The sequence below is a fragment of the Methylobacterium sp. B4 genome, from assembly GCF_003201865.1.
Classification (GTDB): Bacteria; Pseudomonadota; Alphaproteobacteria; order Rhizobiales; family Beijerinckiaceae; genus Methylobacterium.
The window spans coordinates 1-55,369 of sequence record NZ_QJJJ01000008.1 but is presented as its reverse complement, the minus strand read 5'-3'; the positions used below and the strand labels follow the sequence as shown (position 1 = coordinate 55,369).

Genomic DNA, 55,369 nt, shown 5'->3' with positions numbered 1-55,369 from the left:
GCGATCCTTTCTCGAAGGCGTCGATGCTGGGCAGCAGCGACCCGTCCTCCCAGAAGATGCTCGGGCTGGCGGCGATCCAGTGCGAGAACGCCTCCGGCGCGCGGGCGAGCGCGTAGAGGACGAACAGGCCGCCGAAGGAATGCCCGAACAGGGCCTGCCGCGAGCGGTCGAGCGGGCAGCGCCGCGCGACCTCATTGCGCAGGTCGCCCGTCACGAAGTCGAGGAAGGCCGCCGCCCCGCCGGTCCGCAATTCCGGGCCGCCCGGCTTGGTGGCCGGGTAGGTCCGGCCCGGCGGCGGGGTGTAGTCCCAGGAGCGGGCCACGCCGTCATAGGCCTCCGGCGACGGGGAACCGACCGCGACGATGACGAAGCGTGAGCCGACGCCGCTGCCGGCCGGATAGGAGGCCTGCACCCGCTCGATGTCGATGGCCGTCCCGGCCAGGGCGTTGCCGTCGAGCAGCGTGAGGCAGGGCCACCCGGCCGCGGGCGCCTCGCCGGGCGGGACGTAGAGCGTGATGCGCCGGGGTGCGCGGCCCTCGCCGGCGCCGAGGTCGAACCGGACCGCCCCGGGGAGCGCGGCGGGCCCGTCCGCCTCCGCCGCCGCCCGGGCCGAGGCACGAAGCGGGAGCCCGATCCCGGCCGACAACCCCAGGGAGAACCCCATCGAGAGCCGGAGCATCGCGCGGCGCGAGGGACGCGTCATCGGTCGGCGTTCCTTGCGGCCGGCGGCCGGTTGCGGCGGTGGCGCATGGGGCGGCGTTCTCCTGGCGATCCGGCAGGCCGCCGGCGTGCGATCGACGGTTGCATGAAATTTTGAAGTATAGTCATCATCTCAGGCGCGGCGAAGTTCTTGTGGCAAGAAATATGCAGAAAATATCTATGCACATCGATTTATAGTAATTCAAAACTGGGAGGCTTTTCGAGCAGATTGGCTTGTCTTTTACGTCAATAGCCTTCAAAGCCGTTCAAGGCCAAGCTTGAAACCCCCGTCCGCACCATGCTCCTGCCCCGCCGCCGTCTCGCCGGCCTTCTCGCCTCCACGGCGCTGTCGTCGGCCCTGCCCCTCGCCTCCCCTGCCCTGGCGCAGCAGGCCAGCGTCGCGCTGAGCGAGCTGTCGGTCGAGGGCAGCCGGAGCGGGACCGGCCTCGGCGGGGCGGGCGGCAACGTCGCGGTCTCCCAGGACAGCGCGGCCACGAGCGGCGGGGGCGGCGGACCGAGCGGGGTGACGGGCTACACCGCCCGCGTCAGCCCGACCGCGACCAAGACCAACACGCCGCTGCTCGAGACGCCGCAATCGGTCACGGTGCTCACCCGCGAGGCGCTCAACGACCGCAACGTCCAGACCCTCAACGAGGCCATCGGCTACGTGGCCGGCGTCTCCTCGAACGTCTTCGGCTTTGATCCGCGCTTCGATTCCTTCTACGTGCGCGGCTTCAGCCTGACCTATGACGGCATCTTCCGCGACGGCCTGCGCCAGATCGCGTCGGGCCTGACCGTGCCGCGCATCGAGCCCTACGGCATCGAGTCGGCCACGATCCTGCGCGGTCCGGCCTCCGGGCTCTACGGCCTCGGCTCGCCCGGCGGCATCCTCGACGTCACCACCAAGCGGCCGGTCTTCACGCGCTTCGGCGAGGTGCAGCTGCAGGTCGGCAACTTCGACCGCTACCAGGGCAATTTCGACATCGGTGGCCCGGTCGAGGGCACGGATGGGACGCTCGCCTACCGCATCACCGGCATCAAGCGGCAATCCGACACCTTCCTGCCGGGCGGCGCCGACGATCGCAGCTACATCGCGCCGGCCTTCACCTGGAAGCCGTCCGCCGACACGACCTTCACGTTCCTGAGCGAGTACCAGGAGAACAAGCTTCCGGGCAGCACGACGTTCTTCAACCAGAACTTCCGGCCGACCCGGCTCTATGCGAGCGATCCCGCCTTCAACGACTTCAAGCAGCAGCAGGGCCGCGTCGGCTACGCCTTCGAGCACCGCTTCGACGGGGATCTGTTCTTCCGCCAGAACTTCCGCTTCTACGATGTCTCGACCGACTACCGCTACACCTCGATCACCGGCCTCAACCCCGACGGCGTGACCGCGAGCCGCTCGACCGGCTTCTCCCGCCAGCACCTGACTCAGTTCACCCTCGACAACCAGATCGAGGCGCATTTCGCGACGGGGCCGGTCCAGCACACGGTGCTGGCCGGGCTCGACTACGCGCATTACGACTTCAACTACCGCTTCGGCTTCGGCACGGCGCCCGATCTCAACCTCGTCACCCGCAATTACGGCCTTCAGCCGATCTTCGCCGCGCCGCTCGGGCCGCGCACCGCGCAGAGCCAGGATCAGGTCGGGCTCTACCTGCAGGAGCAGGCCAAGTTCGACCGCTTCGTGCTGACCTTGAGCGGCCGCACCGACTGGGTGTTCCAGAACACGGTCGACACGACGGGCGCCGCGACGCAGCAGAACGACCAGGCCTTCACCGGCCGCGTCGGCCTCAACTACCTGCTGGCGCCGGGTCTCGTCCCCTATGCCAGCTACGCCACCACCTTCGCGCCGCAGCCGGGCACCGACGCCTCGGGCCGTGCCTTCCGGCCGGCAACGGGCGATCAGATCGAGGCGGGCGTCAAGGTCCTGATCCCGGGCACCAACATCCAGGCGGGATTTGCCGGCTTCGACATCGTGCAGAGCAGCGTTCTGCGCACGGACCCGAACAACATCGCCTTCCAGATCGCGACCGGCTCCGTCCAATCGCGCGGCTTCGAGATGGAGGCGATCGCCAACCTCGCCCCCGGCACCAACCTGACGCTGGCCTATACGCATCTCGACCTGCGCTACCTCAGCCAGACCTCGTTCGCGGGGCAGGTGCTGGACGGCAACTCTCTCTCCGGCATCCCGGGGGACACCTTCACCGGCTTCCTGACCTACCTGTTCCCGCCGAGTTCGGCCTTGAGCGGCCTGACGCTCGGCGGCGGCCTCCGCTTCAGCGCCAACAGCTACGCCAACGACGAGAACACGGTCCGCAACCCGACCGTGACCCTGTTCGATGCGCTGGTGGCCTACGATTTCGCGGCGATCGATCCGAAGTACAAAGGCTTTCGCGCCCAGGTGAACGCCAACAACATCTTCGACCGCGACTACTTCACCTGTCAGGCGGGCTTCTGCTACCGCGGCGCCCCCGCGACGGTGATCGGCAGCCTGATCTACCGCTGGTGACGGGGACGGGCGGCGCGCCTTCGGCGTGAGCGGACGGCACCGCGCGCCCGAACCGTGGGGACGGTGCGCGGTTACCCCGTGAGCCGGCGCCCTGTTTTTCCTAGGGACGGTGGCTCGTCCCGGGGATCGCGCGATCCTCTCCCTCTCTCCTCTCGCCCGGAGAAAGCCACCCGATGGCGCGTCGTCCCTGGACCGTCGCCGACATCCCCTCGCAGGCAAACCGCCGCGCCCTCGTCACGGGGGCGAGCGCCGGGCTCGGGCTGGAGACGGCCCGGGCGCTCGCCGGGGCCGGCGCGGCGGTGGTGCTGGCGGTGCGCAATGCCGAGAAGGGCGCGCGCGCGGTCGAGGCCATCCGGCGCGCGCATCCCGGCGCCGACCTCTCGGTGCGCCTGATCGACACCGCCTCGCTCGCCTCCGTGCGCGCCTTCGCCGAGGGCTGGGACGCGGGGGCGCCGATCGACCGGCTGGTCCTCAACGCCGGCATCGCCGCGGTGCCGGGCCGCGAGGAGAGCGTGGACGGCTTCGAGCGCCAACTCGCCACGAACTATCTCGGCCATTTCGCCCTCACCGGGCTGCTGCTGCCGGTCCTGAGCCCCTCGGCGCGGGTCGTCGCGGTGGCGAGCCTCGCCCATCGCAGCGGCGCGATCCGCTTCGACGACCCGCATTGGCGCGACGGCTACGCGGCGCAGCCCGCCTACCGGCAGAGCAAGCTCGCGCTCTTGATGTTCGCCCTCGAACTCGACCGGCGCCTGAAGGCGGCGGGATCGGGCATCGCCGCGCTGGCCGCCCATCCGGGGCTCGCCATCACCGAGGTGTTTCGCCGGGGCGACCGGGCCGGGGCGTTCCAGCAGGGCGCGGGCCGGGTCATCTTTTCGCTCATCGGCCAGTCCGCGGCGCAAGGCGCCCTGCCGATCCTCTATGCCGCCACCGCCCCGGACGCCTCGGGCGGCGGCTATTACGGGCCCGACGGCTTCCGGGAAGTCCGCGGATATCCCAAGCCCGCCGCGATCGCCGCCCACGCTCTCGACCGGGCGGCGACCGGGCGCCTCTGGACGCTCTCGGAAACGCTCACGGGCGTGCGCATCCCGTTGTGAGAGGGCCGGGCCCGCCGGGTGGCCCGCGTCTGGAGCGATGCTGGCCCGTCTGGTCGAAACGCCATCGGTTCGGCCGCGCCGGGGGCGGCTACCGGTTCGATCCGGACCTTCGGCGAGGGCCGCTCGAATGAATGCTTGGGGTGGGAAGCGAACGCCTTTCGGTGCAGGTTCATCCAATGAAGGGCCGCACACTCGTTCTCGCGCTCGGCGCAGGTATCCTGCTCTTGTTGGCCACGCTGATCGGCGGGCCGCTCCTGGCAATCTACCTGTCGACGCGTCCCCTCGTTCCTGGGACGCCGCCCCTCTTGCAGGACGTTCGGGCCGGGGGCGGATGGGCCAGCATGGGTTGCCCGCGGGCGACTTCGCCTTCCTTCGCCTCCATGAGCGAGGCTCTGTCACCAGACCTCACGCCGCGCCTTGCTGCCCTGTTCCCCCCAGGGAGCGACGCAGACGCACTTCGAACGGCGTTGGTCGCTCAGGGCTTCGGAGTCATCGCACCGTGTGAAGGCGATCCTTCGGTCCACCGCGCCGCCTTCCACCAGTCGGGCGGCGGCTTTACCGGACCATACCCGATCTCCGCCGTTGTTGCCTGGAGACGAACCGAGGATGGACGGGTCGTGTGGACGAAGGGTTTCGTTTCGTACCTCGCCCCTTGAATAGCATTTAATGTCTGCAAAGGGCAGAAGACGGACAATCGATTAAATCGGTAAATGTTAGGTGCAAAAGGATCTATATCGGCGTCATTTATTAGGTCAAAATACCTTTCGACCCACTCAGCCACACCTGTTCGGGGGACAAGATGAGTGATGTAACTACTGATACTGTGCATAGACAAGTGCAAGCTAATATGTTGGTTAAACGCACAGACAATTTCGGCACGGCTGGCAAGATAATCCTGACCGGACCGTTTTTTGGTCACGCTGTTTTCATCGTATGGATGATCGTGGTGAGCTTTCAAACGCTCAGGATCGAAGGATTGTTGAATGCCTTCTTCTGTAAACAAATATTTATTGCAAACACTATTTTCATAGTGACTTACTACATCGTTTCACTTTATACTGCCTACTTATTTGGATTCATACCTGCTATAATTGGGGTTTTACTTTATATGCATTACACGGTGGTTGCGCATCCGAGCTTTTATTGTCCGAGTAGTGCTCGCTATGATCATTGGACTTGCTTCTACCACTGCACTTGCGACGTTCTACCTCGTGTATGTGATGGACACAGCAATATGGGACTTTCCCGCGCTAGGCGTTATGAGTTGCGGGGTGTTTGCTGCTTCCGCGACTGTGCTGTTGTTCGATCGTCACTACGCCGGCTGAACTGTGGAGAAGTATGCTGTCTTAGACCGCTGGGTCCTTCTGCGGATGTCCGCAAAGGGTCGGGAGCGGCGGTTCAGCGCCTCTTGGCTCGAGGCCGGCTCTTGTCGCGATGGGGAGCGACGATCCAGCCTGAATCGATGTCCTCTTCGGCGATCCGGCAAACGGCGCCTCACGGCCGAGATGGGCGCACGGCGCAAGGTCGGCTTCTCGGCCCACGCCCACGTTCCGCGTCGGACGAGCGTTGCAGGAAGGGGTCGGCCGCTTCGTTACCGTCGCAGCCCCTTGCCATCCGTTGAGCTCGCGCGCTGGGCGGCCTATGCACTGATCCCATGGAACTCCGAGCTTCCGCCGAACGCCCCCTGGCTCCCTTGATCAGCGCACCTCTGGCCTGCAAGCCGCCTCCCGGAACGGCAGCGCCGTTCCTGCCGATGAGCCGCGCCGAGATGAATGCCCTCGGCTGGGACGCCTGCGACATCGTGCTGGTGACGGGCGACGCCTACGTGGATCATCCGAGCTTCGGCATGGCGATCATCGGCCGGCTGCTCGAAGCGCAGGGGTTCCGGGTCGGCATTATCGCGCAGCCCGATTGGCAGTCGGCGGAGCCGTTCAAGGTCCTGGGCAAGCCGACCCTGTTCTTCGGCGTGACCGGCGGCAACCTCGATTCGATGGTGAACCGCTACACGGCGGACCGTCGCTTACGCCACGACGACGCCTACACGGCCGGCGGAGAAGGCGGAAAGCGGCCTGACCGCTGCACCATCGTCTACACGCAGCGCTGCCGCGAAGCCTACAAGGACGTGCCGATCGTGCTCGGCGGCATCGAGGCGTCGCTGCGCCGCATCGCGCACTACGATTACTGGTCCGACAAGGTGCGCCGCTCGATCCTGGCGGACGCCAAGGCCGATCTGCTCCTCTACGGCAATGCCGAGCGCGCCGTGGTCGAGGTGGCCAACCGCCTTGCCGCCGGCGCCGCGCCGCACGATCTCGACGCGGTCCGGGGCGTCGCCCTGTTCCGCCGCGTGCCCGGCCACTACACCGAACTGCCCGCCGACGATCTCGACTCGACGGACGAGGCCGCCGCCCGCCGGCCCGGCGAGACCGTGATCCGGCTCCCCGCCTACGACGAGGTCAAGGACGACAAGGAGGCCTATGCCCGCGCCTCGCGGGTGCTGCACCGGGAGGCCAATCCCGGCAACGCGCGCCCGCTCGTCCAGCGCCACGGCGACCGCGACCTGTGGCTGAACCCGCCGCCGATCCCGCTGACCAGCGACGAGATGGATGCGGTCTACGACCTGCCCTACGCCCGCGCGCCGCATCCCTCCTACGGCGACGCGAAGATCCCCGCCTGGGACATGATCAAGTTCTCGGTGACGATCATGCGCGGCTGCTTCGGCGGCTGCACCTTCTGCTCGATCACCGAGCACGAGGGCCGCGTCATCCAGAACCGCTCGGAGGGCTCGATCCTGCGCGAGATCGAGCGGATCCGCGACAAGACGCCGGGCTTCACCGGCGTGATCTCGGATGTCGGCGGGCCGACCGCGAACATGTACCGGATGGCCTGCAAGGACCCGAAGATCGAGGCGGCGTGCCGGCTGCCGTCCTGCGTCTTCCCGGACATCTGCCCGAACCTGAACACCTCGCACGACGACCTGATCCGGCTCTACCGCAAGGTCCGCGAGGTGAAGGGCGTCAAGAAGGTGATGGTGGCGTCGGGCGTGCGCTACGACCTCGCGGTCCGAAGCCCCGAATACGTCGAGGAGCTCGTGACCCATCACGTCGGCGGCCGTCTCAAGATCGCACCCGAACACACCGAGCGCGGCCCTCTCGACCTGATGATGAAGCCGGGCATCGGCACCTACGACCGCTTCAAGGAGATGTTCGACGCCGCCGCCAAGAAGGCCGGCAAGAAATACTACCTGATCCCGTATTTCATCGCGGCGCATCCGGGCACGACCGACGAGGACATGCTGAACCTCGCCCTCTGGCTCAAGAAGAACGATTATCGCGCCGATCAGGTGCAGACCTTCCTGCCCTCGCCCATGGCGACCGCCACGGCGATGTATCATACCGAGGTCAATACGCTGAAAGGTGTGCGGCGCGGCGGCAGCGAGTCGGTCGAGGCGATCAAGGGGCTGCGCCAGCGCAGGCTGCACAAGGCGTTCTTGCGCTACCACGACCCCGAGAACTGGCCCCTGTTGCGCGAGGCGCTGCGGGAGATGGGCCGGGCCGATCTCATCGGCCCGAGGCCGGACCAGCTCGTGCCGTTCTCGCAGCCGCCGGGAACGGGCGCGGGCCAGGGGCGAGGCCAGCCGCGCTCCGTGCACCGCACGGTCGGCGGACCGCGTTTCACGACGAAGGGCGTGCCGCTGAAAAGGTGACGGTCTCACAAACCGACCGGCGCATGCTTCGAGAGCGGCTTCCGATCACCGTGCCTCGTCAAATGCCGGTCGGCGATGTCGGCTCCGGAGCAGGTGGTCGAGGGCGCGGTGCAACGTCGCCAGCGCCGACCCGAACAGCGCCGCGTCCTCAGGGTCTTTGGTGATCGGCCGGCGCTCGAGGGCCTCGAACAGGCCGGCCGTGCGACCCACACCGCCGAACGGCACCTGCAGGCGATCCGCCCCGTCGACGGTGCGGATCGGTCGCGCCGCGTCGATGCCTGGAATTGGCCGGGCCTCGCGCAGCAGGCGCAACACGAACGCCATCTCGGCGGGGGATCGACCGACGGGCCGATAGAGACGCAAGTCGTAGACCTCGCCGCCTGCAGCCAGACGGTCGGTCCGGTTGACGCCGGGGACGACCAACTCGCAGCCGGCGAACGCGCGCCCGGAGCACCGGGAGAGATCGTGCCGGTCGATGTCGCTCGCCCGCGCGGCTCATCGCGCTCGGCTCGGTTCGAGCAGCATCGCCTGCTTCCGCCATGGGTCGTGTCCCGGGTCGGAATGGCGATCTGAGAGGTCGAGGCTTCGGCCATCTGCTCGACGGCGACCGGGCTGGATCGCGTGAAGTCCGGCGCAAGCCCAGCACCGCGCCGCGGACTTCGCAGGGGCCGCCCCGCGCATCGTCGGGGGCCAAGCCTGCTCCTGCGGCGCGGTGCGCCGGCCGCGCCTGCCCTCGTGGCGCAAATTCCTCAAATCTCCGCACGAATTTTAATCCCGGATGCGGGGTGCGTCTCGGCACGGCGCTCCGGAAAGACAGGGACTATATTGAAATCACCGAAGACAAACCGGCTCCGCCGAGCCCCATAGAGAGACTTATGGAGATGACCCGCATGACGAAGACCCGTATCGCCGCCGCCCTCGCCGCCCTGATGATGGGTGTGGCTGCGCCCGCCACGTCGGCTCTGGCTTTCCCCTACGATGGACCCCGCGGCCACTACACCGGCTTTGCTCCCTACGAAGTCGAGTCCACCGGTTCGATCGGCTTCTACGGCAGCCGTAACCCGGGCTCCTGCCCGATGAGCTCGGCCGCCGAGGGCAATGCCAACCAGCAGAACTTCCCGGTCAAGCAGTACGGCCAGACCGCTGGCGGCAACCGCTGCTGAGCCGGAGCGGAGCAGAGACCATGGTGTTGAAACTCTTCTCCTACGGCATGATCGGCGTGTTCGCGGCGGGCCTCGGCCTGACCGCCTGGAGTTCGGCGGGCCTGCTGATGGGCCTCTGATCCGGCCCGGAGCGCGAGACGGGGACGATGCGGGACCGCCTTCGGGCGGTCCTTTTTCGTAAGGCCCGTGCAGTGCGCAAACCCGTCGCGCAAAAGGTAGCTCCTGAGCCTGACCACCATGGAGCGAGCAATGCGCTCGGGGCCAGGTTCTTCACGCCAGCGCCCGGCCGGGGGCTCGGGCTCGTCGCGCGATCAGTCCCCCTCAGCCCCGCCCCAGCTTCCGTTCCAGGAAGTCGCGCAACAGCCGGGCGATCGCGGTCGCGTGCGTCTCCAGCGCGAAATGCCCGGTATCGAGGAAGTGGATTTCAGCCTCGGGCAGATCGCGCCGGTAGGCCTCGGCGCCGGGCGGAATGAAGAAGGGATCGTTCCGCCCCCAGACCGCGAGAAGCGGCGGCTGGTGCTTGCGGAAATAGGCCTGGAATTCCGGATAGAGCGCGACGTTCGTGCGGTAGCTCAGGATCAGGTCGAGCTGGATCTCCTCGGCCTCGGGCCGGCGCATGAAGTGCATGTCCAGCGTCAGACCGTCGGGCGACACGCGGCCCGCCGGTGCGCCGTGCTCGTACTGGACATGGATGGCGGCATCGGTCAGCGCGGCGCGGCAAGCCTCACGGTTGGCCGGACTCGGATCCCGCCAATAGGCCTGCCACGGCTCCCATTCCTTGCTGAAGCCCTCGACGTAGGCGTTGCCGTTCTGCGAGATGATGGCGCTGACCCGCTCGGGATGGCGCATCGCGAGCCGAAGGCCGGTCGGCGCCCCGTAATCGAAGATGTAGAGGGCGTAGCGCGCCAGCCCCATCGCATCGACGAAGCCCTCGATCACCTCCGCGAGACGGTCGAAGCTGTACGCGAACGTGCCCCGCCCGGGTGCCACGGTGTTGCCGAAGCCCGGAAGGTCGGGAGCGATCACGCGGTAGCGGTCCGCCAGGAGCGGGATCAGATCGCGGAACATGTGCGATGAGGTCGGGAAGCCGTGCAGAAGGAGCAGCACCGGCGCATCGGGCGAACCCGCCTCCCGGTAGAACACACCGACGTCGCCGACCTGCTTGGTGCCGTAACGGACGGTCATGGAACCGTTTTCCTGCGAGGGATGAGGGTGCGGAGCGCGTTCAGGCGAGGCGGCCTGCACGGGCCATGGCGTGAGCGGCATCGCGGCCGTTCCCAGTCCGAGCGCTGCGAGGAGAGTTCGTCGCGTCGCGTCGTGCCGGGTTGCCGTCATGGTCACGCTCCTGCGCTTTGTGGCCGAGGCCGAAGCTAGCGCCTTGCGCGTTCCGCAATAAGATCGAATAGCCGCAAGCTGAAATTTCAGGATCCGAAACGATGGATCGGCTCGATGCCATGGCTGTGTTCGTGGCCGTCGTTGAGACAGGCTCGCTCGCCGCAGCCGGGCGCAAGCTCGGCCACTCACCGGCCACGGTCACCCGAGCGGTGGCGATGCTGGAGGAGCGCTTGGGCGAACGTCTGCTGCATCGCTCGACCCGTGCCTTGCGGCTGACGGAGCGTGGCGAGCATCAGGTGTCCGTCTACCGCAGCGTTCTGGCCGAACTCGCCGAGGCGGAGGGAGGCGATGCGGCCGACGCCCGGATCACGGGCCGGATCACCCTGACCGCGCCGGAGCTGTTCGGTCGAGCCATCCTGATGCCGGTCGTCGAGACGTTCCTCGATGAGCACCCCGGCGTCAGCGTGCGCGTGCTCCTGCTGAACCGTGTGGTGAGCCTCGTCGAGGAGGGCGTGGACGTCGCGGTGCGGCTCGCGCCGCTGCCCGCATCGGGTCTGATCGCCGCCAAGCTCGGAGAGATGCGCCGGCTGCTCTGCGCCGCACCGAGCTATCTCGCGCGTTCGAACATGCCGAGCACGCCCGACGCCCTTCACCACCATTGCTGCATCGGCACCGAAGAGGGCACCGAGCGCGAGCTGTGGCATTTCATCGACCGTGCGGCGGGTCGCGACCGGCCGCTCTCGACGGGCATACGGCCTCGAATCGCCCTCAACAGTGCGGGCGCGGCGATCGACGCGGCGCTGCGCGGCAACGGTATCTGCCGCGTCATGGCCTATCAGGTCATCGCGCACATGAAGGCCGGTCGCCTCGTGCCGCTCCTTCGCGACTTCGAACCGGCGCCGGTTCCGATTCACCTGATTTTCCATTCGATCCCGCGGCGGAACGCGGCCCTGCGCGCGTTCGTGGATCACGCGACGCCAAAGCTGAGAGCGGCCGTCGCGCAGGTCTCCGCGAGCGCTGCACGCTCTGTCGGTGCCTGATTCAACCGCCGCTTCGGACCAGCATGTCAGTGCCCGGTTGCCACACGCTGCGGGCTCCTCAGGTTTCCGGGTTTTTGCAGCCGGATGGGGATCAGTAGGCTCCCTCATCGGGAATGTTCAGCAGGTTGCCGCAGGCCTTGCAGTGCACCGCATCCGGCTCGTGCCGCTGCAATCCGCAGGCATCGCAGGGAAAGCGGACCTTGTAGGGGCGGAACACCACCTGGGCGAGGCGGAAGAACAGCGTCACGCCGCAGATCATGACGAAGACCGAGATCAGTCGACCCATCGTCCCCGGCAGAGTGATGTCGCCGTAGCCGGTGGTCGTCAGTGAGGTGACGGTAAAGTAGAGCGCGTCGACCGGCGTCTGGATCGCCGGGTTGCTGCCGTGCTGGCTCGCGAAGACGATGCCGGTCATCGTGAACACGAACACGACGAGGTTGGTGGCGGCGAGGATCGCCTCCTCGTTGCGGCGAAACAGGGCGCTGTCAGCCCGCAGCCGCTCCAGCAGGTGGTAGGTGCGCAGGAGGCGCAGCGTCCGCAGGATGCGCAGGAAGCCGATGCCCTCGACGAGCACCGGGGCCAGGAAGGAGGCGATCGCTACCACGTCGGTCCACGTGCTCAGGCGCAGGAACTCGCGGCCGCGACTTCGACTGATGTGCAGGCGGGCGGCGAAGTCGGCGAGCACGCACAGGCCCAGCACCACGTCGCAGGCGATGATCCAGGACACGAGCGGCAGGAACGAGGTCACGATCACGAAGGCGATCGTGGCGATGTCGAACACCAGCAGCGCGTAGCGGAAGCGCCGCGCCCGGTCGGTGTCCCCCTCGTAGAGTTCGCGCAGGGTGGCGGTCAGGTCGCGCATCGGGCCGTGTGGTCAGGAATTGCGCATCGGCAAGGTCACCGCCGCGATACCATCGGCGTCGCCGGCGAGCCAGGACAGGACCGGCAGGGCGAGCGCGCCGAGGCGTATCCGCCTCGACACCCCGAGCAGCAGGTCGGACAGGCGGGCCTGAAGGGCGTGCGCTCGACGCGTCGGGACGGGACGGCGCATGGCGATCTCGACTGAGCTAGGGACAGGATCGGCGGGCCAGGTTCATGGTCCGCCCGCGCGGCGGCGATCGGCGGCGGATCAGGTCTGCGCGGCGGGGCGCGGGGTGAACCGCAGTACCAACGCCCCGGCGGCCATGCAGGCCAGCGAGCCGACCAGCACCCCGACCTTGGTCTCGGCCTCCAGCTCGGGACGCTGCGCGAAGGCCAGGAGCCCGATGAACAGGCTCATCGTGAAGCCGACGCCGCAGAGCAGGGCGATCCCATAAACCTGCATCCAGCCGGCACCCGCGGGACGCTGCGCCCAGCCGAGTCGCACCGCGGCGAGCACGAAGCCGAACACGCCGAGCTGCTTGCCGAGGAACAGGCCGAGCGCCACGCCCAGCGTCACCGGGTCGAGCAGCATGTGCGGGCTGAATCCCGCCAGAGAAACGCCCGCGTTGGCGAAGCCGAAGATCGGCAGGATGAGAAAGGCCGACCACGGGTGGAGGGCGTGTTCGAGGATGTGCAACGGCGAGGTGGGATCGTCCGGCTTGCCGACGCTCAGACGCAGTGGGATTGTCAGTGCCAGCAGGACACCTGCAATCGTCGCGTGGACGCCGGACAGGAGCACGAAGCCCCACAGCACCAGCCCGAGGGCAAGATAGGGCCACAGACGACTGACACCCGCCTTGTTCAGCGCGTACAGCACGGCCAGCGTCGTGGCCGCGCCGCCGAGCATCGGAAGCGAGAGGTCGGCCGTGTAGAACAGCGCGATGATGAGCACGGCCCCCAGATCGTCGATGATGGCCAGCGCGGTCAGGAACACTTTGAGCGAGACCGGCACGCGCGAGCCGAGCAGCGCCAGCACGCCGAGGGCGAAGGCGATGTCGGTCGCGGCCGGGATGGCCCAGCCGCGCAGTGTGTCCGGTGAATGCCAGTTGACGGCAGCATAGACCAGCGCCGGGGCGAGCATGCCGCCGAGCGCAGCAAAACCCGGCAGGATCCGGTCGGGCCAGGTGCGCAGCCTTCCGTCGAGCAACTCGCGTTTGATCTCCAGGCCGACGAGCAGGAAAAACACGGCCATCAGGCCGTCGTTGATCCAGTGCAGCACCGACAGCGGGCCGAGATAGGCCTTGAGCGCGCCGAAATAGGCGCTGGCCAACGGCGAATTGGCGACGATCATGGCCAGCGCGGCGCTGGCCATGAGCACGAGGCCGCCCCCGGCTGCACTCGTTAGCAGGGCGCGTAAGGATGACAGGGGACGACGAGCGGGTGCCACAGGCGCAGGTTCCCTGCTGCTGGCGGCCCGACCAGCGCAGAAACCTGCCGGTCCAATCATCGGACCGCGCACCCAGGCGGCGCTATCGCATCGATCGGTGTGCCCTGCAACCGGCGTCCGCGATTTTACGGCCGTCGTAATTCAGGTCCGCTTGCCCCCCATCCGGACCTCGCGAGCCTAGCGAAAGCGCCGGGTTCAGCCGGTTACGACGATCTCGCTCGTTGGCGGGGAACGCGCAAAGAAAAAGGGCCGCCCGCAGGCGACCCCTTCGTTGGTTTTCATGCCGTCGCTTACCAGCCGTAGCCGTAGCCGCCGTAGACAGGCGCATAGCCATAGGCGGGCGCGTAACCGTAACCGCCGTAGTAGCCCACCGGACGGCCGTAGCCGTACCCGCCGTAGCCGTAGGAGTTGGCTGCGATCGCACCCGCCGCGAGACCAGCGATGCCGAGACCGATCGCTGCGCCCGGGCCGATGCCCCGGCGGTAGCCATAGCCACGATATCCGTAGCCGCCGTAGCCGCGACGGAAGCCGACGCCGCGATACCCGCCGTAGCCGCCACGGTAACCGTAGCCGCCATGATAGCCGCCGTAGCCACCGCGCCATCCAGCCTCCGCCGGAGTCACGGAAGCAGCCATGGTGCCGAGGCCGAGCATCGTCGCGGCGGTGAGAACGAGATGACCCTTACGCATGAGGTTTCCTTCGCAAATGCGATACCTCCTCCCAACAAGAGGCGGACGCAGACAGTTCCGGCAACCGGCCCTCGCCCGGTTGTCGCACCGCGTCTCGACAGAGCCCCTGGAAGCCGTAGCCTTCGGGCCGGAGGGTGATCGGCGTCCCGCGCGACGACATGGATGTGCCGTGACGTTCCGAGTGAGACCCGTCGCGGGGCTGTTGTGCGGCCGGACCAGCTGGGAAGCGGAAATCCTGCGAGACGGATCGTGCCGACTGCCGAGGACGGCTTCGTGGGATCTGGAACACCCGCTTTCCACCCCATAACGCGGCGCTCGTGCGCGTTCCGACGAAGGGATGCCGGGTTCGTCGAGAGAAAGCGCGGCGCAGCTCCGGGGCCAAGGTTCACCCGTCCCGTGCCGCCCGCCGTCGCGAAGCGCGGGAGGCGCTACAGCCACTTCTTCCAGCGGAAGAACACGTAGGGCAGCACCGCGGCCACCACCATCATGCAGACCGCGACCGGGTAGCCGAAATGCCAGTCGAGTTCGGGCATGACCTTGAAGTTCATGCCGTAGATCGAGGCGATCAGGGTCGGCGGCATGAACACCACCGCCATGACCGAGAACAGCTTGATGATGTTGTTCTGCTCCAGGTTCACCAGCCCGAGGGTGGCGTCGAGCAGGAACTGGATCTTGGCCGAGATGAAGGTCGCGTGCTCTTCGAGCGATTGCAGGTCGCGCAAGGTCGAGCGCACGTCCTCGCGCAGCTCGCGGGGCGCCTTGGCCGTGCGGTAGGTGGCCGAGAGCGAGAGCAGGATGCGCTCCATCGAGACGAGGCTCTCGCGCTGCTTCGAGATCAGGTCGCCGTGCCGCCCCAGCGCCCGCAGCGTGTCCTGCAGGGCGGTGTTGCGGGCCGAGGGATCGCCCCGGTCCTCGAAGATCTTTCGCGAGAGGCGGTCGATGCGCTCGCCCTGCAGCTGGAGCACGTCGGCGGCGCGGTCGATCACCGCCTCGATCAGCCCGGCCAGGATCGACTCGCCCGAGACCGAGCGCGAGGGGCCGTTGCCCGTCGCGCGGCCGGCGCGCTGGGTGTACATCCGGAAGGCCTGCGGCTCCTCGTAGCGCACGGTGATGAGCCGGTTGTCGCGCAGGATGAAGGTGATGCCGGCCAGCCCCGGCTCCTCCGAATCGCTGACGCGGGAGAGCACGCGGCCCGTCATGTAGCGGGCGCCGGCCTCGACGTAGAGGAGTTCGGAGGGCTCGATGTCCTTCATCTCCTCCCGGGTCGGCACGGTGATGCCGAGGAAGGATTCGACCTTCACCTCCTCCTCCCGGGTCGGGCGCACGAGGTCGAGCCAGACCGTGTCCTCGGAGATCGGGTCCTGGAGTTCGAGGTAGCGGCGCTCCAGCACCGTCTGCGTGCTGCCGTCGACGGGCTTGTGGGTGAAGATCACGGGGGTCCTGCCGGGCGAGGTCTCTAGTCCAGCGCCCCGGGCGGGGCGACGCTTGTCTCCGGCACGAAGAAGTCCGGCGCAAGCGGGATCCCCGCTGTGACGCGGTATTTTGAAAAGTCCGTGACGCCCTCCCCCGCCAGGAAGGTGTCGTCGATCAGGAAGCGCCCGGAGAAGCTCGTGGCGTCCTTCAGGAACACGGCGTGCGCCGCGTCCGCCATGATCTCGGGCGTGCGGCTCGCCTGCATCAGCGCCTCGCCGCCGAGCAGGTTCTTCACGGCGGCCGTGGCGATGGTGGTGCGCGGCCACAGCGCGTTGACGGCGATGCCCCGGCCCCGCAGCTCGCCCGCCAGCCCCAGCACGCAGAGCGACATGCCGAACTTGGCCATCGTGTAGGCCAGATGCGGCGAGAACCAGCGCTCCGCCATGTCGAGGGGCGGCGAGAGCATCAGGATGTGGGGGTTCTTGGCGCGCTCCAGATGCGGGATCGCGTGCTTGCTCACCATGTAGGTGCCGCGCGCGTTGATGCCGTGCATCAGGTCGAAGCGCTTCATCTCGGTCTGGGGCGTGTTCGTCAGCGAGATCGCGCTGGCGTTGTTCACGACGATGTCGATCCCGCCGAATTGTTTTGCCGTCCGGTCGAGCGCGTCCTTCACCGCCTCCTCGTCGCGCACGTCCATCACGAGCGGCAGCGCCCGGCCGCCCGCCCGCTCGATCGCCTCGGCCGCGGTGAAAATCGTGCCCTCCAGCTTGGGGTGGGGCGTCTCGGTCTTGGCGGCGATGGCGACGTTGGCGCCGTCGCGGGCCGCGCGCAGGCCGATGGCGAGCCCGATGCCCCGCGAGGCGCCGGTGATGAACAGGGTCTTTCCGGCCAGGCTCATGTGTCGTGCTCTCCGATCCGGAAGCGCTCCGGCTGGCGTCCGTCGATGTCGGTGAAGCCGTAGGCCCGCGCGAGGTCCCCGACATGGACCGTCCGCCCCGCCCGGTCCAGCACGGCGGCGTCGGCGGCGAGCGCGGCCAGCGCCCGGCCGGCATAGAGTGGGCTCTCGGTGGCGAGGCTTTCCTGGCCGAGATCGCGCACCCGCTCGGTGGCGACGAAGCCCGGCGAGAGCGCCAGCGCGCAGACGCCGTGGGGGGCCAGTTCCGCCGCGCAGGCGAAGGCGAGCCGGTTGGTCGCCGCCTTGGCGAGGTCGTAGTAGAAATCCCCCAGGAACTCCTCGGTGCCGAAGGAAGCGAAGGCGATCAGCCCGCCCTTGGCCGCCACCATGGCCGGGGCCACGGCCCGGGCCAGCAGCAGGGCCGGATAGGGCCCCGTCCCGAGGAACTGCGAGAACGGCTCGGCCGAGCGGCGCCAGAACGGCGTGCCCCAGGCCGCCCCGTCGGGGTAGCGCTCGCCGTCATAGCCCTCGTTGCCGCCCCAGACGCTCGACACCGCGACATCGATCCGCCCGAAGCGGCGAAGCGCCCAGTGCACGAGTTCGTCCACCGCGCGCTCGCTGGTGTGGTCGCACAGGTAGTGGTGCCCCTCCCCGCCTGCCGCGTCGACTTCCCGCGCGGTGTCCTCCACCGTCTCGGGTCGGGTCTCCGTGCGCCGGCCGGTCTCCGAGGAGCGCGCGGTCACGATCACCGTGGCGCCGGCTTCCCCTAAGCCCCGGGCAAGCCCCCGCCCGACCCCGCGCGAGGCCCCGGCCACGAGGCAGATTTTTCCACGCAACGTGGGCGCCACGGGCGCTCAGGCCTTGCCGGCTAGGAAGCGGGCGAGCCGCGCTTGCGTCTCCGGATCGCGCAGGCCCGCCTCGAAGGCGGCCGCCTCCGCCTCGATCGCCGCCTCGACCTCCCGGGCATCGCCGCGGATCAGGGCGCGACTCGCGGCCAGCGCCCGGCGCGGCAGGGCGGCGAGGCGGGCGGCCTGTGCCAGCGCGTGCGCCTCGATCTCCTCCGACGGGACCAGCGCGTTGGCGAGCCCCATCGCCACGGCCGCCGCGCCGTCGAAGCCGTCGGCGAGCAGCAGCAGCGCCGAGGCGCGGGCGAGCCCGACCCGGCGCGGCAGCAGGAGGCTGGCGCCCGCCTCCGGCACCAGCCCGAGTTCCACGAACGGCATGCGGAAGCGCGCCTGCGGCCCGGCATAGACGAGGTCGCAATGCAGCGTCAGCGTCGTGCCGATGCCGATGGCGAGCCCGTCCACCGCCGCGACCATCGGCGTGGCGGTGCGGGCGAGGTGCCGGATGAAGTGCAGGGCCGGCATGTCCGAGAACGCCATTCCCGGCGCCTGCGCGGCCCGGTGGAAATCGGCGAGGTCGTTGCCGGCGGTGAAGGCGCCGGGGAGCCCGGCGAACACCACCGCGCCGACCGCCTCCGACGCGTCCGCCTCTTCGAGGCCCCGGCGGGTGGCGTCGTACATGGCGCCGGTCAGCGCGTTCTTCTTCTCCGGCCGGTTCCAGCGGATCAGCCGGACGCCGCCGGGCCGATCCTCGATGATGATGGCTTCGCTCATCCGCTCCCGCCCGGCCCCACGCCCTCAAAAAATCCCCCAAAAACCTTCGGCCGACGGCGACGCTTTGTCGAGGGCCCCCCGCCCCGCTCACGGGCGCGTGAGAGCGCCTCCGCCGGGGGACGTCACCGCCCCCCGCGCGGCGCGGCGCAGGCCATCCGGGGCGCCGCCCGCTCCGAAAAAGGGCGCGTCCCGGATCGCGTCGCTCCGGCGCGAGAGGGGCGGCATTCGGCCCGTCCGACCACGATCGACCGGACGCGGGACTTCGGGCGCCGCGATTGTCGCAGCTGCGAAACTTGGCGGCGGGCCGGCGGGCTGTCCCGGCTATGTGGACCCTCTACGCCCTGACGATCCTCGCCGGTCTCGCCAACGCGATCCAGCCGGGACAGAACGCGACCCTGTCGAAGTCGCTCGGCCTGCCCGTCACGGCGGCTCTGCTGACGCTGCTCGTCAGCACCGCCGCCCTGCTCGCGGGCGGGCTCGCGCTGGGAAAGCTCGAAATCCCCTCGGGACAGCAGCTCGGGCAGGTGCCCTGGTGGGCCTGGCTCGGCGGCTTCTTGAGTGTTCTGCTGATCCTGGCCCAACTCTACGCCTCCCCCGCCATCGGCGCGGCGACCTTTTTGGGGATCATCGTCACCGTCGGCGTGCTCGCCTCGCTCGTGCTCGACCATTTCGGCTGGATCGGGTTTCAGGTACACCCGGCCAGTGTGTGGCGCGTGGCCGGGGCGGTGTTGATGGTGATTGGCGTAGGGTTGGTGGCTATTTTTTGAGATAGCTGAATAAAACAGACTTATGAGAATGGTAAGTCTTGCTCCCTTCGGCCATAAGGCGATTAAATACATTTAAGGGTAATATGGGTACTTGCTAGATATATTCATTGATTTTCAAAAAGAGACATAACAGCCTGTTCGCCAAGATCAGAAACTTCTGCTTTCTTGAAAGTCAATCCTTTAATTGATCCTATATCATTGACAGTCCGTGTTATGTGGTGATTTGTGTTGACGCCACGCCATTCTTTGGCACTACCAGGGCCGCCTCCATGATATGCAGTGCGGTAGATAATCTCATCTCCATTGGAAAATGAACGGCCTGCAAAATTGGAATCTTGAGTAAGAATTTTACAAACAGCTTTCATGATAGAAGCGTGAGTCCCTTGGTCAGCGCACCGCTGCACAATCCAAGCATCTGGAGTCGAGTATCTATAGTGCGGAATTGGGATGCCACCCCCTCCCTTAAAGTTCATTCTCGCGCAGTCTGCAGCATAATCGCCAAATGTCAGATAATCCGCGGTGGTCGGGTCGAAATGTACGGCCATCTTCCAGGCTATCCACTCGTTTCGAGGAATAGTTGCGCGGCTACCGGGAGTCGCAGGATTCTTTTCGGGAAAGCTTGTTCCCTGAAAAATGATCTGGCGCCAATTTGCTGCGCTCTGTAGGCCATCAAGCACGCCTGAAATAATCGGAGCAACGATTTTTGGATCTGAAAACTCTGCGTCGTGAAAGTCTGCAATTGCGATGCATTCCTGCGGCTGGATCTGCAGTTTATCAATAAATTTAAGACTAACATTTATTTTATCATTGTCAGCGAGGTCCGAAGATGAAAAAACCACGCCAAATTTGATCGGATAATTTGTGTCTATTGATGCGCGATAAGCGACAATGTCATCTTCAGACAAATTGGCGGCTTGTACGAGCGGAATAGGTCTCACGTTCGCAGTGCGAGCGCTATCAAACATTTTTGGGAGCCATAGACCTAAGCGGCTCCGCCCGAACTCGCTTAAAATATGAGTAGTTTCTAGGAGGAGAGGGCGAAAGAGCCATGCGGAAGACAATGCTTTATTGACATTGGGAATTTTTTGCCCGTCGAAAAGCTGAAGGGGCATCTCATTCTTGCGATCGGCGGAAGATGGTATAATCAATCGAGGTATTATGCTGTCAGCAATATCCTCAGCAAGGTCTCTCAATCCTAATAGTTCACCTGCCTTCATCCGAAGAGCCGGTGAGTACAGAAAAGATCCAGTCAATTCGTTCATATTACCTCCGAACTATCGTCTAGAAGCAGCTTTCGCACCGTGCCTCTGCCGATCTTGTTGGAAAAAATGCTGTAGTCTTCTCGCTCCATTCGAATCCGGCCAAAGATTATGGCTGGATTTATTCTCAGTTGAGTCGCTAATTTTTCAACTGGCTCCGCATTTTTGGCTATGCGCGCCGGCGTCCGCGACCATATCTCATCTGGTATGAGCAGATTTCCCGCAAATTGATTAGCCTCATTTTCGAATTCATCCACCTCTTGCGATTCAAAATTGTCGAAAAATCCTGAGGACAGGCCCGTTCGGTAGTGAAGGATGACATGCCCAACTTCATGCAGAAGGGTGAACCAGAAATTATCGATTGAGTCCCGCAGGAGGGTCAGCCCGATAACCGGTGTGCTATCGACTAGGAACGCGGCCCCATCGACATTCATGCCTGGGATTTGTGGTTCTGCAATGAGCACAATGCCATTGTCGTGTAATAGCTGGCGTGCACGTAGTGGTCCATCAGCAAGTACACTTAGTCGTACCAGCTCCATAAGCCAAGAGACGTTTAATGGATAATATCGAGGCTTAGAACTTGCTATGAGCGCTTCTGCGCGACGTGTTACCTGCGCTTTCCAAGAAAGCAGCGACCAATCTTGAGAACAATCGCCAACGTTAAGACCGGTGCGGAGCAGAGAAGGTGTGCCATATCGGTTTACGTGGTCGCCAACGTATCGAACTAAGGTCGATATCGCATTTTCGTCGGATGTGTCGCTGATATCGATCCAAGCATGCCTTCTGGCGTGCCGAACGACTTTGCTTAAATCACTGCGGTTAATATCGTAAGCAGGGTGCCAAACTGCATCGGCGGCAGCGGAATCATTCACCTGCCAGTGAACGCCGAGCGTTCGAGCAACTTTTTGATAGTTGAAGAGGCTTATCGAACGGTATCGCTCAGATTCCCATCTTTGGATTGCCTGTTCTCGAAGACCGAGTTTACGAGCTAGTTCTTTCTGGGATAAGCCTTTGATTATCCTTGCAGCAATCAGGTATGTGCCGAGATCATTTCCTGCCTGCTTTCTAAGTAAAGTAAAGTCTCCAGTGCGCGCCTGAATATACGATTTTAGACTCAGCTGGAGTTCGCTGAGTTCTGTCGTAAGTGAACGGCGTACACCTTGGAGGACGCCCTGTGGAAGCCCTTCCATGAGTGATTTAAAAATCTGCTCTGATGTCAGAGCGCGCTCAAGCTCGGCGATTGCATCTTCCGCATCGCGTGCTTGCCGGTCAGTTGAGATAAACGCACCACGAACCATTCAGCCAAGATGCCACAACAAATATGATGTGTCCACTCATCCCTATTCCCATTCCTTCGCGCTCAGCATCTCCACCCTCCTGGAATAAGAAAAAAATCCTTGACAACTTTTGCATGTATATTTACAACGATGCCACTCACCTCCCGGACCAACCGGGGGAGCGTCCCCGGTGACCGGCCGGGGAGGCTCGTTGGGAGGTGGGGCGATCCCGCGTCGGTGGCCCGGTCGCCATCGCCTCGGGCGCTGCGCGCGACACAACGCCGTCTCGGGATGGGGCCGTAGGCCGTCTCGGTTCGGCGCCCAGGACCAACCGGAGCCGGGCTCACTACGAGGTCCGGTGCGGACAAGTCCGCTCATGTTCGCCTGCCGCGGCGCCCTCTCCCTCGCGGGAGGCGGTGCCGGGGGTCCCACAGGCCCGCATGTCCGGGGTCGATGCCGGCGAGAAGAACCGTGACGCCAAAACGGATGGCGGGCGCCCCCTGACAAGGAGGCCCGCCCTCCGCGGGACGCCGGGAGACCGGCAAAAGTTTGAAAAAATATTCCGGAGGTCTCGCGGCGTCCCGCGTCCCCCCTCTCGGTTTCGTCTTGGTTCGCGTACCCCGCCGGCCGATCGGCCCGCCAGCCTCCGGGCGCCCTCGTGCGCTGCGGGGGCGAACCCGCGTGGGCGGCGGTTCGAACGGCCGGGGCGCCGCGCGGCGGCGCGGGAGTCCGGGCCTCGGCCTCATCCCGCGGGGCCGGCGCGAAGGGGGCCGCGAAGGGGCTTTGGACGGGGCTTGGGACGGCGCGCGATCCCGGGCGCCGCCTTCGCGGCGCCTCGGGATGCGGATCGTGCCGGGGCGGACGGGCTCTTACGCCACGCCGGTGCGCAGCAGGTCGTGGTAGTGCACGAGGCCGACGGGGCGGCCGGCCTCCACCACCACCAGGGCGGTGATCTTCATCGCCTCCTGGATCTGCAGCGCCTTGGCGAGCAGGGTCTCGGGGGTGATCGTGCGGGGGTTGCGGGTCATCACCGCCTCGACCGGCAGGCCCTCCAGGCCGGCCCGCGAGAACACGGCCCGGCGCACGTCGCCGTCGGTGAGGATGCCGGTGAGCACGCCCTGCCCATCGACCACGAGGACGGAGCCGAACCCCTTGGCGTCGATCTCGGCCACCGCCGCCCGCATCGGCGTGCCGAGCGCCACCACGGGCAGGCGCTCGCCCCCGTGCATGACCTCGCGCACCTGCCGCAGGGAGGCGCCGAGCCGGCCGCCGGGATGGAAGACGGAGAAGTCGCGGGCGGAAAACCCGCGGGCTTCGAGCAACGCGACGGCGAGCGCGTCGCCGAGCGCCAGCTGCATCGCCGTCGAGGTGGTGGGGGCGAGCCCGTTCGGGCAGGCCTCCTTGGCCTTCGGCAGGGCGAGGCAGGTATCGGCCTCGCGGCCGAGCGTCGAGACGGGGTTGGAGGTGATCGCCACGAGGCCGACCCGGTAGCGGCGGGTGTAGCCGATGATGTCGGCCAGTTCCGTGGTCTCGCCCGACCACGACAGCGCCACCACCACGTCGTCGGCCTGGATCATGCCGAGATCGCCGTGGCTCGCCTCGGCCGGGTGGACGTAGAGGGCCGGGGTGCCGGTGGAGGCCATCGTCGCCGCGATCTTGCGTGCGACGTGGCCGGACTTGCCCATGCCGGTGCAGATCACCCGGCCGCGCGCCGCGCCGATCCGCGCCACGGCCTCGGCGAACGGCGTGCCGAGCCCGTTGCCGATCGCCGCCATCAGGCAGGCCAGCCCCTCGCGCTCGGTCTCGATGGTGCGCAGCGCCGAGGCGACGGCCGCCGCCGCCCCGTCGAAGGGCGCCGCCTGCGCCGTCTCGTCCCGCGGCTCGATCCGCTGTGCGGTCCGTTGTGCTTGGCCCATGAAGCGCGTTCCCGCGTCCCGTCTCGTCGAGGTCGGCCGCTTCTTCGCCTCCGAATGTGGTCGCAAGGCGGCTTTTCGGGATGGGACAGGCGCCGGGCCGGCCCCCGCAACCGGGCGTTAACCACGTCTCCTGTAGCCCTGTTAACCATGCCGGCGCCCTCGAACACGGGAGCCGCCCCGCTCCGGGGCCGCCGGCCGGATCGAGGAACACGCTGCCGGTGTCACGCGAGCGGCCCATGGGAGACAGGCGCAGGGGGCGCCGCGGCGCGGGCACGCTGCTGCTCGCCTCCGCGCTGCTGGCAGGACCCGCCCTCGCCCAGGAGCCCCCGGCCGCGGACAGCCCTCCCCCGGCCGAGGCCGAGCCGGCGCCGGCGGGCGCCGCGCGCAACCGCCCGCGCTCGACTTTCGACACCACGCCGGGCCTGCGCGGCAGCGCCGCCGGCTTCGGCAGCAGCGGCAGCACCGCCCCGCCCGCCGCGCTGCCGACGAGCCAGCATCCGGCGCCCGCCTCCGACGGCGGCGGCGACGAGGTCTCGCGCCTGCCGCGCTTCCGCGCCGCCGCCGGCCTGCCGGGCACCTCCGCCCTCGGCACGCCGGCCCGGCCCTCGCTCCTGCGCCTGCGGGCCGCCCCGCCGCGCCGCCTCGGCTCGGCCACCCGGCGCATCACCCAGACGCGCACGCAGACCATCACCACGGATCTGCGCCTCACCCCCGTCATCCAGACGCCGGTCTCCGGCGTGCCGCTGCCGACGCCGATCCTCGGGCTCGGCCTGCCGAACGCCGCCGGGCTCCTGCTCGGCACGGCCCTGCGCCGGCCGATCCCCGCCGACACCGCCTACGCGCCGCTCGGCCTCCAGCTCGGCACCTTCACGGTGCTGCCCGCCTTCACGCAGAGCGTCGGCTACGACACCAACCCTGACCAGATCGGCGCCACCCGCCTGCGGCCCTCGCTGGCGCTCCGCAGCGAGGCGGAACTGGCCCTGCGCAGCGAGTGGTCGGCCAGCGAGTTCACCGCCGAGATGCGCGGCAGCTACCTCGATTATCCGCAGAACCCGGAGGCCAGCCGCCCGAGCGCGGTCGGCGTCTCGCGGCTGCGCATCGACGCCACCCGCGACACCCGCTTCGAGCTGGAGACCCGCTTCCTGCTCGACAGCCAGCGCCTCGGCAGCCCCGATCTCGGCGCGGCGGCGACGACCCGGCCGCTCTTCGCCTCCTACGGGGCGACCGCGGGCGTGCAGCAGAACTTCAACCGCGTGCAACTCTCCCTGCGCGGCTCGATCGACCGCTCGATCTTCGAGGATGCGCAACTCGGCAACGGCACCCTGATCCGCCAGAGCGACCGCAACGCCAACCAGTACGGCCTGCGCCTGCGGGCGGGCTACGAGATCTCGCCCGCGATCACGCCCTTCGTCGAGACCTTCCTCGACACCCGCATCTACGACACGCCCGTCGATCAGTTCGGCCTGCGCCGCGACTCCGACGGCATCGCCTTCAGCGCGGGCGCGACCGTGCAGCTCAACAGCGCGCTGACGGCCGAAATCTCGGCGGGCCTGCAGCACCGCTCCTACGTCGATCGCTCGCTGCAGGACATCAACGCCCCGGTGGTCAACGCGGCCCTGATCTGGTCGGTCTCGCCGCTCACCACGGTGCGCTTCAACCAGCAGACCGGCGTGATCGAGACGGCGGTGCCCGGCTCCAGCGGCGCCTTCACCGATGCCGCGACACTGGAGGTGCAGCACGACCTGTTGCGCAACCTCTCGATCACGGTGGGCGGCGCCTACCTGTCCAACACCTATGACGGCGTGCCGATCCGCGAGCGGGGCTACTCCGCCACCGCCCGGTTCGATTACCGCTTCAACCGCTGGCTCGCGCTGCGCGGCAGCTACATCTATTCCACCCTGACCAGCACCGTCGCGCTGTCGAGCTACGACGCGCACACGGTGCTGCTCGGGGTGCGGGTGAACCCCTGACGGCGCGTCAGCGGGCCAGGGAGAGCGGCGCGCCGGATTTCGAGAGCGCACCGTCGAGGCTGCCGCCGGCCTGGCGCAGGCGTGCGGCGACGGTGCCGCCCGGCTGGTAGAGGTAGACCTCCCCGTCTCGGAAATCCCACGCCGAGACCTTGGCGAGGTCCTTGTTGCCGCAGCCCGCGGCCGAGGCTTTGTAGAGGTCGAGCGAGGGCGCGCTCGACAGGGAGACCTTGCAGCTTCCCGCCGCATCGGTGGCGTTCCACGAGCCCACCACCGAGGAGCGGCCGGTCGCCACCACCGGCGGCGGGGCGGGCGGGGGCGGCGGCTCGACGATGGCCGGCGCGGCGGCGACGCTGGGCAGCGGCTCGGAGGGGGCTGCGGCCGCACCCGGCGGCGGGGCGAGCGGCTCGCTCGTCACCCTACCCGAGGGCAGCGCCGGGGTGGCGGGTTCGAGCGCCGCCTGGGGCCGCGGGCGCTCGCGGGGGCCCTCGAAGCGGTTCGAGGCGCAGGCGCCGACACTCGCGGCCAGGGCGAGACAGGCGGCTTTCGACAGGAACCCACGCGGCATCAACGAACCTCCCCCGACACGGCGCATAACAGTCGCGCTTGCCCTCACGACCAAATGCGCTTGCGGCAAGGCAAGCGTCACGGTGGGCCCGGGAAAAGCCGTGCATCTGCAGGTTTTCGAAGTGGTGTGGCGGCTCGGCCTCACCGGAGGCGGCATCGCCGCGCCGGGCTCTCCGGCGGGTTGTCGACACGAGAGGAGCCGCGCCTCGTTCGGGCGCGGCTCTCGAAAGCAAGTCCTGCGAAAGAGATCAGACCTCGCGCTCGACCATCATCTTCTTGATCTCGGCGATGGCCTTGGCCGGATTGAGGTTCTTCGGGCAGGTGTTGGCGCAGTTCATGATCGTGTGGCAGCGGTAGAGCCGGAACGGGTCGTGCAGCCCGTCGAGGCGCTCGCCGGTGTTCTCGTCGCGGCTGTCGATCAGCCAGCGATAGGCCTGGAGCAGGGCCGCCGGCCCGAGGAACTTGTCGCCGTTCCACCAGTAGCTCGGGCAGCTCGTGGTGCAGCAGGCGCACAGGATGCACTCGTAGAGGCCGTCGAGGCGGGCGCGGTCCTCGGGTGTCTGCTTCCACTCCTTCTCGGGCGCGGGCGTCTCGGTCTGGAGCCAGGGCTCGATCGCCGCGTGCTGAGCGTAGAAGTTGGTCAGGTCCGGCACGAGGTCCTTCAGGACCGGCATGTGCGGCAGCGGGTAGATCCGCACCGCACCGTCCTTGTCCCTGCGGGTGAGGAACGGCAGGGCGTTGTCGGGGCTCTTGCACTCGTCGATGCCCATGGTGCAGGCGAGCGCGTTCTGCCCCTCGATGTTCATGGCGCAGGAGCCGCAGATGCCCTCGCGGCAGGACCGGCGGAAGACGAGCGTCGGATCGACCTTGTTCTTGATCCACAGCAGGGCGTCGAGGACCATCGGCCCGCAATCGTCGCGATCGACCCGGTAGGTGTCGATGCGCGGGTTCTTCCCGTCATCCGGGTTCCAGCGATAGATCCGGAACACCTGGACGTTCCTGGCACCGTCCGGCGCCGGCCAGGATTTACCCTCGGTGACCTGGGAATTCTTGGGAAGATTGAACTGGGCCATGGTGAGTGCCTCTCTGGTGCGGCGGCCTGCGGCGCGCTCCGATGGTGAGAAAGTGCTACTGGCGGCTGAGCCAGCCGGTCATGAAGCGCTCGGCCTCCTCCTGCGGGGGCCGTTTCGCGGACGGGCCGGACAGGCGGAACTTCACGAATTGGCCGCGCAGGCCGGTGATGCAGAGAAGGCTCTCGGTCGGGCCGAGGGCCGCGTGGTCGATGGCGAAGGCGCGGCAGGTGAGCTTGGCGCCCGCTTCCCCCGGCACGCGCACCGCGCCGCGATCCTCGCTGCCGCGGTAGATGCCCTGCGCCACCGCCGTCCTGACGTCGCCGGCGGCCTGCGCGAGCTGGCCGGTGACCACGGGCGAGGACGGTCCGTCGGGGATGTTCGCCACACCGGCATCGTAGACGTAGACATCCGCCTTCCAGCGGCCGTTGGTGTAGACCACCGAGTAGCCGAGCCCCGGCGCGCGGGCCTCGTAATCGGTCCGCGGGCCGCGGGCGAAACCGGCGACCTCCGCGGGGAAGTCGAAATCCGGGCCACGCGCCGTTGCCGGGAGCGTCAGCAGCCCGATCGCGGCGGCGAGAATTGCACGGGCGAGACGGCGCGAGGGCGCTCTCATCGCAGCGACTCTCCGCACTTCGACGGCGTGGTCCGTTGCCGCCGCATCAGACCTGCCCGCCGTCGCGACGGGCCGAGCCGCATTCGAGATCGTGCCGGCTCCGATCGGGCATCGGTCGATCCTTGTCGTCGGCGAGCAGAGCAGTCGCTGGAGGGGTGAGCGGGGCCATGGCTGGCTCATGCGGGACATGTCAGGACAGGGTGCGGTGACCGACGCGCACACTTCGCGGCAGCGCCTTCCGGCGCTTTTCGAAGACCACCATGCTGTCGTGGAAGGCGATGCCGTGCGTCACGTCGGCGAAGCCCGGATCGCGGGAGAAGGGATCGGGATCGAGCACGTAGCGGGCGTGCAGGCGATCGAGGAGCAGCTTCGCGTATTCCATGAAAGCGCCGTGCGCCCTCAGGCCGCCGCCGTGATCCGGCCAGTAGGAGGCGTGCACGTCCTCGACGATGTAGACGCCGTCCGGCGCGAGCAGGGGATAGAGGATTTCGAAACTGGCGATCTGCTCGGCGCTGATGTGGCCCGCGTCGTCGATCACGACATCGATGCCGCCCATCTCCTCGGCGATGCGCCGCAGCAGCCCCGGATCGGCCTGACTGCCGAGATGCACGGTGAGGCCGTCCTCGGTGATCTCGCGGCAGCCCGGGTTGATGTCGAGGCCGTGGATCACGGCGTCCGGCCCGAGATAGCGCCGCCAGACCTGCAACGAGCCGCCCTGGAAGACACCGAGTTCGAGGAGCCGCACGGGTTTTCCGCGGTAGCGCGAGAGGTAGCGGTCGTAGATTTCCAGGTAATGGTGCCACTTGGTCGCGAGGCGATCCTCCTGTGCGAAGAACGCCTCCTCGGCCGGATTGGTCGCTTGCGCGCGTGCCTCCGCCGGATCGACCGAGGCCCCGAAGCCGCAGACGATCTCTTCCCAGGACGCCGGCGGCTGGGCCGGCGCTCCGGTGCAGAGGAGGCCGGATCCGGCCGGCGGTCCCCTTCTGCGCTTCTTCAGCTTGAACACGCGCGCGAGCCCTTCTTCAGTACACCCGCGCCTTGGGCTCGATGTACTGGATCTCGTTCGACATGGTGTAGGTGTGGACCGGCCGGTAATCGATCTCGACGCCGTGCTTGGACTGGTCGAGCCACGCCAGGGTGTGCTTCATCCACTCCTTGTCGTCGCGATCGGGGAAGTCCTCGCGGGCATGCGCCCCGCGGCTCTCCTTGCGGTTGACCGCCGATTCCATCGTCACGACCGCCTGACCGATCAGGTTGTCGAACTCCAGGGTCTCGAGCAGGTCGGTGTTCCACACGAGCGAGCGGTCGGTGATGGCGATGTCGGCGACGCCGCGCCAGACGTCGTGGATCAGGCCCTTGCCCTCCTCCAGCACCTCGCCGGTGCGGAAGACCGCGCAGTTGTTCTGCATGGTCCGCTGCATCCGGTCTCGCAGCTGCGCGGTCGGGGTGCCGCCGTCGGCGTAGCGGAAGCGGTCGAGGCGCGCGAGCGCCTTGTCGGCCGAGTCCTTCGGCAGTTCCGGCTGGCGGGCATCGGCCTCGACGATGTCGGCGCAGCGCAGACCCGCCGCGCGGCCGAACACCACGAGGTCGATCAGCGAGTTGGAGCCGAGGCGGTTGGCGCCGTGAACGGAGACGCAGGCCGCCTCGCCGAGCGCCATCAAACCCGGCACCACCGTGTCCGGATTGCCGTTCTTCAAGGTCAGCACCTCGCCGTGATAGTTCGTCGGGATGCCGCCCATGTTGTAGTGGACGGTCGGCAGGACCGGGATCGGCTCCTTGGTCACGTCCACGCCCGCGAAGATCTTCGCGCTCTCCGAGATGCCGGGCAGACGCTCGTGCAGGATCTTCGGGTCGAGGTGGTCGAGGTGCAGGAAGATGTGGTCCCCTTCCTTGCCCACGCCGCGGCCGTCGCGGATCTCCATGGTCATCGAGCGCGAGACCACGTCGCGGGAGGCGAGGTCCTTGGCGGAGGGGGCGTAGCGCTCCATGAAGCGCTCGCCCTCGGAATTGGTGAGGTAGCCGCCCTCGCCGCGCGCGCCCTCCGTGATGAGGCAGCCGGCGCCGTAGATGCCGGTGGGATGGAACTGCACGAACTCCATGTCCTGCAGCGGCAGGCCGGCGCGCAGCACCATGGCGTTGCCGTCTCCGGTGCAGGTATGGGCCGAGGTCGCCGAGAAGTAGGCGCGGCCGTAGCCGCCGGTGGCGAGGATGGTCTGCTGGGCGCGGAAGCGGTGGATCTCGCCGGTGGCCTGATCGATGGCGACGACGCCGCGGCAGCGGCCGTCCTCGTCCATGATCAGGTCGAGGGCGAAATACTCGATAAAGAACTGGGTCTTGTTCTTCACCGCCTGCCCGTAGAGCGTATGGAGCATGGCGTGGCCGGTGCGGTCGGCCGCAGCGCAGGTGCGCTGCGCGGTGCCCTTGCCGTAATCGGTGGTCATGCCGCCGAACGGGCGCTGGTAGATCTTGCCCTCTTCCGTGCGGGAGAAGGGCACGCCCCAGTGCTCCAGCTCGTACACGGCCGCCGGGGCGTTGCGCACGAGGTACTCGATCGCGTCCTGGTCGCCGAGCCAGTCCGAGCCCTTCACGGTGTCGTACATGTGCCAGCGCCAGTCGTCCGGCCCCATATTGCCGAGCGAGGCGGAGATGCCGCCCTGCGCGGCAACCGTGTGCGAGCGGGTCGGGAAGACCTTAGTGATGCAGGCGGTGCGAAGCCCGGCCTGAGAGCAGCCGACCGTGGCGCGAAGCCCGGCGCCGCCGGCGCCGACGATCACCACGTCGAAGGTGTGGTCGGTGATGGCGTAGGCGGGGGCGCCGCCGTTCGATCCGTTGGAGGCCATGGGCGATGAATCCTCGGTTTCGATGACGGCGGTCAGGCGAGGCCGCCCAGGCTCACGCGGATGATCGCGTAGAGGCAGGCGGCGGCCACCGCGACCGCGTAGAAGGTGTTGGCGATGAGCGCCGCGAACTTGAGGCCGTGGCTGTGGACGTAGTCCTCGATCACCGTCTGCATGCCGAGACGCATGTGGATCGTCACCGACACCACGGCGAGGATCAGGATGATCGAAACGAGCGGGTGCGACACCAGCGCGACCGCCTGCGGATAGGTCCGGCCGGCCATCAGCGCGATGATCACGACGAAGGCGAGCATCAGGAGCGCGTTCGAGGCGCCGGTCAGGCGCTGCAGCCAGAAATGGCCGGCGCCGTGGCCCGAGGCGCCGAGGCCCTTCACCCGGGCGCGCGGCGTGCGCATCGAGAGCGCGGTGTTCTGGCGGTTGTCGACCTGGGACATGGCGAGCCTCAGCGCACGAGCAGGGCGACCGCCCAGATCACGATGGTCAGGGTGATGGAGCCGATCAGCGTGGCCCGGGCGAGGCCCAGGCGCCGGTCGCGGTCGAAGCCGTAGCCCGCGTCCCAGATGAAGTGGCGGATGCCGCCCAGCATGTGGTGCAGCAGCACCCAGGTATAGGCGAACAGCACGGCGCGCCCGATCCACGAGCCGAAGAACCACGCCACCGTATCGTAGGCCCGCGGGCCGGAGGCGAGCGCCACCAGCCAGACCGCGACGAGGAAGGTGCCGCCGTAGAGCGCCGTGCCGGTGACGCGGTGGAACACCGACATCGCCATGGTCCAGGTCCAGCGGTAGATCTGGAGATGGGGCGAGAGCGGCTGGGCGACCGTAGGTCTGACGGTAGGGTTCATCGCGGCTCACGATCCTCGCGTCGAAGACTGGATAAATTCCAGGGAAGGGTTAGGGCGGCGGGCTCTGGCCGGCAATGCCGGTGCTGCGGTGCAGCATTGGTCAAGCTGACGATCGCGCGGATCTGTCTCACGCCAATCTCCCGGTCAGTCTGAACCAGAAATAGGCAAGTGGGGTCGCGACCAGCAGCGACGCGACGCCCGTGGCGAGGGTGAGTTTGGTCGCGTCGGCCAGCGAGAGGCGGCCGAGATCCATCGTCATGATGATGGGGGGCGCCTGATAGGGCAGGAACAGGGTCGAGTAGCCGACCACCTGCACCATCAGCACGCTCATCAGGTCGAACCCGCTGGCGCGCGAAAACTCCTCCGCGAGCGCCGTGTAGAGGGCGGGCGCGCCGTTGGCGGTGGCGGCGAAGAGGAAGCCGATCGACAGACCGGTCAGCGTGGCGAAGTTCTTGGCGGGCGCGCCCGGCTCCAGCGGCGCGACCGAGAGCAGCGCGTGGCCGAGACGGGCGCCGAGCCCGGTCTCGTTGACGATCGCCGTCAGCCCGAACAGGGCGGCGACGTAGAAGCAGGTCCGCAAGGGGATCTCGCCGAAGCTCTGGGACGGCAGCACGCCGACGCCCGGCAGCAGGCAGATCACCGCCGCCGCGAGCCCGATCCAGGCGGGCGGGATGCCGTGCCAGCCGTCGGTGAGCCAGAGGGCCAGCATCACCGCGAGGATCACCGAGAGGCGCCGCTCCTCGCCCGAGAGCGGCGGCAACGGGGGCAGATCCGGCCGCTTGCCGTCGAGGCAATCGCGGAAGATCAGCACCGTGCAGGCGACGAGGAGCGCGCCCTTCGCGAACCCGAGAACCGGTGCGTGCAGAAAGAGATAGGGCAGATAGCCGAGGTGGATGCCGAACAGGGTCTCGGCGGTGCCGGCCATGACGAGGTTCGGCACGTTGGCGGGCAGGATCGCCGCCGAGAGCATCGGCGTGGCGATGCCGAAGGCGAGCAGCGCCCCCGTCCGGCCCGGGCGCCCGGCCTCCAGCCCGAAGGCGTCGCAGAGGGCGATCACCACCGGCACCATCAGGGCGATGCGCCCGAGATTGGACGGCATCACGAGGGCGAGCGCGAAGGAGAAGGCGACGAGGCCCGCGACGAAGCCGGGATAGGAGGCGGGCAGCCGCGCCGCCAGCATCCGCGCGAGACGGTCGCCCAAGCCGGTGCGGTTCATGGCGAGCCCGACCACCATGCCGCCGGTCACCAGCCAGAAGGCGGAGGAGGCGAACCCCGAAAAGACCGTCTGCGCCGGTGCGAGCTTGAGCAGCATGGCGAGCGCGAAGAACATCAGCGCCGTGACGATCTCGGCCACGAGACCGGTCGCCCACAGGCCCATGCACAGCACGAGCAGGCCCCCGGCCGCGACGACCGTACCCTGTTCTCCGAACATGCTGGCCGCTGCGGCACTCATGGGCGCGCTTCAAACGCGATTTGGAAGCGTTCGCAATTCGGCTTTCGTAGTGGGTGCCTTCGCCAACCGCGAAGGCTCATGGCCGGATCACGCTGCTGTGATAGGCTGACCGGCGGCACCTGACTTCACATTGCGCGAATGCCGGGTGCGGATGATCCGGACGGAAGCCGAGCGATGATGCGCTTCGATCTCGTCGATCTGAACCTGTTCCGCCACGTCGTGGAGGCGGGCTCGATCACCCATGGGGCCGAGCGGGCCAACCTCGCGCTCGCCGCCGCCTCGGCCCGGGTGCGGGCGATGGAGGATTCGCTCGGCGCCGCGCTCCTGCTGCGCGGGCGCCAGGGCGTGACGCCGACGCCCGCCGGGCGCGCCCTGCTCGCCCATGCCCGCGAGATTCTGGGACAGGTCGAGCGGCTGCAGGGCGACCTCTCCGTCTTCGCGGGCGGGGCCGTCGGCCAGATCCGGGTCCTGTCGAACACCAACGCGCTGACCGAATTCCTGCCCGAGGCGCTCTCCGCCTACCTCGCCCTGCACACGGGCATCAGCGTCGATATCGAGGAGCGCACCTCCGACGAGATCGTCGGACTGGTGGCCGACGGAGCGGCGGATCTCGGCATCGTGGCGGGCACCGTCGATACCGGCACGCTCCAGACCTTCCCCTTCCGCCACGACCGCTTCGTCGTGGTGGTCGCGACCGGCCACGCGCTGGCCCGCCGCAAGAGCGTCGGCTTCGCGGAGGTGCTGGAGCACGATCTCGTCGGGCTCGACCGGCCGAGCGCGCTGACCCGCTTCCTCGCGGCCAAGGCCTCCCGCATCGGCCGGCCGATGCGGCTGCGGGTGCAGCTGCGCAGCTTCGATGCGGTCTGCCGCCTCGTCGAGTGCGGCGTCGGCCTCGGCATCGTGCCTGAGACCACGGCGCGGCGGGCGTGGCGCACGATGGAAATCGCCCTCGTGCCCTTGGAGGACCCCTGGGCGGCCCGCGACCTCAAGCTCTGCCTGCGCGACTTCGAGGCCCTGCCCGTCTTCGCCCAGGACTTCGTCGCGCATCTGCGCGCGGCCGAGGCCTGATCAGCCGCCGAGGAAGGTGTCGAGCAGGAGCTTCAGGTTCAGTGCCACGATGATTGCGGCGATGATCCAGGCGAGTCCCTTCAGCCGGCCGGGAATCACGAGTCCGCCCATGATCCGCCGGTCCGAGACGAAATGCACCAGCGGGATCACCGCGAAGGGCAGCTGCATCGAGAGCACGACCTGGCTCAGCACGAGGAGCCGGGCGGTGCCCTGCTCGCCGTAGAGGGCGGTGACGATCACCACCGGCACGATGGCGATGCCCCGCGTCACCAGCCGCCGCGCCCAGGTGGGCAGGCGCAGCCGCAGGAAGCCTTCCATCACGATCTGGCCGGCCAACGTCGCGGTCACCGTCGAGTTGAGGCCCGAGGCCAGCAGCGCCACCGCGAACAGCGTCGAGGCGACCCCGACGCCGAGAAGCGGCGAGAGCAGCTCGTGGGCCTGCTCGATCTCCTCCACGTCCGTGCGCCCGGCCGCGTGGAACACCGCCGCCGCCATGATCAGGATCGCGGCGTTGACGAACAGGGCCAGCATCAGCGCCACCGTCGAGTCGGTGACGGCGAAGCGCAGGGCCTCGCGCCGGCCCGCTTCCGTGCGGGGATAGGCGCGCGTCTGCACGATCGAGGAGTGGAGGTAGAGGTTGTGCGGCATCACGGTGGCCCCGATGATGCCGATGGCGATGTAGAGCGCGGCCGGGTTGGTCACGATCTCCCGCGAGGGCACGAAGCCGCCGAGCACCGCCTGGACCGGGGGCGCGGCCATCACGATCTGCACCCCGAAGCAGACGAAGATGATCGTCAGGAGGCCGATCACGAAGGCCTCCAGCGCCCGGAAGCCCCGGCGCAGGAGCAGCAGCACCACGAACACGTCGAGCGCCGTGATGATCGCGCCCAGCGTCAGCGGGATGCCGAACAGCAGCTTGAGGGCGATGGCCGTGCCGATGACCTCGGCGAGGTCGCAGGCGATGATCGCCGCCTCGCAGATCAGCCACAGGGCGAAGCTGACCGGCCGCGAGGTGCGCTCGCGGCAGGCCTGGGCGAGATCGAGGCCGGTGGCGATGCCGAGCCGCGCCGCCAGCGCCTGCAGCACGATCGCCATCAGGTTCGAGAGCAGGATGACGGAGAGCAGCGTGTAGCCGAACTGGGCGCCGCCCGCGATGTCGGTGGCCCAGTTGCCCGGGTCCATGTAGCCGACCGAGACCATGTAGCCCGGCCCGATGAAGGCCACGAGCCGCCGCAGCCAGGTGCCGTCCGCCCGCACGGGGACGCTGCCGTTCAGAGCGCCGAGGCTGGCCTCTCCGGCGGCTTGTGCGGGAGCCTGCGCGGGCGGCGCCGGCCGAACCTGATCCATCGCGGCTATTCCATTCGCATCGGGGGCGCATCGGCCCGGGAGGTGGTCACCGGCCCTCGAGGAGGCGCCGATGTCGGACGGGTCGTCGGGAGGACGCGGCCTTCCACCCGTCCCTAAAGGGAGGACGGATCACCGCGATGTGTCGGAACGGCGGGCGATCGCCGCTCCGGCCGGCAGCTTCGTTTATAGCATCAGCTATAAAGCTGCGCTGAAGCTGAGATCAAGGGCCGGTCGGAGGGTAGGGCCGTCGAAGCACGGGGTGGTCGAAGCTTGGGAAAGTCGAAGGTTCGGGCGAGGGCCTGCCTTGCGGGTTCCCGCCCGTGGCCCGCATGGGTTAGACACGGGAGCGGGAACGGTCCGCGCGATGTGCCCCTCGGGGCACGGCCGCAGGAGCGATGCGGGCGTTCATGAGAAACGTTGGACGGAAGCGTGCGGCGCGAGCGGACGATTCGCGCCCGAAACCGGAGGAGTCCGCCGCCGCCATGCAGGACGCGACGCGAGAGTCGAGGCAGGAGCCGGCGCGGCCGGGTGCGGATGCGCCGCTCGTGGATGCGGAGGTGCATGTCGAGAGCTTTCGTCAGGCCCGCGAGGCGCGCCGCCTGGAACTCGTGGAGGATTACGTCGAGCTGATCGCCGACCTGATCGGCGATGGCGGCGAGGCGCGGCAGGTCGACATCGCCGCCCGCCTCGGCGTCGCCCAGCCGACGGTCGCCAAGATGCTCAAGCGGCTCGCCGAGGACGGACTGGTGCAGCAGCGGCCCTATCGCGGGGTCTTCCTCACCGCCGCCGGGCAGGCCCTGGCCGAGCAGTCGCGGGAGCGCCACCGCATCGTCGAGCGCTTTCTGTGCGCCCTGGGCGTCAGCCTGGAGACGGCACGCCGCGACGCCGAGGGCATCGAGCACCATGTCAGCGCCGAGACGCTGGAGGCGTTCCGCCGCTTCGCCGATGCGCGCCTCGAATCCTGACCGTCTCGCAGCCCGATCGTCCGGATGAGTTCCGAGGACCCGACCCGATGGACCTGAACCAGCAACTCGCCGCGCTCGCGGCCGTCAGCGCCCGGCACGACGCGGCGGTGACGAACCTCGCCGAGGGCCTCGCCGACCTCGGCGCCAAGCAGGTGGCCCACCAGATGGCGGTGGGCTTCCTGGCCAGCGTGCTGCGCTCGATCGATTCAGATCATTACGACGAGCGCCTCGAAGGTTATCTCGCCATGCTGCGCGACGTGCTGTTCCGCGACGATCCGGACGCGGCGCTCGCGGGCACGGTGCTGGAGACCCTGGAGCGTTCGCTGCGGCCGTCGCAGGATCAGGACGAGGCCTGAGGGCCGCCCGCCGCTCCGCGAGGAGGCCTGCGCCGCTGGGACATGCGGTCGGGGACAGGCGCCACAAGGAAATGTGAGACCGGCGCGCGCCGGCTGTCTTGGTCGGCGGGCAGGGCCGTGGCACGGTGCCGCCATGGCGGACCGCAGCGACCATCCCTACTCCATCGACGTGAGGCCCTGCTGGCGGATGCCGGGGCGCTTCGTCTGCTCGGTGCTCGAGAAGGGAGCGCCGCGGCGCTACGGACCGACCAGCTACGCCACTTTCGAAGAGGCCCGCCGGGCCGCCCAGGAGCGGTTGCGCCAGCTCGTGTTCGAGTGGCAACTCGTCGGCTCGTGATCCGGTCGGCCCGAACCGCGGGCTCTCAGCCCCGGGCGGCGTCCGCCGTCTGCGCGTGCTCGATCAGGGCAGCCATCTGCGCGGGCGCCCGGAACACGCGGCCGTCAGGCGTCTCGACGTAGACGTCCGACGCGCCCATGCTCGCGAAGGTCATGGCTCGCTCGGCCGCCCTCACGCCCAGGGCGTGCGGCTCCGCGGAGGCGCCCGACGGCGCGGTCCAATGAACGGTATAACGCATGTCGTTCTCCTGTTCCGGCTCTCCAGCATAGGCGAAGCGGCAGGATATCGCGAGGGTACGGCGCGCGATTGCACGTTTCGCGGGCAGAAATCATGAGATTGCACAGAGGGTTGCGCCGAGATAAAGGGCGAATCCGCTTCTCTGCATCATAATGCCCCATACTGCGCCACTGGCTTCTCTGGCATGAATTTTGTTGCAGGTTGGTGAGGCCCGCGTCACTCGCTCGGGAGAGTACCATGAGGAAGCCTGAGAAGCCGGGTACGGAAGCCGCCCGGACGCGTGAGGGCGGTGGGCTCGGCAACATCGACGAGGCAACGGGCCATCCTGGCAAGGGAACGCCCGGGGCTACGGTCCGGCAGGAGGAGAATCCCGCTCCCTCGAAAAACCCCCCGGCCGGGAAACCGGAGGACGGGAATTCGAAGCCCTGAGGCGCGGATGACGTGTTGCGGCCGAACCGACGGCCCGTTTCGGCACGTGAAAAGGGCCGGGTCAGCCCCGGCCCCGCTCGATCGCTTCCGCAAATTTCTCTTGCTTGAACGGCTCGCAAGCCTGCCGCGCGGTCTTCGGCAGGCGCCGTCGTGAGATGAGGAGGCAGACGCTCTGCGCGGGACGGCTTTCGGCTCAGCTGGAGAAGCTGCCGAAACCCTCGAAATCGCTCGACGGCGACACGCGCTTGCCGGAGACCGGCTGTTGATCCGTCAAGGTTCGGCCGTCCATCGGCATCGGGGAAAGTTTCGTCAGTCCGGCATGGCCGATCGTGGAGGCGGTGCGACCGCTTCGCTTCCAGCTGGACGGGAAGGCACGGCCGTTCGACTTGCTGAGGTCGCGCATTGAGTTGCCCTATTGGCAGACGAATATTCGGAAAGTGCCCAGAGAACGCACTTTCTCTGCCCATGTTCCGAGCAGGATCGCCTCAGCCCTGCTGCTTTCCGAACGGGCGCTCCCGCGCCGGCCCGCGACGGAGGCTCGTCCCGGACCCGGTGCCGTCCTCCAGCGCTACCAGGCGACGGCCGTATCGGTGCGGGGACTCGGCCGACCCATCGGAGCGATCCGCCCTTCGGTCGCCGGCATCCGCAAGGCCGGGCCGGCATGCAGCGCCTGGTTCGGCGCCTCTCGATCGAGCGCCTGCGTCGAGCCGATCAGGGTTGCGACGAGTAGGCTCACCAGCAGAAAACCCGAGCTGACGATCCGCGGCAGATCCCAGGCGTGCAGCAATGCCGCGCCTGCTGCACCCACGGCCAGGAACCCGACAACCTGATGCACGGTCCTTTCTCCCGCTTTACGCCCGTCGATGGACGCGCCCGTCTTTGATCGACCCTCTTCTTGACTGGCGTGCGGTAGCACACGGAATGCTGGCTCTGTACCAATCGAGAAGTACGTAGCGCGAGCGATTTCGAATCTAAGCTCGTCGAGGTACAACCTGAAATTGTTCATTGAGGTGGCGTCATCCGATCTCGCGCGCCCCGCGTCGGGTCGCGGTGGCGTAACCGCACGTTCTCCGCGGATGGGGCACGTCGCAGCAGGAGCGGGTGGTGCTCGGAGCCGCACCGCTCAGGACGCCGGCTTCTGCAGTTGCCCGGTCGACAAATGTTCGCCCGCAAGCCAAATGTCCGCCACCGAGTTTGTGGAGGTTGAAGGTGGCTGCTGTCCTGCGATCGGGTCTGCCAATGGTCCTACCGGAGGCCGAGAGCGAGGTGGAGACGCTCAAGGCACGTCTCGCTGTCGCCGAGCAGCGTGAGGAGGCCGTGCGCATGGTGCTGCGCGCGTTGATCACGAGTCTTCGCCCCTTCGGTTTCAACCGGCAGCGGTTTCTCCGCTGTGTGCGCGAGGAGGGGCAGGACACGCCGAGTGAGGGGCCGGTCTCCGTTCGTCACACGGTGCTGCACCAGGAGGCGCGCCGCGTTCTGAGAGAGTCGCGCTGAAGGCGCTTGCCGGGCCCGGTTTCGAGGCTTACTCTGCGGCTTCCGGTTGGCGTCAGAGGCCGAGGGCCAGGCCGTCGCTGCGGGGGTCGTGAGCCCCGACGAAGCTGCCGTCATCCTCGATGCGGATCGCGCCCGGATGGCCGGCCAGCGGGCTTTGTGCGGGGATGGGGCTGATCTCGTGCCCCCGCGCCTTGAGTTCCGCGAACACGTCCTGGCCCGCATCGAGTTCGAGCTTCAGGCTGTCGCGGCTGTCCGAGAAGGTCCTGCCCAGCAGAAACCGCGGCCGTGCGAGAGCCGTGAGCGGGTCCATCCGGTAATCGATCAGCCGCGTCAGCACGGCCGACAGGGTCTGCTGTTGCCCGTCCGCGCCCTGCGTGCCGTACAACAATCTCGGACGGCCGTCCCTGAGGTACATTCCGGGATTGAGCGTGTGGAACGGGCGCTTGCCGGGGCGTAGCAGGTTGATGCTCCCCGCATCGACGCTGAAGGCCGCACCGCGATTATGCCAGAGGATGCCCGTATCCCCGGCGACGACGCCGCTTCCCCAGTCGAAGTAGATCGTCTGCAAAAGGCTGACGCAGTTGCCCCAGCGGTCGACCGCCCCGATGAAGACGGTGTCGCCGGTCTTGAAGACCTGCGGCCAGGGCGCTGCCCTCCGGCGATCGATGGCGCGCGCCTGCGCTTCGAGGTGCGATTCCGATAACAGCCTGTTCACGGGAACGTCGACGAAATCGGGATCGGCGATGTAGCGGTTGCGGTCGACGAAGGCTCGCTTCACCGCCTCGACGAGGAGGTGGTAGTAGTCGGCGCTGCCTTCGGGGACGCTTCCGAGGTCGAAGCGGTCGAGGATACCCATGATCTCGAGGGTGGTGATGCCCTGCGTCGGGGGGCGCAGGCTGATCAACTCGCCTCCGCGGTAGGGCACGCGGAGCGCGGTTTCATTTCGCGCGCGCGTGCGGGCCAGATCCTCCGCGGTCAGGGGCGAACCCGCCCGCTGCAGCCCGCGCGCGATCCGCTGGGCGAGGTCACCCTCGTAGAAATCGCGAGCGCCGTTCTCCGCGAGAAGGCTGAGCGTGCGGGCGAGATCGGGCTGACGAAAGGTCTCGCCCACGTCCGGGATGCGGCCATCCGCGGTGAACACGCGCACGATATCGGGCCATTGGCCGATCTCGTTGGCGCGGAAGTTCGCCCAGAACCGCTGCGACGGCGTCAGGGGAAAGCCGTCCGCGGCATGCGCGACGGCGTGCTTGAACAGATCCTTCCAGGATTGACGCCCGCCCCAGCGCCGTCGACTGAATTCGAAGGCCTGATCCCAGGTATCGACGGCCGCCGCCGCGGTGATCGCCGATCCGGGCCCGCGAACCGGGATCGCCCGACCGTCCTGCGGCAGCTTCGCGCCCGCCTGACCGATGCCGGACAGCGTGACGCCGTTGCCCTTGGCATCGCTGATGATCATGAACGCGTCGCCGCCCAGGCCGCAGAAATGCGGATAGGTCACGCAGAGGGTGGCGTTGACGGCGATCGCCGCTTCGATGGCGTTGCCCCCCGCCCGAAGCACCTCCCGGCCCGCCTCGCTGGCGAGCTCGTGCGGGCTCGTCACCATGCCCTGGCTGGATCGGGCGAGGGCGCCGCGGGCGGCGCTCGCTTCGGCGAAGAGATGGTTCGGCACGGTCGTCGCACCCAAGGCAGCCGCGGAGGTCAGGAGAAGCGCGCGCCGCGAAGCGGTCGACGCGGGCCGTCGATGGTCTTCGCCGCGCTTCATGACGGCGTCACCGTAGCTTCGGCGCGGGCTACGTGAAGCATCGTGGCCCGCAGAGGCGTGAGGACGACCGCACGGGGCCGCTACTCCGTCAGGTCGGCGGCATGGGCCGCGATCGCGCCCGCCGTGGTGATCCAGATCGCGTCGCGGTGCCGGGCGATGTGTTCGAGCGCCTGCCGCAGGGGTCGCAGCCGGTGCGGCTGGCCGACGATGTAGGGGTGGAGCGCGATCCCCATCACCAGAGGCGCGCTGCGCGACTGCTCCAGCATCTCGTCGAAGGCGTCGACGATCGCCTCGGCGAATTGCCGCCCGGTCTCCTTGCGGGCGACGATGGCCGGGATGTCGTTCAGCTCCTGCGGATAGGGCACCGAGAGGATGCGCCCGCCGTCGCGCGTCGCGAACCAGGTCGGCTGGTCGTCGTGGCACCAGTCGAGCAGGTAGCGGTAGCCCGCCTCGGCCAGCAGATCCGGCGTCGCCCGCGACTGCGAGATCCAGGGGCCGAGCCAGCCGGCGGGCGCCCGGCCCTCCTCCCGGGTCAGGATCGCGGTCGCCTCGTCGATGAGGGCGCGCTCTTCCGCCTCCGGGAGCGTGCCCTGCCGCTCGGCATTGCTGCGCCCGTGCCCGACGATCTCGTCGCCCCGCGCGCGGAAGGCTTCGACCAGCCCCGGGCAATCCCGGTAGATCCGGCTGTTGACGAGGATGCTGGCCGGCAGGCCGAGGCCGTCGAGCAGGTCGCGGATGCGCCAGGCGCCGACGCGGTTGCCCCAATCGCGCCAGGCGTAGTTCAGCACGTCCGGCTGCGGCCCGCCCGGCGCCAGCTCGGCGCCCAAGCCGCCCCCGAACGCGAAGGTCTCGAGATTGAGCGCGAGGTAGACCGCGAGGCGCTTTCCTCCCGGCCAGTCGTAGACCGGGCGTTCGGGCAGGGCGGAATAGGCGTAGCGGCCATGGCCGGCGGGTTTCGGCTCCGATGTCGTCACGGGAATGGTCTCGATCCTGTCGTTGGAGGGAAACGCGGCGCCTCACGCCGCCCCGAGATAGGCCGCTTCGAGCGCCGCGTCCGCCTTCAGCTCCGCCGCGGTGCCGGACGCGGCGACGCGCCCCTGCTCCAGCACGTAGCCCCGATCCGCCACGGTCAGCGCCAGCGCGGCCATCTGATCGACGATCAGGATGGTGATGCCCTGATCGCGCAACTCGGCGACGGTGGCGTAGAGGCTGTTGATGATGGCGGGCGCGAGCCCGAGGGAAGGTTCGTCGAGCAGGAGGATGCGCGGCCGCGCCATCATCCCCCGGGCGATGGCCAGCATCTGCTGCTCCCCGCCCGAGAGCAGGCCGGCGCGGCTGCCCGCCCGCTCCCGCAGCCGCGGGAAGCGGTCGAGCAGCGCCTCGACCTCGGCCGGATCGACCCGTCCCCCGCGGCTCCCAGAACGACTCCACGCGCCGAGGCGGATGTTCTCGACGACGGTCAGTTCAGGAAAGACCTGCCGGCCTTCCGGCACCAGGGCGAGGCCGCGCCGCGCGATCCTGTGCGCCGGCAGGGCGGCGATCGGGGTATCGGCCAGCACCACCGAGCCCTCGACCGGGCGCAGGAGGCCGGAGAGCGCCCGCATCACCGTCGATTTGCCGGCCCCGTTGGCGCCGAGCAGCGCCACCGTCTCGCCCGGCCGCACCGCGAGAGAGACGCCGTCGAGGACGGGCGCGGCGCCGTAGCCCGCATTCAGGCCGTGGGCGGCCAGCACCGCGTCGGCCGGACCGCTCCAGGGCGCGGCCCGCGGACGGGCCGGCGTATCGGCAGCCCCGAGATAGGCCCGCAGCACGGCGGGGTCGCGGCGCACCTCGGCCGGCGTGCCGCGGGCGATCGGCCGGACCGCATCCATGACGAGGATGTGGTCGGACACGCCCATGACCAGCGGCATGTCGTGCTCGACGAGGATCACCGCGATGCCGCAGGCCGCGATCCGGCGCAGCAGCGCGCCGAGGCGGTCGGTCTCGGCCCGGGCGAGGCCGGCGGCCGGCTCGTCGAGGAGCAGCACAAGCGGGGATCCGGCGAGTGCGCGGGCGATCTCCACGAGGCGCCTATCGACATGGGGCAGTTCGGAGGCCGGCCGGTCGAGGGCGCCGGCATAGCCGACGAAAGCCAGCAGGGCCGTTGCGTCTTGGCGGTCCCGCGCCTGCGCCCGGCGCAGCAGACGCCCGGGTGCACGGGCGAGGATGACGTTCTCGATGACGCTGAGCGAGCCGAACAGCCGCGTCGTCTGGTAGGTGCGCGCAATGCCGGCGCGAGCGATCGCGTGGGCCGGCTTCCCCGCGAGGTCGCGCTCTCCGAGGCGGATCGTGCCGGCGCTCGGCCGGTAGAAGCCCGAGATCATGTTGAGGACGGTGGTCTTTCCGGCCCCGTTCGGGCCGATGACGCTGGTGATCGCGCCGGGCCGCGCCGCGAAGGCGACGCCGTCGGCCGCCCGGATGCCGCCGAAGGCGATGCCGAGACCCTCGACGGCGAGCGGCTCGCCGCCGGTCCGGTGCAGGAAGTCCGGCGCGTCGGCTCCCGGCTCCGGGCGCGCCCCGCCGCTCCGCGGCAGCAGCCGGGCGAGGCTGCCGACGATGCCCGCCGGCACCAGCCAGAGCACCACGAGCGTGGTGAGGCCGAAGAACAGCAGCCGGTACTCGGCCAGCCCCGCCAGCGCCTCGGGAAGCAGCACCGTCACCAGAGCGCCGAACAGGGGCCCGAGCACGGTGCCCGCTCCGCCGACCACCACCGCGAGCACGAACAGGATCGACTGCGTGAACGGGAAGGAACTCGGTGCGATGAACAGCATCAGCGGCGGCAGCACCGCGCCCGCGAGCCCGGTCAGCGCCGCCGAGATCGCGAAGGCGGCGGTCTTCGCCCGGACCGGATCGAAGCCGAGCGAGGCGGCGGCCACGTCCGCGTCGCGCACCGCGCGCAAAGCTTGGCCCAGGCGGGCATGGCGGAGCCGGTGGAAGCCGTAGAGGCTGAGGCCCGCCCCGATCACGGCGAGGATCGCAAGGTCGCGTTCCCCGAGGGGCAGGCCGAACAGGCTCGGGCCGGTCGCGACCACGAGGCCGTTCTGCCCGCCGGTCAGCTCCCCGCCCTCGATCAGCGCGTGCTCGACGAGGAAGCCGAAGGCGATCGTCACCATGGCGAGGTAGGGCCCGCGCACCCGCATCGCCGGCACGGCGAGCGCCGCGCCGACGAGGGCGGAGAGTCCGGCGGCGGCGGGAAGCGCCAGCCAGAAGCTCACCCCCTTCAGTGTCAGGATCGCGCTCGCATAGGCGCCGAGCGCGTAGAACCCGGCATGGCCGAAGGAGATCAGGCCCGCGAGCCCGAGCAGGACGTTGAGCCCGGTCCCGGCCAGCACCGTCAGGGCCACGAGGGCGATGACGAAGTGGCTGTAGCCGCTCGTCGCCGCGACGAGGCCGAGACCCGCGAGCGTCAGGGCCAGGATGGCGAGCGGCATCGCGGCCGGCGCCCGGAGAGGCGAGCGCATGGTCAGACCTTGTTGACGGCGGCGCGGCCGAGCAGTCCGTTCGGACGCAGGGCCAGCGCGAGGATGATGACCGAGAAGACGACGATCTGGGTCGCGCCGGAGCCCAGCGTCGCGGTGACGCCCGCCTCCACGAGGCCGTAGAGGAGCCCCGCCAGCACCACGCCCGTGGCCGAGCCGATCCCGCCGAGGATCGCCACCGCGAAGGCCTTGATGCCGAACAGGGCGCCCATCTCGGCCGAGACGGAGAAGAGCGGCGCGATCAGCAGCCCCGCCGCGCCCGCGAGCACGGCCGAGAGCGCGAAGGCGCAGGCTACGGTGCGGGCGACGTCGATGCCCATCAGCCGCGCGGCCTCGGCGTTCTGCGCCACCGCCAGCAGCACCCGGCCGAGCTCCGTCCCGCGGAACACGGCGCGGATCGCGACGGCCGCCGCGATGCCGATCACGGGGATCACGAGCTGGAGCGGGTAGACGCCCGCGCCCAGAACCTGGACGGGTTCCGCGACCAGCGCGGAGGGCAGGCTGCGCGGCTCCTTGCCGAAGGTGAACAGCAGGACGTTGTCGAGGATGATGCCGCCGGCCACCGTCGCCAGGAGCCAGGCATCGGAGCCGCGCACCACGAAGGGGCGCACCAGCAGGCGCTCGACGGCGAGCCCGAGCAGCGCGCAGCCGGCCAGAGCCGCGGCGGCGGCCAGCGGCATCGGCCAGCCGAGCTGAACCCCGAAGGCGTAGCCCAGCACCGCCCCGAGCGTGACGGCGCTGCCCTGCGCGAAGTTCACGGTGCCGGAGACCGCGAAGGTGATGTGGAAGCCGAGCGCCACCAGCCCGTACATGCTGCCCAGGCCGAGCCCGCTGACGAGGGTGCTGGTCAGCATGGATGCCTCCCGGTGCGCGGGCTCCTGAAGCGGATCACTTTGCCACCGCGACGATCTCGCCGTTCCGGAAGCTGGCGAAGATGTAGTCGTCCGGCTTCAAGGCGTCGTGCTGGCCCGGTGCGAAGGGCGCCTCGTAGGTCTTGATCAGGCCTGCATAGGCCGGAACCTTGTAGAAGGCGTCGCGAACCTTCGGCCCCTCGGTGGCGCCGGCCGCCTGAATCGCGAGCGCGATCAGGTGCGTGGCGTCGTAGGCGTTGGCGATGCCGACGGCGGGCGTGACGTCGGCCATGGACTTGATCGCCGGGTACTTCGCCTTGAGGGCATCGAGCACCGTCTTCGCCTTCGGGCTGTCGTTGCCGGCGAAGGTGAAGGTCTGGACGAAATGCACCCGCGCCGCGCCGGGGCCCGCGAGTTCGTCGAAGCGCCCGCCCGCCGGTCCCCAGTGGGAGATGACCGGCACGTCCCAGCCCATCCGGGCGAGGGACTTCACCACCTGGGCCGAGGGGCCGACATTGCCGACGAGGAACAGCGCGTCGGCCCCCGCCTCGCGCAGCCGGGAGAGCTGCGGGACCATGTCGATGTCGTTGGCCTCGTATTTCTCGATGCCGGCGCTGGGCAGGCCCGCAGCCTTCAGCGCCGCGACCAGCCCCTGCTGGTTCGATTCGCCCCAGGCGTTGTTGACGAGGATCGCGCCGGGCTTCTTGGCGCCGTAGGTCTTCACCGCGTAGGTCACGAGCGCCTCGTCCACGAGCGCGTCGACCGCCGAGACCCGGAACACGTAGTTGTCGGCCGCGCCGTTGCGGGTGATGCCGGTGCCTGCCGCCCAGGGGCCGACGAAGGGCACCTTCATCTGGTTGGCGATGGGCACGATCGCCATCGAGACCGGCGTGTCGAGCCCGCCGATCAGCGCGACCACGCCGGCCCGCTGGATCAGCTCGCGGGCGGCCAGCACCCCCTTGGACGGGTTGGCCTCGTCGTCGCGCACGACCAGTTCGAGCGAACGCCCGAGCACGCCACCCGCTTTGTTGATCTCGTCGATCGCCAGCCCGATCCCGCGGGAGATCGCCTCGCCCGACTTGGCCGACTGGCCACTGAGGGCCGTGACGAGGCCGATCCGCACCGGCTCGGCGGCTTGAACCGGGTTGAGGCTTGCGAAGCCGGCCAGCAACAGGCCGAGGGCAATGCGCCGTGTGAACGAGCGGGCGGCGGTGAGGCGGCGGGGCATGGCGATCCGGTCTCGGCTGTGGTCGACCAACTACCGCAACGCCTATGCCAACTGGCAAAGCCCTGACTGAACACACGTTTTCCGCTGCGGTCGCGGCTCCTCCATAGAGTGTGCACAATATCGCGCCAAAGTGCATACACTTTCTGCATGCAGGGCTGCGTCGCCTCCGCCATGCTGGCCCGCAGGACGTGGAGATTGGTGGAACGATGAGCGTGAGCCCGAACGCAGCCGAGGCCGCCGCGCGCGATGCGGCGGCGGTGACCGCCTATCTCGAAGCCTCCATGGTGCCCGATCCGGAGACGGCGGCGCGCTACATGGCGCCCGGCATCGCGATCGTCTTCACCGGTGCCCGGGTGTTCCACCATCCGCGCGAGGTCACGGCCTTCAATGCCGGGCGCTACGCCTGGGTGAAGAAGCGGATGGAGCGGCTCGACGTGGTGCCGGGCGACGGCCTCACCACGGTCTACAGCCTCGGCACGCTCTACGGCGCCTGGCCGGACGGGACGCCGTTCGAGGGCAACCGCTACGTCGACCGCTTCACCGTGCGGGACGGCCTGATCGTCTCGATGGAGGTGTGGAACGACAGCGCCGAGCGCCTCCTCGAACGGCAGGGCGCGGCCTCCTGACCCCTCAGCCCTCGACGTAGGGGGCGAGCAGGCGGAGCAGGTCGCGCTCGCGCCGGGGCTCGTCGACGATGCGGGCCCGCTCGGCCACGGCATCGAGGTGGTGATCCATCAGGGCGACCGCCCGCGCGGCATCGCCCGAGACCAGGGCCGCCACGATCTCGCTATGCTCGCTCACCGCGCAATCGGCCGAGTGCGGCCGGCTGTAGAGCGAGAGGATCAGGGCGCAGCGGTAGCCGAGCTCCGCCACGTACCGGCCGAGCACGGGACTGCCGGTCATCTCGGCCAGCAACAGGTGGAATTCGGTGGCGAGCCGGATCGAGGCGGCCTCGGACCCGCCGCTCGCCCGCTCCTCGCCCGCGATATGCGCCTCGAGCGCGGCCCGCTGCTCGGCACTCAGCCGCCCGGCGAGGCGCTGGACGACGAGGCGTTCGAGCCCGATGCGCACGTCGAAGGTATCGCGCGCCTCCTCCCAGCTCGGGCTCGCCACGACGGCGATGCGGTTGCGGCGCAGCTCGACCAGCCCCTCGCCCGCGAGCTGGCCGAGCGCCTGACGCGCGATCGTGCGGCTGACGCCGAAGCGTTCGCCGAGCGCATCCTCCGGCAACCGGTCGCCCGGGGTCAGCGCCCGCTCGACGATGGCCCGCCGCAGGGATCGGCAGATCGCGCCGACGCGGTCCGTCGGGAGGCTCGTCTCACCCTGTCTCATCGCTGACGCGCATCATCCTGTTGCAGAGCAAGACCGCTCGCCGCCGAGCCGGCAGGCCGGTTCGTGCCAGATGCACGAATGGCGCCGATATGCCTCGCCCGCCCCGATCGCGTGAAGCCGGGAAGGATCGTGCTTCGGTGGTCGGCAGGGGCCGGCGCGTCGGACTGCAAGCCGCCCCGCCGTCGCAGGGACCAGCGCGACGAGGCAGGATCGCCGCCGATGGGGATCGGAGGACGCGGCGTGTGGCCTGCCTCGCGGGACGGCCGGCTGTTCTACATCGACTGTCTGCGCTGGCCGCCGCGGCCGGCACCGAAGACGTTTCGGAGCACGGACCAGGTCGAGGGGCTGAGCCCCTGATCGCCCCGCAGCCGGCGGCCGTCGGCCCGATCGAGCCGTTCGACCTCGTCGGCACAGCGCCGCAGGGCGTAGGCGGCCCCGCCCCCCGCCGGCCGCTGCGCCCTACTCCCTTCCATCTCGAAGCGGAGGCAGGATGCGAGATCGGCCTTCAGGTTGTCGAAGGGGGCCGCCTGGGCGGTCGTGGAGAGAGCCAGCAGAAGCAGGGCGGCACGGACAGGCACGGGGATGGCTCCAGACGAGATCGGCAGCCCGATAACGCATCGGCCCGCCGATGGTGGCCTCGATGTCGTCCACACCGCCAGCCTGCGTCGCGGCTCTTGCCGGACGCCCCCTTTCCGGCGACTCGCAGGCGAGGCTTCTGTCGCCAAATCCGTTGCCGAACCTCGGCTTTGGACGCACGTCGTCGACGGTCAACCGAAGGGCCTGTCGCGAACCCGACCTACACGCGCGCGACCGGCTGACCGATCGCGCGGCGGTGACGATGCGGTCCTCGGCGTTGCGGCGGGCAGCGACGAGGTCGAGGCGGGGCCTTTGGCTGCGCGCGGCATCGCTTCCTGACGCGGTCGATCGCATTGAGCGTGGCGTGTTCCTTTCCCGTGACAAACTCGGTGACACGCCGCCCACGGTCGTGCGCGCGCCGAAGGCTGGAGGCCATCATCCCGCCGTCCGGGAAGGCGAGCGCCCCAGCCTTCGCAAGGCGCAGCGGGGTCGTGCGGGTGATTTCGGGCGCGCCGGTCATGCTGGCACCGCGCATCTCGACCTCGTGCGGTGGTGCTGGCGGCTGGGATCGAGGCGGGCGACGACCAAGGTAGGAACGGCCGGTCGTAGCTCGGCATCTCAGGCGTGCCATTGGACTGGGATATGCGCAAATTGAGCGATTGTCTTGGGGCGTTGTTGCGAAGTCCAAGCGATTGGTAGCCAATTCGAAGGACGCAGCGATGAGCTATATTGAGAACCGCCGGTCTGAGCCGCGCACCCGAGTCAACGAAGGAGGTTTGATCACTCTGGACGAGCACACCTCGATAGGTTGTTTCGTTCATGATATTTCGGCTGGAGGTATCAAAATAACCCTTCTTGATGCAATTTCCGTCCCAAACACCTTTGTGTTAATCGCTCCTTGCGTGGGAGATAAAGTTTGTCAGGTCGTTTGGCGTACGGACGAAATGATCGGTGCAAAGTTCGAATAGCTTGCAAAGCTGTGTGTGTCCCAGGCGTCTGAAGCCGAACAGAGTGTGCGTCATGCCGAGGCCCTGCTGATGAAGGATGTGAAAAGCAAGGGATGAGGGTCTGGGGCCAAGCCGTTTCTCAAGCAGGCAGCGGTCCCGCTTCAGCTTCGGGCCCGAGGGCCGCATCAGGCGCAAAGGGGAGCATGCATTGGCCCGACCGAAGCCGAGCGAAGACGCCAAGAAGCACATGCTGCAGACAGCTTTGGCTCGCTTCCGAAACGACGACCTGCTCGTCCGTTTTGGACTTCTTCCCGCGGGCGAAAAGGACGCCGCGAAAGCGGTACGGGAGCGGAAGTCTCGTATCGCCGAACAGGCCGCGGCTCTGGCCCGGCGAGAAACGGGTGGCCGCTGAACAACCCCGGCCGGGTCGGCGTAGGCGATCATGTCCATAAACACTATGGCGGTCACTGCGCCTCGATGAGAAGGGGCTGCACCAGCCAGCCGGAGAGGATGGCGCCGCGAGGTCTGTCAGCGCTGGGATTGGCGCCGTCCCACCGCCGCTGCCATGTGCGTGAGCGGCCGTTTGCAGGCTTTCCAGCTGCGGTCGAGGCGATCCTGCCAAACGACCGCACGAGGGTGGGAGTGAGCCGATTCGGGCGCATGGCGACGATCGTGCTCGACCCCGGTCACATCCAGAAGATCTAAAGAGGTTGCGAGCTCATTGCATCAAGTCAATGCGGATCGATGATTTGGACGCATCAATCGCGATCACGAAAATTACGTCTTGCACCAATGCGATTATAGTCAGCGGCGGGTGTACTGGACTTCGCTTCGAGAGTGCTCGTCTTTTTCGGTGGAGGGATCTTGCCGATTTTTTGTATCGTAAGTCCGATGAAATGTCCGCGTCGCCAAGCCTGCCGCACATTGAAAACTAGGTCGCGACCAACAACTTTGATATTAAATGTCTCTGGTAAATCTACTTCGGCAGACAAGGCGACTTTCATGCCAGATGCGGAGACATCCTTGATTGCGCACGGGATCTCAGTACCACCTACTAAGCGGATGATCGAAATCCAATCTACGTCGGTTCGGTCAGTCGCGCGATTTTTGAAATCGGACATGGCTTGCACGCAGTAAGATCATGCGGGTTTAGGGTATCCAGTCATAATTTTTCGTGAATATTGTTATCACGAAATCGCCATCGAAGTTCTCGAGCGATGGATTGGCGGACAACTTTTGGGTGTTGCGAGCCTGCAAATGGGTAGGGCCTATTATTTGAGTCGTGCATCGTAGGACCAAGGCAATAATAAATAGCATACTGATAATGATTTCTGTTAGATTTAAATTATAATTATGCTCTTTCTAAAGTAAAAGAAAAACTGACTCGATCGAGTCCTAGCTTGCCGGATCTGATGCTCTAGATTTTCCGGGATGGAGAAGCTGAGCCCCCTCAATTTGTACGCGCTCCGCCTGATCAGCGCACGTAATCGCTATTATAAGCTACGGCAGACTGCGGTTTACTTGGAGAAGCGCGGCTACATTGAGCGAACCGGTTGCCTATCACCGGATGGCGAACAGTATGAATTCACCATCACAGAAAAGGGGCGTCTCGCGCTGGAGCGATTTGGTGGTGGTCTGACCAAAACTGCTCGCGATTAGCCCGGCACATCCAGGTTTTTACGTTGCGAGGACCGTGAGAGGCTAGCATATCAGAACGATCGCCGCTTAACTCTCTCTGATGGAATCGACGTAGAGCCGCGATGGAGACGGATTGCACCGCTTCTCCACCTTGTGGTCTGATGCTCCTGACCGTGCCCTCCGACGTCACGACTGACCCTCACCTTTCACGTTGACGTAGAGCGGCCCGATAGTTCGTCAGTTTTATCGCTCGGTTCTCCGGTTCGTATCCGACTGCCGCAACTTCTTCACCGCGAGTTCTGCCAATGGGCCTGTTCGACATCTTCAGCCGCAAGCGTCGTGAGGAAGAGCGTCAGCGCCGCGAAGCGGAGGCCAGCAGGGCTGGGACGATCCCGGGCGGCGACGGCGGCTACAATCCCATCGTCTACGGACCCTCGGCCATCAGCGCCAACAGCCCGACCCACTCGCCTTCCTGCGGCTCGGCATCGTCGTCTCAGTCGGATAGCGGGTCGTCTTGCTCTGGCGGTGACGGCGGCGGTGGCGGTGGTGGGGATTGATCGCCAGCATGGCTCACCTCACCGCTCTCTCGGCACACTCGACACTCGCACTGCCCGTCCGGCGAAGGTCGCGGATCGCGAACTGCTGACGCCGGAGCACAGGGCCTGGCGCCGAGAGGTGCTGAAGCGCGCTGGCCGGACGTGCCAAGCCCCAAGCTGCACGGCACACGGCAGGCGCGGCGGTGTCAGGCTTTACGCCGACCACATCATCGAGCGCAGGGACGGCGGCGACCCACTGGACCCGAAGAGCCGGCAGGCTCTCTGCCCTTTTCATCACCAGAAGAAGACGGCGGCCGAGCGGGCTCGCCGCATGGGCGCGTCGGGAGCCTGACCCATACAGATCGGACGCGTCGAAGGCTGTAGCCGGGTGCTCGGCAAGAGCCAGGGCTATCTCGGCCTCCCCATCCGCGAAGAGAGCATCACCTGCACGGTAAGCGGACCGGAGACCCCCGCCATGACGACTGCCTGGTTGCCGGCACCTGAGGAGCTTGCCGCTCTCGTCGCTGGCGCTCCGATCCATGTGCGGATCCTCGGTAGGGCTCACCCGCCCATCATGGTCGAAGTGGGCGCTCCGCCCGAGGCTTGACCCGCCGGTCGGCGGAACGGCCCTAGAGTCCGGACTCTAGATCTATGGCACGTTACACTCGGCCGCTTGCCGAGCAGCGTTCGTCAGCCTCAGCGAAAGCGTCCGCCGCCTCACGGCTAAGGCCGACCACGACCAGCCCCGGCGTGGAGACCATTCGAAAGCCATCCTTGGTCTGCGACACGTTGAGTTTCGTCATCGGGCACTCTGGTACCTGATCAGCATCAGGCGTCCGTTGGACAGTGCGGTTCCAGGCCCGAGGCTCAGCCTTACGGCGAAGTTCCACCTCCGCATCTCGTCCGTTTGAGAGACATCATTCCCGATCCAGCCGCGCCATTCGGCCCGAGTACGACACCTTCACGAAGGTTGCTCGCACGACGTGCAGAGAAGAGTTTGATCAGATCACCGCAGCAATGGTCGCCAGCGCATCCGGCATGACAATCGAGTTTCCAAGCCACATAGCCACTTTTGAGCGTGCCTGATCTGACCGGGTTCTTACCGCCGCCCAACAACGCTCATAGGCTTGGGCGAAGCTGTGAGCTGCCTCGCGAGTAAGGCCGGTTACGACAAGGCCCTGGCAGAAGACGGTCCAAAGTCCGTCTCTTTCGTTCTGCGAGATCTCGAGCTTTGGCATCATCGACCCCGGTGCAATCGGTGGTGAGCTTAGTATCTTCACGGATTTTCTCAGTCACAGCACCTCATCCTTTCGGGTGTTGTTGCTCTTGACCGCGCATCAGTAGGCGTAGGCGACTCACCTCTTCCATCGACATGGAGCGGCGTCAGCGGTGGTCTGGAGGGCTGGGCTCGGATTTGCCCCGAGCTTGCGAAGCGCTTGCGGCGCGACCGGGTGAGCCGTTCCCCCACCAGCCCATGACGGCCGATTGGGGCACCGCTTCGATCTCGGCGAGTGCCGAAAAACCACGGAGATCCTGAGATGATGACCGTCGCTGACATTCGCCGGGGCGCGCTCGGGCGTCAGCGAGGCATAGGGCAGCGGGCCGGCTGTGAGGGGCAATAGGCCGACCCGCTGGCCGCCGAGATAAGATCGGGACAGTTCAGCGGCATCGCCTCATGCGCTGGAGCGTGCGACTGCTCAAGTTGCTGTTACGCTACCTAACCAACATTTGATCCAGAGTCGACCGGGCCTTCCGCTCGTATGCAGGGATTGGAAACAGCGGGTCGGTCTTGGGGGGCAACACCGACCCGCCGGCCGTCTGCCGGGAAGCTGAAGGGGCCTTCGGCGCAACGACAGCATGTCGTGCTCGACCCACCTGAAACGCTCAAGCACCGCTTTCGACTTATCGTGGTCGAGGCTTCGGAGGAGCCGGATCCGCGTGGTGCCCTAAAGCAGCGGGCCGGCGCCAGAGCCCCCCTCAAGCACCGACCCGCCGTCCGCGGGCTCAGCAAAGAGATTAGGCCCAGCAGACGCAGCTGATCGTGATCCTCGCGCCGAGGATGCTCAAGTACCTCCTTGGGCTTACCCCTCCGGGAGAACTACCGAGCCAGCCGGACGCCGCGTATCCCCCCATCAGGACCACCCCCATGACCCGCATGCCGCTCGCGGCACTGGCGCTCGCCTGTGCCGCGTCTTCGGCCTTCGCCATGGCCTATCGGCCCGGTCCAAGATCGCCCGCAGCGGCCAGCGGCACGGGCGACCGATCCGAGATGGTTCAGGCGGGAGCGGCGCAAGGAGCACCCACTCCGCATCGGTCAAGCTGCTTGCATAGGGCGGGCTCTCGCGCGCAAGCTCGGCACGGGCGGCGGGTGTCCACATCGGCGTTCCAGGGTGAGCGTCAGACACTCTCCCGACGCCGACGATGCCCGCCGCTCACGTCAGACGGCACTCCGACACACCGTTATGAAACGGGGTCTTAGACTAACGTGCTTGGGCCAGCAAAAAGGTTGTCATTGCTGGTGTTAGTCGCCTGAACTCAGTGCCGTTGAGACGATTGATTCTGAACCGTTATCTGCTCAAGTCGCGCATCATTCTGTGCGTCTGCCTGCCGAGAGGCAGCGAAAAATGGAATGCTGTCGACAAGCAGATAAATAACGGCGCGCCATGTTCTATCGTTCCGGGCCGAACCAAATGCTGCATCGTAAAACCAAAGGGACGCGGTGATAACCGCAGGCCGTGAAAACAGTTGATAGGATGGTATATTTTGAATCCTGCAAATCACTGCTGCGCCCGAACAACAAATCGCTCCATCAGCAGGCCAATGGTGACGCTACCGAAGATCCATCCAAAAACGTACAAGTAATCGACTTGCACGGGGAGCGTTGGTTCATAGCCCAGTCTAACCCAATCGATTAACTGTGTAACTGGGTTCCATTTCATATAGTAATAAATTTCATCTGGCATAAAGCATGAAAGAAAATACACTCCACTAGACATGTACAAAATTATTTTTATCAATATGTATCCAAGGACCCACCCTGGAAATACTGAGCATATTCCGACGTTGATGAAACCTACGCCAATTCCAAGTCCAAGCGCCGCCAAGTATCCGGTAGTCGCCGTAAACATATCTGCCGGCCTAGGATCTACTCCAAAACATAATAGAACCACACAGATTAGCGTAAGTCCTAGGAAGCTGCTGACGATCTCAACCAAACAACGCGCAACGACCGTATCAAATTTCTTTACCTGGGGAAAGTATGTCAATGGTTTATGGATCAAATAGCCCTTCATCACCTCGCGAGAAACGTACTGAAATGCAAGGGCTGGCAACGCGCCAGTAGCAATGAAAAGCATTGAGCTGTCGGTGATTGCCGCTTTTACGCCCCGAAACGCCATAACCCCAACGAGGATGCCGAGGTGAGCGCAGGGCCAAAGCACCTGCACCAAGTATCCCCAGTAGTTCCCTCCGAAACGGCTACGCATATCCCGCAGCATTAACGCGGAGAGGACGCGCAGGTAGACGTCGATGTGTCTCGGACCGTCATGGAGGCTCGCGGGAGGTTGTGCACTGGCGGGCATGGGAATCCGTCGAACTAGAGCGCGATCCGAGCGGGTTGAATCGTCTGGGGTTTTGGTGCGGGCGGGGATGTGATTCAATGTGCGGCCTTCCGAAGAGGAGAGCCGAATG

Annotated in this window: 52 protein-coding genes and 1 pseudogene (1 of these 53 cut by a window edge); 16 read left to right on the top strand and 37 right to left on the bottom strand. The window is 67.4% G+C overall.

All coding sequences use genetic code 11. The features are described 5' to 3' along the window. On the bottom strand, positions 1 to 703 hold the 5' portion of the coding sequence (locus tag BY998_RS12225; protein WP_110351896.1) for an alpha/beta hydrolase-fold protein. Its footprint begins 293 nt before the window's first position; 703 of the gene's 996 nt are visible here — the first part of the coding sequence; it begins with the start codon at positions 701 to 703; its stop codon lies off the left edge, out of view. 294 nt (positions 704 to 997) lie between these two features. On the opposite strand from BY998_RS12225, the gene BY998_RS12220 reads away from it, so the two are divergent. The 3 genes from BY998_RS12220 to BY998_RS12210 all read left to right on the top strand — a co-directional run bounded on the left by BY998_RS12220 (position 998) and on the right by BY998_RS12210 (position 8,005). Continuing rightward, positions 998 to 3,208 (top strand): TonB-dependent siderophore receptor, encoded by a 2,211-nt coding sequence (locus BY998_RS12220; protein WP_110351895.1) that lies wholly within the window; start codon positions 998 to 1,000, stop codon positions 3,206 to 3,208. 173 nt (positions 3,209 to 3,381) lie between these two features. Beyond that, positions 3,382 to 4,302: an oxidoreductase gene (locus tag BY998_RS12215; protein WP_110351894.1), complete on the top strand. Its 921-nt coding sequence runs from the start codon at positions 3,382 to 3,384 to the stop codon at positions 4,300 to 4,302. A 1,654-nt stretch (positions 4,303 to 5,956) separates the two neighbouring features. Beyond that, positions 5,957 to 8,005, top strand: coding sequence for a YgiQ family radical SAM protein (locus BY998_RS12210; RefSeq protein WP_110351893.1), 2,049 nt, complete (start codon positions 5,957 to 5,959; stop codon positions 8,003 to 8,005). A gap of 45 nt (positions 8,006 to 8,050) precedes the next feature. Here BY998_RS12210 and BY998_RS12205 read toward each other — a convergent pair whose 3' ends face one another. Further along, entirely contained in the window at positions 8,051 to 8,428 is a 378-nt protein-coding gene (locus BY998_RS12205; RefSeq protein WP_181425504.1) for a hypothetical protein, read from the bottom strand. Between the two features lie 467 nt (positions 8,429 to 8,895). Between BY998_RS12205 and BY998_RS12200 the strand changes: the two genes are divergently transcribed. Next, on the top strand, positions 8,896 to 9,168 hold the full coding sequence (locus BY998_RS12200) for a hypothetical protein (RefSeq protein ID WP_110352020.1): 273 nt from the start codon (positions 8,896 to 8,898) through the stop codon (positions 9,166 to 9,168). Between the two features lie 321 nt (positions 9,169 to 9,489). On the opposite strand, the gene BY998_RS12195 is transcribed toward BY998_RS12200, so the two are convergent. Further along, positions 9,490 to 10,353, bottom strand: a complete 864-nt coding sequence (locus tag BY998_RS12195; RefSeq protein WP_210205499.1) for an alpha/beta hydrolase — start codon at positions 10,351 to 10,353, stop codon at positions 9,490 to 9,492. A 251-nt stretch (positions 10,354 to 10,604) separates the two neighbouring features. Between BY998_RS12195 and BY998_RS12190 the strand changes: the two genes are divergently transcribed. Then, positions 10,605 to 11,543, top strand: a complete 939-nt coding sequence (locus tag BY998_RS12190; protein WP_110351891.1) for a LysR family transcriptional regulator — start codon at positions 10,605 to 10,607, stop codon at positions 11,541 to 11,543. A 91-nt stretch (positions 11,544 to 11,634) separates the two neighbouring features. Here the strand turns inward: BY998_RS12190 and BY998_RS12185 are convergent, their stop codons facing one another. The 8 genes from BY998_RS12185 to BY998_RS12155 form a co-directional block, all read right to left on the bottom strand. After that, entirely contained in the window at positions 11,635 to 12,405 is a 771-nt protein-coding gene (locus BY998_RS12185; RefSeq protein ID WP_110351890.1) for a potassium channel family protein, read from the bottom strand. A gap of 12 nt (positions 12,406 to 12,417) precedes the next feature. Continuing rightward, positions 12,418 to 12,594, bottom strand: a complete 177-nt coding sequence (locus BY998_RS24350) for a hypothetical protein (RefSeq protein ID WP_181425503.1) — start codon at positions 12,592 to 12,594, stop codon at positions 12,418 to 12,420. A gap of 78 nt (positions 12,595 to 12,672) precedes the next feature. Beyond that, positions 12,673 to 13,911 carry a Na+/H+ antiporter NhaA gene (gene nhaA / locus BY998_RS12180; RefSeq protein WP_280952907.1) on the bottom strand — a complete coding sequence of 413 codons (1,239 nt, stop codon included), beginning with the start codon at positions 13,909 to 13,911 and terminating at the stop codon, positions 12,673 to 12,675. Between the two features lie 230 nt (positions 13,912 to 14,141). Further along, positions 14,142 to 14,540 (bottom strand): hypothetical protein, encoded by a 399-nt coding sequence (locus BY998_RS12175; protein ID WP_110351888.1) that lies wholly within the window; start codon positions 14,538 to 14,540, stop codon positions 14,142 to 14,144. 428 nt (positions 14,541 to 14,968) lie between these two features. Beyond that, positions 14,969 to 15,973, bottom strand: coding sequence for a magnesium transporter CorA family protein (locus BY998_RS12170; RefSeq protein WP_110351887.1), 1,005 nt, complete (start codon positions 15,971 to 15,973; stop codon positions 14,969 to 14,971). Positions 15,974 to 15,996: 23 nt separating this feature from the next. Next, a complete protein-coding gene (locus tag BY998_RS12165; RefSeq protein ID WP_110351886.1) occupies positions 15,997 to 16,851 on the bottom strand; it encodes an NAD(P)-dependent oxidoreductase in 855 nt (284 codons plus the stop codon). Continuing rightward, positions 16,848 to 17,696, bottom strand: a complete 849-nt coding sequence (locus BY998_RS12160; RefSeq protein ID WP_181425502.1) for an SDR family NAD(P)-dependent oxidoreductase — start codon at positions 17,694 to 17,696, stop codon at positions 16,848 to 16,850. Before BY998_RS12160 ends, BY998_RS12165 begins: the two co-directional genes overlap by 4 nt. Positions 17,697 to 17,702: 6 nt before the next feature. After that, on the bottom strand, positions 17,703 to 18,464 hold the full coding sequence (locus BY998_RS12155) for an enoyl-CoA hydratase-related protein (protein WP_110351884.1): 762 nt from the start codon (positions 18,462 to 18,464) through the stop codon (positions 17,703 to 17,705). Between the two features lie 323 nt (positions 18,465 to 18,787). On the opposite strand from BY998_RS12155, the gene BY998_RS12150 reads away from it, so the two are divergent. Then, entirely contained in the window at positions 18,788 to 19,231 is a 444-nt protein-coding gene (locus tag BY998_RS12150) for a DMT family transporter (RefSeq protein ID WP_110351883.1), read from the top strand. 104 nt (positions 19,232 to 19,335) lie between these two features. Here BY998_RS12150 and BY998_RS12145 read toward each other — a convergent pair whose 3' ends face one another. The 3 genes from BY998_RS12145 to BY998_RS12135 all read right to left on the bottom strand — a co-directional run bounded on the left by BY998_RS12145 (position 19,336) and on the right by BY998_RS12135 (position 23,683). Beyond that, entirely contained in the window at positions 19,336 to 20,493 is a 1,158-nt protein-coding gene (locus BY998_RS12145; RefSeq protein WP_110352019.1) for a hypothetical protein, read from the bottom strand. Continuing rightward, complete coding sequence (locus BY998_RS12140; protein ID WP_110351882.1) at positions 20,490 to 21,788, bottom strand: XRE family transcriptional regulator; 1,299 nt, start codon at positions 21,786 to 21,788, stop codon at positions 20,490 to 20,492. Before BY998_RS12140 ends, BY998_RS12145 begins: the two co-directional genes overlap by 4 nt. A gap of 848 nt (positions 21,789 to 22,636) precedes the next feature. Next, the gene (locus BY998_RS12135) at positions 22,637 to 23,683 is read right to left on the bottom strand and encodes a KpsF/GutQ family sugar-phosphate isomerase (RefSeq protein WP_245421571.1); all 1,047 of its coding nucleotides are present in this window, start codon (positions 23,681 to 23,683) and stop codon (positions 22,637 to 22,639) included. 218 nt (positions 23,684 to 23,901) lie between these two features. Here BY998_RS12135 and BY998_RS12130 point away from each other — a divergent pair, with 218 nt between their 5' ends. Next, positions 23,902 to 25,653, top strand: coding sequence for an outer membrane beta-barrel protein (locus BY998_RS12130; protein WP_110351881.1), 1,752 nt, complete (start codon positions 23,902 to 23,904; stop codon positions 25,651 to 25,653). A 7-nt stretch (positions 25,654 to 25,660) separates the two neighbouring features. Here BY998_RS12130 and BY998_RS12125 read toward each other — a convergent pair whose 3' ends face one another. The 8 genes from BY998_RS12125 to BY998_RS12090 form a co-directional block, all read right to left on the bottom strand. Further along, positions 25,661 to 26,218 (bottom strand): AprI/Inh family metalloprotease inhibitor, encoded by a 558-nt coding sequence (locus BY998_RS12125; protein WP_110351880.1) that lies wholly within the window; start codon positions 26,216 to 26,218, stop codon positions 25,661 to 25,663. Positions 26,219 to 26,465: 247 nt separating this feature from the next. Continuing rightward, on the bottom strand, positions 26,466 to 27,290 hold the full coding sequence (locus tag BY998_RS12120; protein WP_110351879.1) for a succinate dehydrogenase iron-sulfur subunit: 825 nt from the start codon (positions 27,288 to 27,290) through the stop codon (positions 26,466 to 26,468). A gap of 55 nt (positions 27,291 to 27,345) precedes the next feature. After that, a complete protein-coding gene (locus tag BY998_RS12115; protein ID WP_110351878.1) occupies positions 27,346 to 27,903 on the bottom strand; it encodes a hypothetical protein in 558 nt (185 codons plus the stop codon). A 190-nt stretch (positions 27,904 to 28,093) separates the two neighbouring features. Further along, complete coding sequence (locus BY998_RS12110) at positions 28,094 to 28,909, bottom strand: class I SAM-dependent methyltransferase (protein WP_245421570.1); 816 nt, start codon at positions 28,907 to 28,909, stop codon at positions 28,094 to 28,096. Between the two features lie 16 nt (positions 28,910 to 28,925). Then, positions 28,926 to 30,743, bottom strand: a complete 1,818-nt coding sequence (gene sdhA / locus BY998_RS12105; protein WP_110351877.1) for a succinate dehydrogenase flavoprotein subunit — start codon at positions 30,741 to 30,743, stop codon at positions 28,926 to 28,928. A 32-nt stretch (positions 30,744 to 30,775) separates the two neighbouring features. Continuing rightward, positions 30,776 to 31,195: a succinate dehydrogenase, hydrophobic membrane anchor protein gene (gene sdhD / locus BY998_RS12100; RefSeq protein ID WP_017484506.1), complete on the bottom strand. Its 420-nt coding sequence runs from the start codon at positions 31,193 to 31,195 to the stop codon at positions 30,776 to 30,778. Positions 31,196 to 31,203: 8 nt separating this feature from the next. Continuing rightward, entirely contained in the window at positions 31,204 to 31,605 is a 402-nt protein-coding gene (gene sdhC, locus BY998_RS12095; RefSeq protein ID WP_110351876.1) for a succinate dehydrogenase, cytochrome b556 subunit, read from the bottom strand. 127 nt (positions 31,606 to 31,732) lie between these two features. Further along, entirely contained in the window at positions 31,733 to 33,058 is a 1,326-nt protein-coding gene (locus BY998_RS12090; protein WP_110351875.1) for an SLC13 family permease, read from the bottom strand. 177 nt (positions 33,059 to 33,235) lie between these two features. Between BY998_RS12090 and BY998_RS12085 the strand changes: the two genes are divergently transcribed. Further along, positions 33,236 to 34,126 carry a LysR substrate-binding domain-containing protein gene (locus tag BY998_RS12085; RefSeq protein ID WP_110352016.1) on the top strand — a complete coding sequence of 297 codons (891 nt, stop codon included), beginning with the start codon at positions 33,236 to 33,238 and terminating at the stop codon, positions 34,124 to 34,126. Here BY998_RS12085 and BY998_RS12080 read toward each other — a convergent pair whose 3' ends face one another. Continuing rightward, complete coding sequence (locus BY998_RS12080) at positions 34,127 to 35,473, bottom strand: Nramp family divalent metal transporter (RefSeq protein WP_110351874.1); 1,347 nt, start codon at positions 35,471 to 35,473, stop codon at positions 34,127 to 34,129. 482 nt (positions 35,474 to 35,955) lie between these two features. On the opposite strand from BY998_RS12080, the gene mntR reads away from it, so the two are divergent. From mntR to BY998_RS12065, 3 genes are all read left to right on the top strand, one after another. After that, positions 35,956 to 36,438 carry a manganese-binding transcriptional regulator MntR gene (gene mntR, locus BY998_RS12075; RefSeq protein ID WP_110351873.1) on the top strand — a complete coding sequence of 161 codons (483 nt, stop codon included), beginning with the start codon at positions 35,956 to 35,958 and terminating at the stop codon, positions 36,436 to 36,438. A gap of 47 nt (positions 36,439 to 36,485) precedes the next feature. Beyond that, positions 36,486 to 36,794, top strand: a complete 309-nt coding sequence (locus tag BY998_RS12070; RefSeq protein WP_110351872.1) for a hypothetical protein — start codon at positions 36,486 to 36,488, stop codon at positions 36,792 to 36,794. Positions 36,795 to 36,927: 133 nt separating this feature from the next. Further along, positions 36,928 to 37,131 carry a hypothetical protein gene (locus tag BY998_RS12065; protein ID WP_110351871.1) on the top strand — a complete coding sequence of 68 codons (204 nt, stop codon included), beginning with the start codon at positions 36,928 to 36,930 and terminating at the stop codon, positions 37,129 to 37,131. A 25-nt stretch (positions 37,132 to 37,156) separates the two neighbouring features. Here BY998_RS12065 and BY998_RS12060 read toward each other — a convergent pair whose 3' ends face one another. The 3 genes from BY998_RS12060 to BY998_RS12045 all read right to left on the bottom strand — a co-directional run bounded on the left by BY998_RS12060 (position 37,157) and on the right by BY998_RS12045 (position 38,632). Beyond that, complete coding sequence (locus tag BY998_RS12060; protein WP_110351870.1) at positions 37,157 to 37,369, bottom strand: hypothetical protein; 213 nt, start codon at positions 37,367 to 37,369, stop codon at positions 37,157 to 37,159. A 621-nt stretch (positions 37,370 to 37,990) separates the two neighbouring features. After that, positions 37,991 to 38,200, bottom strand: a complete 210-nt coding sequence (locus tag BY998_RS12050; RefSeq protein WP_110351868.1) for a hypothetical protein — start codon at positions 38,198 to 38,200, stop codon at positions 37,991 to 37,993. 165 nt (positions 38,201 to 38,365) lie between these two features. Beyond that, positions 38,366 to 38,632: a hypothetical protein gene (locus tag BY998_RS12045; protein WP_110351867.1), complete on the bottom strand. Its 267-nt coding sequence runs from the start codon at positions 38,630 to 38,632 to the stop codon at positions 38,366 to 38,368. A gap of 431 nt (positions 38,633 to 39,063) precedes the next feature. On the opposite strand from BY998_RS12045, the gene BY998_RS12040 reads away from it, so the two are divergent. Then, positions 39,064 to 39,291, top strand: coding sequence for a hypothetical protein (locus BY998_RS12040; RefSeq protein WP_146221772.1), 228 nt, complete (start codon positions 39,064 to 39,066; stop codon positions 39,289 to 39,291). Between the two features lie 52 nt (positions 39,292 to 39,343). On the opposite strand, the gene ggt is transcribed toward BY998_RS12040, so the two are convergent. From ggt to BY998_RS12015, 5 genes are all read right to left on the bottom strand, one after another. Beyond that, entirely contained in the window at positions 39,344 to 41,053 is a 1,710-nt protein-coding gene (gene ggt, locus BY998_RS12035; protein ID WP_110351865.1) for a gamma-glutamyltransferase, read from the bottom strand. 80 nt (positions 41,054 to 41,133) lie between these two features. Then, positions 41,134 to 42,027: a polysaccharide deacetylase family protein gene (locus BY998_RS12030; protein WP_181425501.1), complete on the bottom strand. Its 894-nt coding sequence runs from the start codon at positions 42,025 to 42,027 to the stop codon at positions 41,134 to 41,136. A gap of 42 nt (positions 42,028 to 42,069) precedes the next feature. After that, positions 42,070 to 44,553: a branched-chain amino acid ABC transporter ATP-binding protein/permease gene (locus BY998_RS12025; RefSeq protein ID WP_110351863.1), complete on the bottom strand. Its 2,484-nt coding sequence runs from the start codon at positions 44,551 to 44,553 to the stop codon at positions 42,070 to 42,072. Between the two features lie 2 nt (positions 44,554 to 44,555). Next, on the bottom strand, positions 44,556 to 45,425 hold the full coding sequence (locus BY998_RS12020) for a branched-chain amino acid ABC transporter permease (RefSeq protein WP_110351862.1): 870 nt from the start codon (positions 45,423 to 45,425) through the stop codon (positions 44,556 to 44,558). 34 nt (positions 45,426 to 45,459) lie between these two features. Next, complete coding sequence (locus BY998_RS12015) at positions 45,460 to 46,650, bottom strand: ABC transporter substrate-binding protein (RefSeq protein WP_110351861.1); 1,191 nt, start codon at positions 46,648 to 46,650, stop codon at positions 45,460 to 45,462. A gap of 206 nt (positions 46,651 to 46,856) precedes the next feature. Here BY998_RS12015 and BY998_RS12010 point away from each other — a divergent pair, with 206 nt between their 5' ends. Next, positions 46,857 to 47,276, top strand: a complete 420-nt coding sequence (locus tag BY998_RS12010; protein ID WP_110351860.1) for a nuclear transport factor 2 family protein — start codon at positions 46,857 to 46,859, stop codon at positions 47,274 to 47,276. Positions 47,277 to 47,280: 4 nt separating this feature from the next. On the opposite strand, the gene BY998_RS12005 is transcribed toward BY998_RS12010, so the two are convergent. From BY998_RS12005 to BY998_RS23965, 3 genes are all read right to left on the bottom strand, one after another. After that, the gene (locus tag BY998_RS12005; RefSeq protein WP_110351859.1) at positions 47,281 to 47,982 is read right to left on the bottom strand and encodes a GntR family transcriptional regulator; all 702 of its coding nucleotides are present in this window, start codon (positions 47,980 to 47,982) and stop codon (positions 47,281 to 47,283) included. Positions 47,983 to 48,254: 272 nt separating this feature from the next. Further along, positions 48,255 to 48,560 (bottom strand): hypothetical protein, encoded by a 306-nt coding sequence (locus tag BY998_RS12000; RefSeq protein WP_110351858.1) that lies wholly within the window; start codon positions 48,558 to 48,560, stop codon positions 48,255 to 48,257. 218 nt (positions 48,561 to 48,778) lie between these two features. Next, entirely contained in the window at positions 48,779 to 49,093 is a 315-nt protein-coding gene (locus BY998_RS23965; protein ID WP_146221771.1) for an excisionase, read from the bottom strand. 184 nt (positions 49,094 to 49,277) lie between these two features. Between BY998_RS23965 and BY998_RS25170 the strand changes: the two genes are divergently transcribed. Continuing rightward, complete coding sequence (locus tag BY998_RS25170) at positions 49,278 to 49,526, top strand: PilZ domain-containing protein (RefSeq protein WP_110351857.1); 249 nt, start codon at positions 49,278 to 49,280, stop codon at positions 49,524 to 49,526. 226 nt (positions 49,527 to 49,752) lie between these two features. Further along, positions 49,753 to 49,917: a hypothetical protein gene (locus BY998_RS23960; RefSeq protein ID WP_210205498.1), complete on the top strand. Its 165-nt coding sequence runs from the start codon at positions 49,753 to 49,755 to the stop codon at positions 49,915 to 49,917. 346 nt (positions 49,918 to 50,263) lie between these two features. On the opposite strand, the gene BY998_RS11990 is transcribed toward BY998_RS23960, so the two are convergent. Next, positions 50,264 to 50,626 carry a PilZ domain-containing protein gene (locus BY998_RS11990; RefSeq protein WP_110351856.1) on the bottom strand — a complete coding sequence of 121 codons (363 nt, stop codon included), beginning with the start codon at positions 50,624 to 50,626 and terminating at the stop codon, positions 50,264 to 50,266. Between the two features lie 310 nt (positions 50,627 to 50,936). On the opposite strand from BY998_RS11990, the gene BY998_RS23955 reads away from it, so the two are divergent. Next, positions 50,937 to 51,164 (top strand): hypothetical protein, encoded by a 228-nt coding sequence (locus BY998_RS23955; RefSeq protein ID WP_146221769.1) that lies wholly within the window; start codon positions 50,937 to 50,939, stop codon positions 51,162 to 51,164. Positions 51,165 to 53,901: 2,737 nt separating this feature from the next. Here BY998_RS23955 and BY998_RS11965 read toward each other — a convergent pair. Together BY998_RS11965 and BY998_RS11960 are read right to left on the bottom strand one after the other, a co-directional pair. After that, positions 53,902 to 54,057, bottom strand: a pseudogene (locus BY998_RS11965) (IS5/IS1182 family transposase); the annotation flags it as partial. 399 nt (positions 54,058 to 54,456) lie between these two features. Continuing rightward, complete coding sequence (locus BY998_RS11960) at positions 54,457 to 55,260, bottom strand: ABC transporter permease (protein ID WP_110351853.1); 804 nt, start codon at positions 55,258 to 55,260, stop codon at positions 54,457 to 54,459. Between the last annotated feature and the right edge of the window lie 109 nt (positions 55,261 to 55,369).

Excerpts from the sequence above, each read along its gene's own strand:
- BY998_RS12220 (WP_110351895.1), top strand. The coding sequence starts at position 998 with ATGCTCCTGCCCCGCCGCCGTCTCGCCGGCCTTCTCGCCTCCACGGCG.
- BY998_RS12215 (WP_110351894.1), top strand. The coding sequence starts at position 3,382 with ATGGCGCGTCGTCCCTGGACCGTCGCCGACATCCCCTCGCAGGCAAAC.
- BY998_RS12210 (WP_110351893.1), top strand. The coding sequence starts at position 5,957 with ATGGAACTCCGAGCTTCCGCCGAACGCCCCCTGGCTCCCTTGATCAGC.
- BY998_RS12200 (WP_110352020.1), top strand. The coding sequence starts at position 8,896 with ATGACGAAGACCCGTATCGCCGCCGCCCTCGCCGCCCTGATGATGGGT.
- BY998_RS12195 (WP_210205499.1), bottom strand. The coding sequence starts at position 10,353 with ATGACCGTCCGTTACGGCACCAAGCAGGTCGGCGACGTCGGTGTGTTC.
- BY998_RS12190 (WP_110351891.1), top strand. The coding sequence starts at position 10,605 with ATGGATCGGCTCGATGCCATGGCTGTGTTCGTGGCCGTCGTTGAGACA.
- BY998_RS12185 (WP_110351890.1), bottom strand. The coding sequence starts at position 12,405 with ATGCGCGACCTGACCGCCACCCTGCGCGAACTCTACGAGGGGGACACC.
- BY998_RS24350 (WP_181425503.1), bottom strand. The coding sequence starts at position 12,594 with ATGCGCCGTCCCGTCCCGACGCGTCGAGCGCACGCCCTTCAGGCCCGC.
- nhaA (WP_280952907.1), bottom strand. The coding sequence starts at position 13,911 with ATGATTGGACCGGCAGGTTTCTGCGCTGGTCGGGCCGCCAGCAGCAGG.
- BY998_RS12175 (WP_110351888.1), bottom strand. The coding sequence starts at position 14,540 with ATGCGTAAGGGTCATCTCGTTCTCACCGCCGCGACGATGCTCGGCCTC.
- BY998_RS12165 (WP_110351886.1), bottom strand. The coding sequence starts at position 16,851 with ATGAGCCTGGCCGGAAAGACCCTGTTCATCACCGGCGCCTCGCGGGGC.
- BY998_RS12155 (WP_110351884.1), bottom strand. The coding sequence starts at position 18,464 with ATGAGCGAAGCCATCATCATCGAGGATCGGCCCGGCGGCGTCCGGCTG.
- BY998_RS12150 (WP_110351883.1), top strand. The coding sequence starts at position 18,788 with ATGTGGACCCTCTACGCCCTGACGATCCTCGCCGGTCTCGCCAACGCG.
- BY998_RS12145 (WP_110352019.1), bottom strand. The coding sequence starts at position 20,493 with ATGAACGAATTGACTGGATCTTTTCTGTACTCACCGGCTCTTCGGATG.
- BY998_RS12140 (WP_110351882.1), bottom strand. The coding sequence starts at position 21,788 with ATGGTTCGTGGTGCGTTTATCTCAACTGACCGGCAAGCACGCGATGCG.
- BY998_RS12135 (WP_245421571.1), bottom strand. The coding sequence starts at position 23,683 with ATGGGCCAAGCACAACGGACCGCACAGCGGATCGAGCCGCGGGACGAG.
- BY998_RS12125 (WP_110351880.1), bottom strand. The coding sequence starts at position 26,218 with ATGCCGCGTGGGTTCCTGTCGAAAGCCGCCTGTCTCGCCCTGGCCGCG.
- BY998_RS12120 (WP_110351879.1), bottom strand. The coding sequence starts at position 27,290 with ATGGCCCAGTTCAATCTTCCCAAGAATTCCCAGGTCACCGAGGGTAAA.
- BY998_RS12115 (WP_110351878.1), bottom strand. The coding sequence starts at position 27,903 with ATGAGAGCGCCCTCGCGCCGTCTCGCCCGTGCAATTCTCGCCGCCGCG.
- sdhA (WP_110351877.1), bottom strand. The coding sequence starts at position 30,743 with ATGGCCTCCAACGGATCGAACGGCGGCGCCCCCGCCTACGCCATCACC.
- sdhD (WP_017484506.1), bottom strand. The coding sequence starts at position 31,195 with ATGTCCCAGGTCGACAACCGCCAGAACACCGCGCTCTCGATGCGCACG.
- sdhC (WP_110351876.1), bottom strand. The coding sequence starts at position 31,605 with ATGAACCCTACCGTCAGACCTACGGTCGCCCAGCCGCTCTCGCCCCAT.
- BY998_RS12090 (WP_110351875.1), bottom strand. The coding sequence starts at position 33,058 with ATGAGTGCCGCAGCGGCCAGCATGTTCGGAGAACAGGGTACGGTCGTC.
- BY998_RS12085 (WP_110352016.1), top strand. The coding sequence starts at position 33,236 with ATGCGCTTCGATCTCGTCGATCTGAACCTGTTCCGCCACGTCGTGGAG.
- BY998_RS12080 (WP_110351874.1), bottom strand. The coding sequence starts at position 35,473 with ATGGATCAGGTTCGGCCGGCGCCGCCCGCGCAGGCTCCCGCACAAGCC.
- mntR (WP_110351873.1), top strand. The coding sequence starts at position 35,956 with ATGCAGGACGCGACGCGAGAGTCGAGGCAGGAGCCGGCGCGGCCGGGT.
- BY998_RS12070 (WP_110351872.1), top strand. The coding sequence starts at position 36,486 with ATGGACCTGAACCAGCAACTCGCCGCGCTCGCGGCCGTCAGCGCCCGG.
- BY998_RS12065 (WP_110351871.1), top strand. The coding sequence starts at position 36,928 with ATGGCGGACCGCAGCGACCATCCCTACTCCATCGACGTGAGGCCCTGC.
- BY998_RS12060 (WP_110351870.1), bottom strand. The coding sequence starts at position 37,369 with ATGCGTTATACCGTTCATTGGACCGCGCCGTCGGGCGCCTCCGCGGAG.
- BY998_RS12050 (WP_110351868.1), bottom strand. The coding sequence starts at position 38,200 with ATGCGCGACCTCAGCAAGTCGAACGGCCGTGCCTTCCCGTCCAGCTGG.
- ggt (WP_110351865.1), bottom strand. The coding sequence starts at position 41,053 with ATGAAGCGCGGCGAAGACCATCGACGGCCCGCGTCGACCGCTTCGCGG.
- BY998_RS12025 (WP_110351863.1), bottom strand. The coding sequence starts at position 44,553 with ATGCGCTCGCCTCTCCGGGCGCCGGCCGCGATGCCGCTCGCCATCCTG.
- BY998_RS12020 (WP_110351862.1), bottom strand. The coding sequence starts at position 45,425 with ATGCTGACCAGCACCCTCGTCAGCGGGCTCGGCCTGGGCAGCATGTAC.
- BY998_RS12015 (WP_110351861.1), bottom strand. The coding sequence starts at position 46,650 with ATGCCCCGCCGCCTCACCGCCGCCCGCTCGTTCACACGGCGCATTGCC.
- BY998_RS12010 (WP_110351860.1), top strand. The coding sequence starts at position 46,857 with ATGAGCGTGAGCCCGAACGCAGCCGAGGCCGCCGCGCGCGATGCGGCG.
- BY998_RS12005 (WP_110351859.1), bottom strand. The coding sequence starts at position 47,982 with ATGAGACAGGGTGAGACGAGCCTCCCGACGGACCGCGTCGGCGCGATC.
- BY998_RS23965 (WP_146221771.1), bottom strand. The coding sequence starts at position 49,093 with ATGCGCGGTGCCAGCATGACCGGCGCGCCCGAAATCACCCGCACGACC.
- BY998_RS25170 (WP_110351857.1), top strand. The coding sequence starts at position 49,278 with ATGAGCTATATTGAGAACCGCCGGTCTGAGCCGCGCACCCGAGTCAAC.
- BY998_RS23960 (WP_210205498.1), top strand. The coding sequence starts at position 49,753 with ATGCTGCAGACAGCTTTGGCTCGCTTCCGAAACGACGACCTGCTCGTC.
- BY998_RS11990 (WP_110351856.1), bottom strand. The coding sequence starts at position 50,626 with ATGTCCGATTTCAAAAATCGCGCGACTGACCGAACCGACGTAGATTGG.
- BY998_RS23955 (WP_146221769.1), top strand. The coding sequence starts at position 50,937 with ATGGAGAAGCTGAGCCCCCTCAATTTGTACGCGCTCCGCCTGATCAGC.
- BY998_RS11960 (WP_110351853.1), bottom strand. The coding sequence starts at position 55,260 with ATGCCCGCCAGTGCACAACCTCCCGCGAGCCTCCATGACGGTCCGAGA.